Annotated in this window: 55 protein-coding genes and 1 riboswitch (2 of these 56 running past the window's edge); of the genes, 34 read left to right on the top strand and 21 right to left on the bottom strand. The window is 72.3% G+C overall.

Annotated elements, in window-relative coordinates; all coding sequences use genetic code 11:
• Together arfA and J5V16_RS05525 are read right to left on the bottom strand one after the other, a co-directional pair.
• On the bottom strand, positions 1 to 317 hold the 5' end (the start) of the coding sequence (arfA, locus tag J5V16_RS05530) for an arabinosylfuranosidase ArfA (RefSeq protein WP_208495054.1). 1,189 nt of this gene lie to the left of the window's left edge; 317 of the gene's 1,506 nt are visible here — the first part of the coding sequence; it begins with the start codon at positions 315 to 317; its stop codon lies off the left edge, out of view.
• 143 nt (positions 318 to 460) lie between these two features.
• Positions 461 to 1,468 carry a LacI family DNA-binding transcriptional regulator gene (locus tag J5V16_RS05525; protein WP_208495053.1) on the bottom strand — a complete coding sequence of 336 codons (1,008 nt, stop codon included), beginning with the start codon at positions 1,466 to 1,468 and terminating at the stop codon, positions 461 to 463.
• 308 nt (positions 1,469 to 1,776) lie between these two features.
• Here J5V16_RS05525 and J5V16_RS05520 point away from each other — a divergent pair, with 308 nt between their 5' ends.
• From J5V16_RS05520 to J5V16_RS25405, 17 genes are all read left to right on the top strand, one after another.
• Positions 1,777 to 2,151: an L-rhamnose mutarotase gene (locus J5V16_RS05520; protein WP_408612380.1), complete on the top strand. Its 375-nt coding sequence runs from the start codon at positions 1,777 to 1,779 to the stop codon at positions 2,149 to 2,151.
• Positions 2,148 to 3,317, top strand: a complete 1,170-nt coding sequence (gene rhaI / locus J5V16_RS05515) for an L-rhamnose isomerase (protein ID WP_208495051.1) — start codon at positions 2,148 to 2,150, stop codon at positions 3,315 to 3,317. Before J5V16_RS05520 ends, rhaI begins: the two co-directional genes overlap by 4 nt.
• Positions 3,318 to 3,319: 2 nt before the next feature.
• A complete protein-coding gene (locus tag J5V16_RS05510; RefSeq protein WP_307792869.1) occupies positions 3,320 to 5,344 on the top strand; it encodes a bifunctional aldolase/short-chain dehydrogenase in 2,025 nt (674 codons plus the stop codon).
• Complete coding sequence (locus J5V16_RS05505; RefSeq protein ID WP_307792868.1) at positions 5,341 to 6,798, top strand: rhamnulokinase; 1,458 nt, start codon at positions 5,341 to 5,343, stop codon at positions 6,796 to 6,798. The genes J5V16_RS05510 and J5V16_RS05505 overlap by 4 nt, the downstream gene beginning before the upstream one ends.
• A gap of 83 nt (positions 6,799 to 6,881) precedes the next feature.
• The gene (locus J5V16_RS05500; RefSeq protein WP_208495049.1) at positions 6,882 to 8,177 is read left to right on the top strand and encodes an ABC transporter substrate-binding protein; all 1,296 of its coding nucleotides are present in this window, start codon (positions 6,882 to 6,884) and stop codon (positions 8,175 to 8,177) included.
• A 78-nt stretch (positions 8,178 to 8,255) separates the two neighbouring features.
• Positions 8,256 to 9,254, top strand: coding sequence for a carbohydrate ABC transporter permease (locus tag J5V16_RS24235; protein WP_408612379.1), 999 nt, complete (start codon positions 8,256 to 8,258; stop codon positions 9,252 to 9,254).
• Entirely contained in the window at positions 9,251 to 10,141 is an 891-nt protein-coding gene (locus J5V16_RS05490; RefSeq protein ID WP_208495047.1) for a carbohydrate ABC transporter permease, read from the top strand. Before J5V16_RS24235 ends, J5V16_RS05490 begins: the two co-directional genes overlap by 4 nt.
• A 10-nt stretch (positions 10,142 to 10,151) precedes the next feature.
• On the top strand, positions 10,152 to 10,754 hold the full coding sequence (locus J5V16_RS05485; protein ID WP_208495046.1) for a DUF624 domain-containing protein: 603 nt from the start codon (positions 10,152 to 10,154) through the stop codon (positions 10,752 to 10,754).
• Positions 10,755 to 11,098: 344 nt separating this feature from the next.
• On the top strand, positions 11,099 to 11,707 hold the full coding sequence (locus tag J5V16_RS05480) for a CDP-alcohol phosphatidyltransferase family protein (protein WP_208495045.1): 609 nt from the start codon (positions 11,099 to 11,101) through the stop codon (positions 11,705 to 11,707).
• Between the two features lie 118 nt (positions 11,708 to 11,825).
• Positions 11,826 to 12,203 (top strand): glycine cleavage system protein GcvH, encoded by a 378-nt coding sequence (gcvH, locus tag J5V16_RS05475; RefSeq protein ID WP_307792867.1) that lies wholly within the window; start codon positions 11,826 to 11,828, stop codon positions 12,201 to 12,203.
• A gap of 34 nt (positions 12,204 to 12,237) precedes the next feature.
• Positions 12,238 to 12,675, top strand: coding sequence for an FHA domain-containing protein (locus tag J5V16_RS05470; RefSeq protein WP_208495044.1), 438 nt, complete (start codon positions 12,238 to 12,240; stop codon positions 12,673 to 12,675).
• Positions 12,676 to 12,803: 128 nt separating this feature from the next.
• Positions 12,804 to 13,274, top strand: a complete 471-nt coding sequence (locus tag J5V16_RS05465) for a bifunctional nuclease family protein (RefSeq protein WP_208495043.1) — start codon at positions 12,804 to 12,806, stop codon at positions 13,272 to 13,274.
• Between the two features lie 98 nt (positions 13,275 to 13,372).
• Positions 13,373 to 13,930, top strand: coding sequence for a MerR family transcriptional regulator (locus tag J5V16_RS05460; protein ID WP_208495042.1), 558 nt, complete (start codon positions 13,373 to 13,375; stop codon positions 13,928 to 13,930).
• A 21-nt stretch (positions 13,931 to 13,951) separates the two neighbouring features.
• A riboswitch (glycine riboswitch) is annotated at positions 13,952 to 14,052 on the top strand.
• Between the two features lie 79 nt (positions 14,053 to 14,131).
• Positions 14,132 to 16,990 (top strand): aminomethyl-transferring glycine dehydrogenase, encoded by a 2,859-nt coding sequence (gcvP, locus tag J5V16_RS05455; RefSeq protein ID WP_208495041.1) that lies wholly within the window; start codon positions 14,132 to 14,134, stop codon positions 16,988 to 16,990.
• 91 nt (positions 16,991 to 17,081) lie between these two features.
• Positions 17,082 to 18,743 (top strand): VWA domain-containing protein, encoded by a 1,662-nt coding sequence (locus J5V16_RS05450; RefSeq protein ID WP_208495040.1) that lies wholly within the window; start codon positions 17,082 to 17,084, stop codon positions 18,741 to 18,743.
• A gap of 64 nt (positions 18,744 to 18,807) precedes the next feature.
• Positions 18,808 to 20,148, top strand: coding sequence for a chorismate-binding protein (locus J5V16_RS05445; protein WP_208495039.1), 1,341 nt, complete (start codon positions 18,808 to 18,810; stop codon positions 20,146 to 20,148).
• 269 nt (positions 20,149 to 20,417) lie between these two features.
• A complete protein-coding gene (locus J5V16_RS25405) occupies positions 20,418 to 20,786 on the top strand; it encodes an ankyrin repeat domain-containing protein (RefSeq protein WP_307792866.1) in 369 nt (122 codons plus the stop codon).
• Between the two features lies 1 nt (position 20,787).
• On the opposite strand, the gene J5V16_RS05435 is transcribed toward J5V16_RS25405, so the two are convergent.
• The gene (locus J5V16_RS05435) at positions 20,788 to 21,720 is read right to left on the bottom strand and encodes a LysR family transcriptional regulator (protein WP_208495037.1); all 933 of its coding nucleotides are present in this window, start codon (positions 21,718 to 21,720) and stop codon (positions 20,788 to 20,790) included.
• 71 nt (positions 21,721 to 21,791) lie between these two features.
• Here J5V16_RS05435 and J5V16_RS05430 point away from each other — a divergent pair, with 71 nt between their 5' ends.
• From J5V16_RS05430 to uppS, 5 genes are all read left to right on the top strand, one after another.
• A complete protein-coding gene (locus tag J5V16_RS05430; protein WP_208495036.1) occupies positions 21,792 to 22,529 on the top strand; it encodes a succinate dehydrogenase cytochrome b subunit in 738 nt (245 codons plus the stop codon).
• Position 22,530: 1 nt separating this feature from the next.
• Entirely contained in the window at positions 22,531 to 24,468 is a 1,938-nt protein-coding gene (locus J5V16_RS05425; RefSeq protein WP_208495035.1) for a fumarate reductase/succinate dehydrogenase flavoprotein subunit, read from the top strand.
• Positions 24,465 to 25,211 carry a succinate dehydrogenase/fumarate reductase iron-sulfur subunit gene (locus tag J5V16_RS05420; RefSeq protein WP_208495034.1) on the top strand — a complete coding sequence of 249 codons (747 nt, stop codon included), beginning with the start codon at positions 24,465 to 24,467 and terminating at the stop codon, positions 25,209 to 25,211. Before J5V16_RS05425 ends, J5V16_RS05420 begins: the two co-directional genes overlap by 4 nt.
• Before the next feature lie 254 nt (positions 25,212 to 25,465).
• Complete coding sequence (locus tag J5V16_RS05415) at positions 25,466 to 26,224, top strand: MerR family transcriptional regulator (RefSeq protein ID WP_208495033.1); 759 nt, start codon at positions 25,466 to 25,468, stop codon at positions 26,222 to 26,224.
• A 63-nt stretch (positions 26,225 to 26,287) separates the two neighbouring features.
• Positions 26,288 to 27,052 (top strand): polyprenyl diphosphate synthase, encoded by a 765-nt coding sequence (gene uppS / locus J5V16_RS05410; RefSeq protein ID WP_208495032.1) that lies wholly within the window; start codon positions 26,288 to 26,290, stop codon positions 27,050 to 27,052.
• Here uppS and J5V16_RS05405 read toward each other — a convergent pair.
• A complete protein-coding gene (locus tag J5V16_RS05405; RefSeq protein ID WP_208495031.1) occupies positions 27,049 to 27,426 on the bottom strand; it encodes a cupin domain-containing protein in 378 nt (125 codons plus the stop codon). The two genes, uppS and J5V16_RS05405, sit on opposite strands and share 4 nt — an antisense overlap.
• Before the next feature lie 58 nt (positions 27,427 to 27,484).
• Between J5V16_RS05405 and J5V16_RS05400 the strand changes: the two genes are divergently transcribed.
• Positions 27,485 to 27,958, top strand: a complete 474-nt coding sequence (locus tag J5V16_RS05400) for a MarR family winged helix-turn-helix transcriptional regulator (protein ID WP_208495030.1) — start codon at positions 27,485 to 27,487, stop codon at positions 27,956 to 27,958.
• 7 nt (positions 27,959 to 27,965) lie between these two features.
• On the opposite strand, the gene J5V16_RS05395 is transcribed toward J5V16_RS05400, so the two are convergent.
• The 8 genes from J5V16_RS05395 to J5V16_RS05360 all read right to left on the bottom strand — a co-directional run bounded on the left by J5V16_RS05395 (position 27,966) and on the right by J5V16_RS05360 (position 39,658).
• Positions 27,966 to 29,168, bottom strand: a complete 1,203-nt coding sequence (locus tag J5V16_RS05395) for a hypothetical protein (RefSeq protein ID WP_208495029.1) — start codon at positions 29,166 to 29,168, stop codon at positions 27,966 to 27,968.
• Between the two features lie 114 nt (positions 29,169 to 29,282).
• Positions 29,283 to 31,928, bottom strand: a complete 2,646-nt coding sequence (locus J5V16_RS05390; RefSeq protein WP_208495028.1) for an IucA/IucC family protein — start codon at positions 31,926 to 31,928, stop codon at positions 29,283 to 29,285.
• A complete protein-coding gene (locus tag J5V16_RS05385) occupies positions 31,925 to 33,322 on the bottom strand; it encodes an IucA/IucC family protein (protein ID WP_208495027.1) in 1,398 nt (465 codons plus the stop codon). Before J5V16_RS05385 ends, J5V16_RS05390 begins: the two co-directional genes overlap by 4 nt.
• 85 nt (positions 33,323 to 33,407) lie before the next feature.
• On the bottom strand, positions 33,408 to 34,670 hold the full coding sequence (locus J5V16_RS05380; RefSeq protein ID WP_208495026.1) for a J domain-containing protein: 1,263 nt from the start codon (positions 34,668 to 34,670) through the stop codon (positions 33,408 to 33,410).
• Between the two features lie 464 nt (positions 34,671 to 35,134).
• Positions 35,135 to 35,626 (bottom strand): hypothetical protein, encoded by a 492-nt coding sequence (locus tag J5V16_RS05375; RefSeq protein WP_208495025.1) that lies wholly within the window; start codon positions 35,624 to 35,626, stop codon positions 35,135 to 35,137.
• Positions 35,626 to 37,551: a dynamin family protein gene (locus J5V16_RS05370; RefSeq protein WP_208495024.1), complete on the bottom strand. Its 1,926-nt coding sequence runs from the start codon at positions 37,549 to 37,551 to the stop codon at positions 35,626 to 35,628. Before J5V16_RS05370 ends, J5V16_RS05375 begins: the two co-directional genes overlap by 1 nt.
• Positions 37,548 to 38,126 (bottom strand): nucleotide exchange factor GrpE, encoded by a 579-nt coding sequence (locus tag J5V16_RS25400; RefSeq protein WP_208495023.1) that lies wholly within the window; start codon positions 38,124 to 38,126, stop codon positions 37,548 to 37,550. Before J5V16_RS25400 ends, J5V16_RS05370 begins: the two co-directional genes overlap by 4 nt.
• Before the next feature lie 41 nt (positions 38,127 to 38,167).
• Positions 38,168 to 39,658 carry a dynamin family protein gene (locus J5V16_RS05360; protein ID WP_208495022.1) on the bottom strand — a complete coding sequence of 497 codons (1,491 nt, stop codon included), beginning with the start codon at positions 39,656 to 39,658 and terminating at the stop codon, positions 38,168 to 38,170.
• A gap of 179 nt (positions 39,659 to 39,837) precedes the next feature.
• On the opposite strand from J5V16_RS05360, the gene J5V16_RS05355 reads away from it, so the two are divergent.
• Together J5V16_RS05355 and J5V16_RS05350 are read left to right on the top strand one after the other, a co-directional pair.
• Positions 39,838 to 42,270 (top strand): LuxR C-terminal-related transcriptional regulator, encoded by a 2,433-nt coding sequence (locus J5V16_RS05355; protein ID WP_208495021.1) that lies wholly within the window; start codon positions 39,838 to 39,840, stop codon positions 42,268 to 42,270.
• Entirely contained in the window at positions 42,270 to 42,782 is a 513-nt protein-coding gene (locus J5V16_RS05350) for a LuxR family transcriptional regulator (RefSeq protein WP_208495130.1), read from the top strand. The genes J5V16_RS05355 and J5V16_RS05350 overlap by 1 nt, the downstream gene beginning before the upstream one ends.
• A gap of 600 nt (positions 42,783 to 43,382) precedes the next feature.
• Here J5V16_RS05350 and J5V16_RS05345 read toward each other — a convergent pair.
• Positions 43,383 to 44,075, bottom strand: coding sequence for a hypothetical protein (locus J5V16_RS05345; RefSeq protein WP_208495020.1), 693 nt, complete (start codon positions 44,073 to 44,075; stop codon positions 43,383 to 43,385).
• Between the two features lie 242 nt (positions 44,076 to 44,317).
• Between J5V16_RS05345 and J5V16_RS05340 the strand changes: the two genes are divergently transcribed.
• On the top strand, positions 44,318 to 45,457 hold the full coding sequence (locus tag J5V16_RS05340; protein WP_208495019.1) for a glycosyltransferase: 1,140 nt from the start codon (positions 44,318 to 44,320) through the stop codon (positions 45,455 to 45,457).
• Here the strand turns inward: J5V16_RS05340 and J5V16_RS05335 are convergent.
• Positions 45,387 to 45,902 (bottom strand): hypothetical protein, encoded by a 516-nt coding sequence (locus J5V16_RS05335; RefSeq protein ID WP_208495018.1) that lies wholly within the window; start codon positions 45,900 to 45,902, stop codon positions 45,387 to 45,389. The two genes, J5V16_RS05340 and J5V16_RS05335, sit on opposite strands and share 71 nt — an antisense overlap.
• A 249-nt stretch (positions 45,903 to 46,151) precedes the next feature.
• Here J5V16_RS05335 and trhA point away from each other — a divergent pair, with 249 nt between their 5' ends.
• The 3 genes from trhA (at position 46,152) to J5V16_RS05320 (ending at position 47,783) form a co-directional block, all read left to right on the top strand.
• Complete coding sequence (gene trhA / locus J5V16_RS05330) at positions 46,152 to 46,802, top strand: PAQR family membrane homeostasis protein TrhA (RefSeq protein WP_208495017.1); 651 nt, start codon at positions 46,152 to 46,154, stop codon at positions 46,800 to 46,802.
• Positions 46,803 to 46,849: 47 nt separating this feature from the next.
• Positions 46,850 to 47,236 (top strand): DnaJ family domain-containing protein, encoded by a 387-nt coding sequence (locus J5V16_RS05325; protein ID WP_208495016.1) that lies wholly within the window; start codon positions 46,850 to 46,852, stop codon positions 47,234 to 47,236.
• A 109-nt stretch (positions 47,237 to 47,345) separates the two neighbouring features.
• The gene (locus tag J5V16_RS05320; protein ID WP_208495015.1) at positions 47,346 to 47,783 is read left to right on the top strand and encodes a DoxX family protein; all 438 of its coding nucleotides are present in this window, start codon (positions 47,346 to 47,348) and stop codon (positions 47,781 to 47,783) included.
• Positions 47,784 to 47,853: 70 nt separating this feature from the next.
• Here the strand turns inward: J5V16_RS05320 and J5V16_RS05315 are convergent, their stop codons facing one another.
• Positions 47,854 to 48,600, bottom strand: coding sequence for an SAM-dependent methyltransferase (locus J5V16_RS05315; RefSeq protein ID WP_208495014.1), 747 nt, complete (start codon positions 48,598 to 48,600; stop codon positions 47,854 to 47,856).
• A 121-nt stretch (positions 48,601 to 48,721) separates the two neighbouring features.
• On the opposite strand from J5V16_RS05315, the gene J5V16_RS05310 reads away from it, so the two are divergent.
• Positions 48,722 to 49,303 carry a DinB family protein gene (locus J5V16_RS05310; RefSeq protein ID WP_208495013.1) on the top strand — a complete coding sequence of 194 codons (582 nt, stop codon included), beginning with the start codon at positions 48,722 to 48,724 and terminating at the stop codon, positions 49,301 to 49,303.
• 65 nt (positions 49,304 to 49,368) lie between these two features.
• Positions 49,369 to 49,956, top strand: coding sequence for a DinB family protein (locus J5V16_RS05305; protein ID WP_208495012.1), 588 nt, complete (start codon positions 49,369 to 49,371; stop codon positions 49,954 to 49,956).
• Between the two features lie 78 nt (positions 49,957 to 50,034).
• Here J5V16_RS05305 and J5V16_RS05300 read toward each other — a convergent pair whose 3' ends face one another.
• On the bottom strand, positions 50,035 to 51,141 hold the full coding sequence (locus J5V16_RS05300) for a hypothetical protein (protein ID WP_208495011.1): 1,107 nt from the start codon (positions 51,139 to 51,141) through the stop codon (positions 50,035 to 50,037).
• 256 nt (positions 51,142 to 51,397) lie between these two features.
• Between J5V16_RS05300 and J5V16_RS05295 the strand changes: the two genes are divergently transcribed.
• The gene (locus J5V16_RS05295; protein ID WP_208495010.1) at positions 51,398 to 51,937 is read left to right on the top strand and encodes a GNAT family N-acetyltransferase; all 540 of its coding nucleotides are present in this window, start codon (positions 51,398 to 51,400) and stop codon (positions 51,935 to 51,937) included.
• 79 nt (positions 51,938 to 52,016) lie between these two features.
• Positions 52,017 to 52,418 carry a VOC family protein gene (locus J5V16_RS05290; protein WP_208495009.1) on the top strand — a complete coding sequence of 134 codons (402 nt, stop codon included), beginning with the start codon at positions 52,017 to 52,019 and terminating at the stop codon, positions 52,416 to 52,418.
• Between the two features lie 97 nt (positions 52,419 to 52,515).
• On the opposite strand, the gene J5V16_RS05285 is transcribed toward J5V16_RS05290, so the two are convergent.
• From J5V16_RS05285 to J5V16_RS05265, 5 genes are all read right to left on the bottom strand, one after another.
• Positions 52,516 to 53,496 carry an ABC transporter permease subunit gene (locus J5V16_RS05285; protein WP_208495008.1) on the bottom strand — a complete coding sequence of 327 codons (981 nt, stop codon included), beginning with the start codon at positions 53,494 to 53,496 and terminating at the stop codon, positions 52,516 to 52,518.
• A complete protein-coding gene (locus tag J5V16_RS05280; RefSeq protein WP_208495007.1) occupies positions 53,493 to 54,383 on the bottom strand; it encodes an ABC transporter ATP-binding protein in 891 nt (296 codons plus the stop codon). Before J5V16_RS05280 ends, J5V16_RS05285 begins: the two co-directional genes overlap by 4 nt.
• The gene (locus J5V16_RS05275) at positions 54,380 to 54,769 is read right to left on the bottom strand and encodes a GntR family transcriptional regulator (RefSeq protein WP_307792865.1); all 390 of its coding nucleotides are present in this window, start codon (positions 54,767 to 54,769) and stop codon (positions 54,380 to 54,382) included. The genes J5V16_RS05280 and J5V16_RS05275 overlap by 4 nt, the downstream gene beginning before the upstream one ends.
• A gap of 77 nt (positions 54,770 to 54,846) precedes the next feature.
• Complete coding sequence (locus tag J5V16_RS05270; RefSeq protein ID WP_208495006.1) at positions 54,847 to 55,071, bottom strand: hypothetical protein; 225 nt, start codon at positions 55,069 to 55,071, stop codon at positions 54,847 to 54,849.
• The gene (locus tag J5V16_RS05265) at positions 55,068 to 55,655 is read right to left on the bottom strand and encodes a rhomboid family intramembrane serine protease (protein ID WP_208495005.1); all 588 of its coding nucleotides are present in this window, start codon (positions 55,653 to 55,655) and stop codon (positions 55,068 to 55,070) included. The genes J5V16_RS05270 and J5V16_RS05265 overlap by 4 nt, the downstream gene beginning before the upstream one ends.
• Positions 55,656 to 55,903: 248 nt before the next feature.
• On the opposite strand from J5V16_RS05265, the gene J5V16_RS24220 reads away from it, so the two are divergent.
• Positions 55,904 to 56,238, top strand: partial view of an FKBP-type peptidyl-prolyl cis-trans isomerase gene (locus tag J5V16_RS24220; RefSeq protein WP_307792864.1) — the 5' portion only. The gene runs 100 nt beyond the window's last position; only the first 335 of its 435 coding nucleotides appear in the window; the start codon lies at positions 55,904 to 55,906; the stop codon falls past the right edge of the window.

Raw genomic sequence — 56,238 nt, 5'->3', positions numbered from 1 at the left:
TTGGTCTCGGTGGTGCCCCAGGCGAGGTCGAGGCGGCGGGGCCGGTCCTCCTTGGGGCCGGTGCCGTCCTCCCAGCGGTAGCCGGAGACGAAGTTCCCGCCCGGGTAGCGGACCATGGTCGGGCCCAGTTCGGCGATGAGGTCGAGGACGTCCTGGCGCAGGCCGTCGGCGTTCGCGGTCGCGTGCCCGGGCTCGTAGATGCCGGTGTAGACGCACCGGCCCAGGTGCTCGACGAAGGAGCCGAACAGCCGCTCGGGCACGTCGGCGACGGTGAAGCGCGGATCGAACTCGATGCGCGCGGAGTGGTGCTCGGCCATAATCGCCTCCTGGAAGGGTTCATCTGCATCGTCGCCGGCGGCCCGGGGGGCGGCGCGAACGCGCCGGGCCGGTTGTTGCGCAGACGCTACCAGACCCGAACTTTACCGTTACAGGAGCGGGCCGTCACCGACCCGGACGCCTGCTACAGCTCCCGCGAGGTCGAGGCCCGCGCGACGAGTTCGGGCTGGAAGACCACGTTGCGATGGGTGTGCCCCTCGCCCTCGCCGATCTCGTCGAACAGCAGCTGCGCGGCCGTGCGGCCCAGCTGCGAGCGCGGCTGGCGGATCGAGGAGAGCGGCACCGCGGCGGCTGCGGCGAAGTCGATGTCGTCGTAGCCGATGATCGCGCACTCCTGGGGGACCTTGACGCCGTGCATCGTCAGGGCCTGGAGGGCGCCGAGTGCGACGAGGTCGTTGGCGCAGAACATGGCCGTGGGGCGCTCGTCGAGGCCGAGCATCTGCTCGACGGCCTCGCGCCCGGCCGCGAAGTTGAGGCCGGCGGTGGTGAAGACCTCGAGGGCGATGCCGCGCTCGTCGCAGACGTCGCGGCAGCCCTGGAGGCGGTCGGCGACCTGGGGGATGGAGGCGGGGCCGCCGACGAACGCGATGCGGGCGTGTCCGCGGTCGGCGAGGTGGCCGGCGGCGAGGCGGCCGCCGTGGACGTCGTCGACGGCGACCGAGCAGTGGGGGTGGCGCCCGGCGCCGCGGTCGACGAGGACGAGGGGGATGTCGTGGCCGGAGAGGCGTTCGATCCAGGAGGCGGAGGTGTCGTCGACGGGGGTGATGAGCAGGCCGAGGACGCGCTGCTCCTCGAGGATCTCGAGGTGGCGGCGTTCGCGGCGGACGTCCTCGCCGGAGTCGCAGACGGTGACGACGCCGCCGGCGGACTCGATGAGGGGCTCGGCGCCGCGCACGACGTCGGTGAAGAACGGGTTGGCCACGTCCAGCACGACGACCGCGACGGTGCGCGAGCGGCCGGCCCGCAGCTGGCGGGCGGAGTCGTTGCGCACGTAGCCGAGTTCGGCGATGGCGGCCTGCACGCGCGAGCGGGTCTCCTCGGCGACGGCCTCGGGCCGGTTGAGCACGTTGGAGACCGTCCCGACCGACACGCCGGCGGCGCGCGCGACGTCCTTCATGCTGGTTGTGGTCATCGTCACCTCACGAATGCTATCGGGAGCCCAGGGTAATGCAGGGGTGCGCATCGACGCATCGACGGCTGTCGCTGCGGGTGGGCACTCGGGCAACCGGTTGAAACGGTTCAACGGTGGAGCCGGAGCTTGAGGAGCATATACCGAACCGTGTTCGAATTTCTTCGTGGTCGCGCCTTGACAACCTGAGGCCCGAGGGTTTTACTTATCGAAATCCCTTCATGAATCGATTCAAAAATGTGTGCGGTCCTCACCGCCACGCCCCGCGAACACTTCCGAGGAGGAACCCCTTGGCAGCCCCGACCAACGGCTTGCAAGCGCCTTCCAAGGCGCGCGTGTGCTTCACGCTCCGCGTCCGGCCCGACCGCCTCGACGAGTACCGCGAACGCCACGCCGCCGTCTGGCCCGACATGCTCGCCGCCCTCGCCGAGACCGGATGGACCAACTACTCCCTCTTCCTCGGCGACGACGGACTCCTCGTGGGCTACCTGGAGACCGACGACTTCGACGCCGCCCGCGCCGGCATGGCCGAGCGCGAAGTCAACGCCCGCTGGCAGGCCGAGATGGCCCCCTTCTTCGAAGGCACCGGCGGCGCCAACGCCGACGACGCCTTCACCGTCCTCCCCGAAGTGTTCAACCTCGAGACACAACTGGCCCAGGCCGCCAACGAAGGAGCCGGCGAATGAGCGACCGCAGCACGAGCGCCAAGCAGATTCTCGCCGCCCAGAGCATCGAACTGCCCTCCTGGGCCTTCGGCAACTCCGGCACCCGCTTCAAAGTCTTCGCCCAGCACGGCGTCCCCCGCGACCCGTACGAGAAGATCGCCGACGCCGCCCAGGTCAACCAGTACACCGGCGCCGCCGGATCCGTCGCCCTCCACATCCCCTGGGACAAAGTGGACGACTACACCGCCCTCGCCGCGCACGCCGCCGACCTCGGCGTGCGCATCGGCACCATCAACTCCAACACCTTCCAAGACGACGACTACATGCTCGGCTCCGTCTGCCACCCCGACCCCGCCGTCCGCCGCAAGGCCACCGACCACCTCCTCGAATGCGTCGACATCATGGACGCCACCGGCTCGGCGGACCTCAAACTCTGGTTCGCCGACGGCACCAACTACCCCGGCCAGGACTCCATCGCCGACCGCCAGGACCGCCTCGCCGACGTCCTCGCCGAGGTCTACGACCGCCTCGGCGACGACCAGCGCCTCCTTCTGGAGTACAAGCTGTTCGAGCCGTCGTTCTACACGATGGACGTCCCCGACTGGGGGACGGCGTACGCGCACTGCCTCAAGCTCGGGTCGAAGGCGCAGGTGGTGATCGACACCGGGCACCACGCCCCCGGCACCAACATCGAGTTCATCGTGGCGGTGCTGCTGCGGGAGGGGAAGCTCGGCGGGTTCGACTTCAACTCGCGGTTCTACGCCGACGACGATCTGATGGTGGGCTCGGCGGATCCGTTCCAGTTGTTCCGGATCATGCACGAGCTGGCGCTGCGGGGTGTGGTGGGCCCGGAGTCGGGGATCGCGTACATGCTCGACCAGTGCCACAACATCGAGCCGAAGATCCCCGGTCAGATCCGGTCGGTGATGAACGTGCAGGAGGCCACCGCGAAGGCGCTGCTGGTGGACACCGATGCGCTCGCCGAGGCGCAGGCCGCCGGAGACGTCTTGGGCGCCAACGCGGTCCTGATGGACGCCTACAACACCGACGTGCGCCCGCTGCTGGCGGAGCTTCGCGAGGAGCAGGGTCTGGACGCTGATCCGATGGCGGCGTACGCGGCGTCGGGGTATGCGGAGAAGATCCGGGCCGACCGCCAGGGCGGCCGGGCCGCCGGTTGGGGGGCGTAGTCGTGGGTGCGGTCGAGGACCTGATCGGCCGGTCGAACCGGCTGGGCGCGGACAAGCGGAACACGAATTTCGCGGGCGGGAACACGTCGGCGAAGGGCACCGAGATCGACCCGGTGACCGGGGAGCCGGTGGAGCTGCTGTGGGTCAAGGGTTCCGGGGGCGACCTGGGGACGTTGACGGCGGCGGGTCTGGCGGTGCTGCGGCTGGATCGGATGCGGGCCATGGCGGGCACGTATCCGGGTGTGGACGCCGAGGATGCGATGGTGGCGCGGTTCGACTTCTGCCTGCACGGGCGGGGCGGGGCCGCACCTTCGATCGACACGGCGATGCACGGCCTCGTCGACGCGGCGCATGTGGACCATCTGCACCCGGATTCGGGGATCGCGTTCGCGACGGCCGCCGACGGCCCGGCGCTCACGAAGGCGTGCTTCGGGGACCGGGTCGTGTGGGTGGACTGGCGTCGGCCGGGATTCCAGCTGGGCCTGGACATCGCGGCGATCAAGGCGGCGAATCCGCAGGCGATCGGGTGCATCCTCGGTGGGCACGGCATCACCGCGTGGGGCGACACGTCCGAGGCGTGCGAGGCGAACTCGCTGGAGATCATCCGCGGGTGCGAGGCGTTCATCGCCGAGCGCGGCAAGGCCGCCCCGTTCGGGGCGCGCGTGGCCGAGCCCCTCGACGCTGATGCGCGTTCGGCGCGGGCGGCGGCGCTCGCGCCGGTCATCCGGGGTCTGGTCTCGACCGATCGCCGCCAGGTGGGGCATTTCACCGACGACCCGGTCGTCCTGGATTTCCTCGCTTCGGAGCGGCTGGGCGAGCTGGCGGCTTTGGGCACGTCGTGCCCGGACCATTTCCTGCGCACGAAGGTGCGGCCGCTGGTGCTCGAAACCGCTGCGGCGCAACCGCTTGCGGAGGTCATCGCCCACCTCCGGGAGCGCCACGCGGCGTACCGGGAGGACTACCGGGCCTACTACGAGCGGTTCGCGACGCCGGCGTCTCCGGCGATGCGCGGCGCGGACCCCGCGATCGTGCTCGTCCCGGGCGTGGGCATGTTCTCGTTCGGGCCGGACAAGCCGACCGCGCGCGTGGCGGGGGAGTTCTACGTCAACGCGATCAACGTGATGCGCGGCGCGGAGGCGATCTCGACGTATGCGCCGATCGACGAGTCGGAGAAGTTCCGCATCGAGTACTGGGACCTCGAAGAGGCCAAGCTCCAGCGGATGCCGAAGCCCAAGCCGCTCGCGGGGCGGGTCGCGTTCGTGACCGGCGCGGCCGGCGGTATCGGCAAGGCCACCGCCGAGCGGCTCGCGGCCGAAGGCGCGTGCGTCGTCATCGCCGACCTCGACCTCGCCAAAGCCGAGGCGGCGGCGGCCGAGATCGGGAACGCCGACACCGCGATCGGTGTGGCCTGCAACGTGACCGACGAAGCGGCGATCACCGCCGCACTGGACGCGGCCGCGCTGGCGTTCGGCGGCGTCGACCTCATCGTCAACAACGCCGGGCTCTCGCTGTCGAAGCCGCTGCTGGAGACGACCGCGGCGGACTGGGACCTGCAGCACGACGTCATGGCGAAAGGCTCGTTTCTCGTCTCCCGCGAAGCGGCGCGGTTGATGATGGCGCAGGGCATGGGCGGGGACATCGTCTACATCGCGTCGAAGAACTCGGTGTTCGCCGGCCCCAACAACATCGCCTACTCCGCCACGAAGGCCGACCAGGCCCACCAGGTCCGCCTCCTCGCCGCCGAACTGGGCGAGCACGGCATCCGCGTCAACGGCGTCAACCCCGACGGCGTCGTCCGCGGCTCCGGCATCTTCGCCTCCGGCTGGGGCGCCAACCGCGCCGCCGTCTACGGCGTCGAAGAGGAGAAGCTGGGCGAGTACTACGCCGGGCGCACCCTCCTCAAGAAGGAAGTGCTGCCGTCCTCGGTCGCCGACGCCGTCTACGCGCTCGTCGGCCCCGACCTGGGCCTGACCACCGGCGTCCACCTCCCCGTCGACTCGGGCAACCCGCAGGGATTCCTGCGGTGACGGTCCTCGCCGCAGTCGACCTGGGCGCGTCCTCCGGGCGCGTCATGGCCGCCCGAGTCGATGGGGACCGGATCCGCCTCGCCGAGGCGGCCCGGTTCCCCAACCGGGCGGTCCCGGTCCACGGCCGCCTCCACTGGGACGTCCTCGGCCTGTGGTCGGGGATCCTCGACGGCCTGCGGGCCGTGGGCGAGGCCGTCGCGGTAGGCGTCGACTCCTGGGCCGTCGACTACGGCCTCCTCGACGCCGACGGGCGCCTCATGGGCAACCCCGTCTGCTACCGCGACGCCCGCAACGCGCCCGCCCGCGACCGGCTCCTGGCCGCGCTCGACCCCGCGGACCTGTTCGCGCGCACCGGTATCCAGCACCAGCCGTTCAACACCGTGTTCCAGCTCGCGGCCGAGGACCCGGCCGCGCTCGACCGCGCCGACCGGCTCCTCCTCATCCCCGACCTCATCGGGTACTGGCTCTCGGGCGCCAGCGCGTGCGAGGCCACGAACGCGTCCACGACCGGCCTGGTCGATCAGGGCACGGGCACGTGGGGGCACGAGTGGTGCTCGGCGGCGGGTTTCCGCGCCGACCTGCTCGGCGCGATCACCCCGACCGGTACGGTGCTTGGTCCGGTTCTTCCCGAGGTCGCCGCCGCCACGGGCCTGGGGCCGTCCACTGCGTACATTGCGACGGCGAGCCATGACACGGCCGCGGCGGTCGCGGCGGTCCCTTACGAGGGCGACCGGGCCGCCTACATCTCCTGCGGCACGTGGTCGCTCGTCGGGGTCGAGCGGAACGCTCCGATCACCTCGCCCGAGGCGCTCGCGGCGGGGTTCACGAACGAGCGGAGCGCGGACGGTGCGATCCGGTTCCTGCGCAATGTCGCCGGGCTGTGGCTGCTGAGCGAGTCGGTCGACACCTGGCGCCGCCAAGGCCTTGACGTCGACCTCGGCGACCTCCTTGCCGGGGCCGGGCGGTGCGAGCGGCTGCGTTCGGTCGTGGACCCTGACGACGTCCGGTTCGCCGATCCCGGCGACATGCCCGGGCGGGTCCGGGCCTACTGCGCCGAGACCGGTCAGCCCGTCCCTGAGACGCCGGCGGCGGTGGCGGCGTGCGTGCTCGACTCGCTCGCGCTGGCCCACCGGCGCGCCCTCGACGACCTCGAGGCCCTGACCGGCGAGGCGGTCGAGACGGTTCACATTGTCGGGGGCGGCGCGAACAACGCGCTGCTGTGCCAGTTGACGGCCGACGCCACCGGCCGCACCGTGCTGGCCGGTCCCGACGAGGCCACGGCCCTGGGCAATGCCCTCGTCCAAGCCCAAGCGCTGGGCTTGATCGCGGCGGGCCCTGACGCTCGGCGCGCCGCCGCCCGCGCCTCCGCACGTCCGCGCCGCTTCGAACCCCGAGGGCCGCAAGACCCCTGGGTGCGAGCGGCGGCGCGGTTGCCGTCCGCCGCCGTCGCCTGACCCGGGCGACCGGCGAACCGAATAGATCCCGAAGGCCCGCCCCCCGGGTGGGACCCCTCTTATATAGAAGGAGCAAGTCAACGATGATGCGCAACCCTCACGGCCTCCGGCGCCGCTCACTCCTCACCGGTGCTTCGGCCGCGGCGGTCCTCGCCGCCGCTGCCGCGTGCGGCGAGGACGGCCCGGCCGGCACCGCCGACGACCCGATCGAGATCAGCTTCGAATGGTGGGGCGACCAGACGCGCGCCGACATCACCAAGGAGGCGGTCGCGCTCTTCGAGCAGAAGAACGTCGGCATCAAGGTGAAGATGAACTTCGCCGACTTCCCGACCTACTGGGAGGGCATGACCGGGCGCATGGCGTCGCAGGACCTGCCCGACGTGTTCCAGATGGACTACTCGCGGCTGCGCCAGTTCGGCACCTCCGGGCTGCTGCTGCCCCTCGAGGGTGTCGTCAAGACCGACGACTTCCGTGAAGGGTTCCTCGAGACGGCGAAGCTGGACGGCACGCTCATCGCCGTGCCGGCCGCGGGCAACACCCTCGGCCTGATCTACCGCGCCGACTGGTTCGAGGCGCACGGTGTCGCGGCCCCCGCCCCCGGCTACAGCTGGGACGCCTACAAGGCCGACATCGCCACCGTCACCGCCGGCCTCGGCGGTGGCAAGTGGGGCGGCGGCGACTGGGCCGGCCAGTACCACTTCATGGAGCTGTGGCTGCGCCAGCAGGGCGGGTCGTTCTACACCGAGGACGGCAAGGCGATCGCGTTCGACCAGGCCAAGCTCGCCGAATGGTGGCAGACCACGGCGGACCTGTACGCCGCCGGGGACGTCCCGCCGGTCGAGACCACCATCGAGTGGGTCGAAGGCGGGCTCGTCCAGGACCTGCTCGCCTCCGAGATCGGCTGGGACAACTTCATGCCCGGCTTCTCGCCGACCGTCGAGGCCAACGGCGGGACGCTCGCGCTCACCGCGCCGCCCTCGCTGGACCCGAACAACCTGGGCCTGTACCTCAAGCCCTCGATGCAGTTCGTGATCGCGGCCGCCACGGAGCAGGCCGAGGCTTCGGCGAAGCTCGTCGACTTCCTCCTCGGCGACCCCGAGGCGATCAAGATCCTGGGCACCAGCCGCGGCATTCCGGCCACCAACACCGGCCTGGAGAACGTCGAGCTCGATGCGGCCTCGCAGGCCGTCATCGACTACGAGGCCTCGGTCGCGCAGTACCTCACCACCCCGCCGCCGGCCCCGCCGGCCGCGACCGGCGCCATCGAGGTCAAGTTCGGCGAGCTGTACCAGCAGGTCCAGTACGGCGAGATGACTCCGGACGAGGCCGCCGCGCTGTTCTTCACCGAGGCCGAGACCCTCCTGGCGAACGAGCAGTAACCCGTCCGGGCCGAGCCGTCGCCCCGGCACGGCACATCGACAGAGCCACCGCTTCGGCTCGCAAGCTCCACCGAAGGAATCCTCACCGTGTCAGCTTCTCCCTCCACGACCGCGCCACCCGCGGCCACCGGGGCCGGAGCGCCGCCTGCGGGCGGGAGCCGGGGGGCGGCCAAGCGCCGCACCCCGCCCTCCCGCCGCGGCGAGCGGCTCGTCGGCTACACCTTCATGACCCCCTGGATCATCGGGTCGCTCGTCTTCACCGTCGGTCCGATGCTGTGGTCGCTGTACCTCTCGTTCACCGACTACCATCTGCTGCTCGGCGGCGAGTTCATCGGCCTGGAGAACTACGCGGCGATGTTCGACGACCCGATGTTCGGCCGGGCCGTCAAGGTGACCTTGCTGTACGTCCTTTTGGCCGTGCCGCTCAAGCTCATCGCCTCGCTCGCCGTCGCCATGCTCCTGACGCAGTCGCGGCGGGGCATCGGCTTCTACCGGGCGGCGTTCTACATGCCTTCGCTCATCGCCATGAGCGTCGGCATCGCGATCGTCTGGAAGGCCCTGTTCGCCGGCGGCGGCCCCCAGGACCAGTTCATGTCCTGGTTCGGCTGGGACGGCGGCGGGTTCATCGGCAACCCGTCGGTGTCGATCCTGATGCTCGTCCTGTTGTCGGTGTGGACGTTCGGCGCGCCCATGGTCATCTTCATGGCCGGGCTCCTGCAGGTCCCTTCGGAGCTGCATGAGGCCGCCGAAGTCGACGGTGCCGGGAAATGGCACCGGTTCGTGCACATCACGATCCCGATGCTCTCGCCGGTCATCTTCTTCAATGTGCTCATGGAGACCGTGCACGCCTTCCAGCTGTTCGGGCCGGCGTTCATCATCGGCGGCACCGCGGGGGGCCCGGCCTGGTCGACCCTGTTCTACACCGTCCGCATCTACGCGCTGGCCTTCGTCGACCTGCGCATGGGCTACGCCTCCGCGTGGGCGTGGGTGCTCGTGCTCGCCGTCGGCGTGGTCACGCTCGTCATGTTCCGCGCCGCCAAGAACCTCGTCTACTACGCGGGGGAGGACAACCGATGACCAGCACCAGCACCGCCGGGCCGCGGGTGATCGCGCGCAAGCGGCGCACTCCGGCCGCTCGCGTCAAATCCGTGATCTGGCACGTCGCGCTTCTGGCCGTCCTCGTGGTCGTCCTCTACCCGGCGTTCTGGGTCCTGACCGCCGCGGTCAAACCGAACGCCGAGATCCTCACCAGCATCTCGCCGATCCCGACGTCGATCACGTGGGAGCACTTCGCGTCCGCGTTCGACGGCATGGCCGGGATCGGGCTGTGGCGGTTCTTCTGGAACTCGTTCGTCATCGCCGCGCTCTCGGTGGTCGGCATCGTCGCCTCCTGCTCGATCACCGCCTACGCGCTGGGGCGGCTCGAATTCCCCGGCCGCAAGGCGATGTTCGCCGTCGTGATCGCGACCTTGCTCCTGCCGGGCCAGGTCATGCTCATCCCGCAGTACCTGATCTTCTCCGAGATGGATGTCGTCAACACGATCTTCCCCCTCGTCATCGGGAAGTTCTTGGGCCTGGACGCGTTCTTCGTGTTCATGTACGTCCAGTTCCTGCGCGGCATCCCCCGCGAGCTCGACCAGGCCGCGACCATCGACGGCGCCGGGCACTTCCGGATCTTCTTCTCGATCATGCTGCCGCTGCTGCGCCCGGCGATCGTGACCTCGTCGATCTTCACGTTCATCTGGTCGTGGAACGACTTCATGGGCCCCTTGATCTACCTGCACGAGATCGAGAAGTTCCCGCTGCCGCGACTGCTGCAGTCCTACAACAACACCGAAGCGGTCTCCAACTACGGCGGCATGATGGCCATGACGCTGCTCTCGCTCGTTCCGGTCGTCCTGTTCTTCCTGGTGTTCCAGAAGTTCCTCATCAAGGGCATCGCCACCTCGGGCGTGAAGGGCTAGCGTGGCGACCGTGGCACGGCAACGGCGGCAGGCGTTCGGCGAGGGGTTCGCGCTCCTGGCCGAATGCCTGCTGACCGGCGCCTGGCTCGTCCTGGCGGCACTGCCGGTCGTGACGCTCCCGGCCGCGCTGGCCGCCGCCGCGCGGCACATCGCCGCGTACGTCGACGGCGACCCGACCGGCTGGCGCGGCTACTGGGCGGACTTCCGGGCCGCTTGGCGCGGCTCCTGGCGGACGGGCCTGGCCGTCATCGGCGCGGGCCTGCTCCTGGCGCTCAACCTCGCCGTCCTCGCCCAGGAAGGCGTCCCCGGCCGGCCCGGGTTCGCCCTGGCCACCGTCATCGTCGCCGGCCTGGCCGCGACGGTGCTCCTGCGGGCCGCGGCCGCCTGGACACCCGGGGAGCGGTGGCGGGCCCTGTTCGCCGGCGCGCTCGAGGAGACCCGCACCGACGCCTCCGGCACCGGCATCCTCCTGGGCGGCATCGCCGTCCTCGCGGCGTGCGCGTGGGCGCTGTGGCTCCTGGTCGTCCCCATGAGCGGCTGCCTCATCGGCGCCGCGGTGGCCGTCCGCCGCCGCCGCGCCGTCCGCGACGAGGAGGCCCGCCCCAGCGCCTGAACGCCCCTTTCGCCCGCCCGAGCCGGTCCGCGAGGACCGGCCGGGGTTGTTTCCTGTCACGTTTTCGGCACCGCCCCCGCCCCCGCCTAGTCCTCAGGGGACGGTGTTTCGCAAGGTCCCGCTCGAAACGGCCCCGTCAGGTGCGATGCGCCGCCCGTGCATCAGCGCCCAAAATCCGGGGTACAGGTGTCGGAGGCTCCGGTTAGAATCCAGATACACCCACCGAACCGGACGCACCGCGCTTCCAACGAGCAGACGAACCGCCCGCCGCACCTGACGGGCGAGAGGAGACGACCCCGGGCGCGCCGCCGCACACGCGGCAGCGGGCCCCCGAGAGGACCGCCTTGAGCAAACCAGCAGCAGCGCCGCTCCCCGGTTGGGGCGTCTGGACGTGGCCCAACCTCGTCACCGCCGTGCGCCTCCTCGGCATCCCGCTGGTGTGCTACCTCCTCCTGGCCACCGAGTTCTACTGGCAGGCCGCGATCATCCTCGCCGTCGGCGGCGGCACCGACTGGGTCGACGGCCAACTCGCCCGCCGCCTGGGCCAGGTCTCCAAACTCGGGCGCCTCCTCGACCCCTTCGTCGACCGGCTCTACATCCTCAGCTCACTGCTCATGCTCACCTTCCTGGGGCTCCTGCCGTGGCTGTTCGCCATCGTCGTCCTCCTGCGCGACGCCGTCATGGTCTCCATGGTCATCGTCCTGCGCTGGCACGGCTTCGCGCCCCCGCAAGTGCACTTCCTCGGCAAATGCGCCACCGCGATGGTGTTCATGTCCTTCCCCGTGCTCGTCATCGCCGGCCTCGTCGCCGACGCCGACACCTGGGCCGCCCCGCTCGGCTGGGCCCTCGCCTGGTGGGGCCTGGGCCTGTACTGGCTCGCCGCGATCGTCTACCTGCGCCAAGCCGCCGGCCTCCTGCGCGCCGGCCGCCCGCAGCCGCGCGTCGCCGCATAGCGGCCGCAGCGCCGATGATCACGAGCCGCGGCCCCGCCGCAGGCCGCCCGCGCCCGGGCGATACGGTCATGATCGTCCGACCCGCCGCCCGGCGGGGTTTCCAAGAGGGGAGCGCCAGGTGATTCCGGAGCAACTGCGTTACACCGCGGAGCACGAGTGGGTCGAGGTGCGCGAAGGCAACGTCCTGCGCATCGGCATCACCGACTTCGCGCAGAACGCGCTCGGCGACGTCGTCTTCGTGCAGCTTCCGGAGGCGAACACCGAGGTGCGGGCCGGTGACGTGGTCGGCGAAGTCGAGTCGACCAAGAGCGTCTCCGACGTGTACGCTCCGTTGACCGGTAAGATTCTTGCGTGCAATGACGAATTGTCGGAATCCCCGGAATTGGTGAACAGCGACCCCTATGCGGCGGGCTGGATGTTCGACATCGAAGTCGAGGATGCCGGCTCGCTCGCTGCTTTGCTCGACGCCGGTGCGTATGCGAAGCTTACGGAGTGACCAGAGGGTCCAGACTTGTAGAAGGTGGCAATCCATGACGCGTTCGAATGACGAGTTCCCTCCGCCGGATGTTACGGCCACGATGAACCTGTCGGCGCTCCAGGAGAGCGGCGAGGTCGACGCGGAGACGAACGCCGCGAACCTGGCGAGCTCGCTTCCCGCGGGAACCGCTTTGCTGCTGGTCAGGCGCGGCCCGAACGCGGGTGCGCGCTTCCTGCTCAACCAGGAGGTCACCACCTCCGGGCGGCATCCCGATTCCGATATCTTCCTCGATGACGTGACCGTCTCGCGGCGCCACGCCGAATTCCACCGCGACGCGAACGGATTCACCGTCCGCGACGTCGGCAGCCTCAACGGCACCTACGTCAACCGCGAACGCGTGGAGACCGCAGGCCTCGGCAACGGCGACGAGGTCCAGATCGGCAAATTCCGCCTCGTGTTCGTCAGCGGCCCCAAGCTGGCCGCGGCCTAACCCGCTCGAACCCCCGGCGACCGCCCCGCGGCCGCCGACCACGAGTAGGCTGAACAGTCTCGAGGACCCGCCCGGGGCCGCCCCGGCGCGGGTCCGTTCCAGTCACGGCACCCGATGGAGGCGTACCGGTGCGGATGATGACCGTAGTCGGGGTCCGCGTGGAACTCCCGAGCAACCAGCCGGTGGTCCTGCTCAAAGAGGCCGAAGGCCACCGGTACCTGCCCATCTGGATCGGCACCGTCGAAGCCGCCGCCATCGCCTACCAGCAGCAGGACGTGCAGCTCTCCCGCCCCCTCACCCACGACCTCATGCGCGACGTCCTCGACGCCCTCGACGTCACCCTCACCGCCGTCGAGATCACCGAACTGCGCGACACCGTCTACTTCGCCGAACTCGTCCTCGACGGCCGCACCCGCGTCTCCTCCCGCTCCTCCGACGCCATCGCCCTCGCCCTGCGCGCCGAAGCTCCCATCTGGTGCGCCGACGCCGTCCTCGACGAAGCCGGCGTCGTCCTCCCCGACACCCAAGAGGACGAAGTGGAGAAGTTCCGCGAATTCCTCGAAGACGTCACGCCCGAGGACTTCGGCGAAAGCCAGTAGCGACCCCGGCGACCTGCCGAGGTTTTCTCTCGTTCAGCCCATGGTGGAGGGTCCGGCGGTTACGCTCGGCTGCATCACCGGCAACAGGGGAGGAAGCCATGGACGCCCACAGTGAACCCGCAGGCCGCCCGGCCGTCCCCCCCAACCAGATCCGCGGCTGGAGGGGCACCGCCGCCTGCCGCGTCGTCGGCATCTCCTACCGCCAACTCGACTACTGGGCCCGCACCGGCCTCGTCGAACCCTCCATCCGCCGCGCCTCGGGCTCGGGCTCCAACCGCCTCTACTCCTTCCGCGACATCATCGTCCTCAAAGTCATCAAACGCCTCCTCGACGCCGGCGTCTCCCTCCAGAACATCCGCAAAGCCGTCGAGGCCCTCCGCTCCCGCGGCGTCAAAGACCTCGCCGAGATCACCCTCATGTCCGACGGCTCCACCGTCTACGAATGCCGCTCCGCCGGCGAGGTCATCGACCTCCTCCGCGGCGGCCAAGGCGTCTTCGGCATCGCCGTGCGCACCACCGTCACCGAAGTCATGGGACGCCTCGCCACCCTCCCCGGCGAAGCCCCCGTCAAAGCCCCCACCCGCCTCCACCCGCCCGAGCAGACCCAAGCGCACCACACCGGGACCGTGCCCGGTCGCCGACGCACCGCCTCCTGACCTACCATGGCCGCAGAGCCGGAAAACCGGGCGGGAGAGATCGTGGGCCACATGCGCTCCACGGCACCGAAGGGGCAAGTCCCTCGCTTCAAACTCTCAGGTACCAGGACCGCCCGGAATTGGCCGCTCTGGAGCCGGCACACGCGCAGGTGACAGACGAGGGGACCGCATCAGCCGTCGACCTGTCACCGGAGCACCACCATGACCGACCGCACGTTCGCCTCCCGCCACATCGGCACCAGCAGCGCCGACCAGGACGCCATGCTCAAGACCGTCGGCCAACCCAGCCTCGACGCCCTCATGGACGCCTGCATGCCCGCCCTCATCCGCTCACGCGACGGCCTCGCCCTCCCCGCCGCCGTCTCAGAGACCCAGGCCCAGGCCGAACTCGCCGCCCTCGCCGCCCAGAACCGCCCCGCCCGCTCCATGATCGGCCTCGGCTACCACGGCACCCACACCCCCGCCGTCATCCGCCGCAACGTCCTCGAGAACCCCTCCTGGTACACCGCGTACACCCCCTACCAGGCCGAGATCTCCCAAGGCCGCCTCGAAGCCCTCCTCAACTTCCAGACCATGTGCACCGACCTCACCGGCCTCGACGTCGCCGGCGCCAGCCTCCTCGACGAAGCCACCGCCGCCGCCGAAGCCATGCTCCTCGCCCGCCGCGCCGCATCCTCGGCGAAGCTTGCGAGCCGTGAATCGGCACAGCGGCATACCGGCGACGTCTTCGCCGTCGACCAGCGCGTCCTCCCGCAGACCCTCGCCGTCCTGCGCACCCGCGCCGAACCGGTCGGCATCACCCTCGCCGTCGCCGACCTCACCGACCCCGCCGCGCTCCCCGAAGGCGCCTTCGGCATCCTCGTCCAGTACCCCGGCGCCGACGGCACCGTCCACGACTGGACCCCCGCCATCGAGGCCGCGCACGCGGCGGGCGCGCTCGTCACCGTCGCCGCCGACCTGCTCGCGCTGGCGCTGCTGGCCTCGCCGGGCGAACTCGGCGCCGACATCGCCGTCGGCTCGACCCAGCGGTTCGGCATGCCCATGGGCTTCGGCGGCCCGCACGCCGGGTACATGGCCGTGCGCGACCGCCTGCAGCGCCAGCTGCCCGGCCGCCTCGTCGGCGTCTCCCGCGACTCGGCCGACGCCCCCGCGCTGCGCCTCGCCCTGCAGGCCCGCGAGCAGCACATCCGCCGCGAGAAGGCCACGAGCAACATCTGCACCGCGCAGGTCCTCCCGGCGGTCATCGCCGCCTCGTACGCGGTGTGGCACGGCCCCGAAGGCCTGCGCGGCATCGCCGAGCACGCCGCCGGCCAGGCCTCGCGCCTCGCCGCGTCCCTCACGCAGGCCGGCATCGACCTCGCGGGGTCCGCGTTCTTCGACACCGTCACGGCCGTGGCCCCCGGCCGCGCCGACGACGTGCTCACCGCGGCCGCCGAGCGGGGCGTGAACCTGCACCGGGTCGACGCCGACACCGTCACGATCGCCTGCGACGAGACCACCACCGCGGCCGACCTGGAGGCGGTGTGCGCGGCGTTCGGCATCGCCCTCGCCGCCCCGCCCGCCGCCAACGCGGTCCCGGCCGCACTCCGCCGCGAGTCGGCGTACCTGACCCACCCGGTGTTCACCGCCCACCACTCCGAGACGGCCATGATGCGCTACCTCAAGCGCCTGGCCGACAAGGACTACGGCCTCGACCGCGGCATGATCCCGCTCGGCTCGTGCACCATGAAGCTCAACGCCGCCGCCGAGATGGAGCCCATCTCCTGGCCCGAGTTCGCCGACGTCCACCCCCTCGCCCCCGCCGACCAGACCCGCGGCTGGCAGACCCTCATCGAGCAGCTCGAAGGCTGGCTCGCCGACGTGTGCGGGTACGCGGCCGTCTCCGTCCAGCCCAACGCCGGCTCCCAAGGCGAACTCGCCGGGCTCCTCGCCATCCGCGCCTGGCAGCACGACCGCGGCGAGACCGACCGCGACCTGTGCCTCATCCCCGCCAGCGCCCACGGCACCAACGCCGCTTCGGCGGTGCTGGCGGGCATGCGGGTGGTCGTGGTGGCCTGCGACGAGGCCGGGAACGTCGACCTGGCGGACCTGGACGCGAAGATCGCGCAGCACGCGGACCGGTTGGCGGCGCTGATGGTCACGTACCCCTCGACGCACGGGGTGTACGAGGAGACGATCGTCGAGGTGTGCGCGCGGGTCCATGACGCGGGTGGGCAGGTGTACGTCGACGGGGCGAACTTGAACGCGCTGCTGGGGTGGGCGAAGCCGGGCCGGTTCGGGGCGGACGTGTCGCACTTGAACCTGCACAAGACGTTCTGCATTCCGCACGGCGGCGGCGGGCCGGGTGTGGGGCCGGTGGCGGTGGCCGAGCACCTGGTGCCGTTCCTGCCGTCGGATCCGATGGCGGCGGTGGCGGGTCCGGTGGGGCCGGTGTCGCAGGCGCGGTGGGGTTCGGCGGGGATCCTGCAGATTCCGTGGATGTACCTGCGGATGATGGGCGGCGACGGGGTGACGGCGGCGACGGCGTCGGCGGTGCTGGCGGCGAACTATGTGGCGGCGCGGTTGCGCGACCACTTCCCGGTGCTGTACACGGGGGCGCACGGGCTCGTCGCGCACGAGTGCATCCTCGATCTGCGGGAGCTTTCGAAGGTGTCGGGGGTGACGGTGGAGGACGTGGCGAAGCGGTTGATCGACTACGGGTTCCATGCGCCGACGATGTCGTTCCCGGTGGCGGGGACGCTGATGGTGGAGCCGACGGAGTCGGAGGACCTGGCGGAGCTGGACCGGTTCTGCGAGGCGATGATCGCGATCCGGGCCGAGATCGACGCGGTGGCGTCGGGTGCGGTCGCGGTGGAGGATTCGGCGCTGCGGGCGGCCCCGCACACTGCAGCGGTGGTCACGTCGGAGGCGTGGGGCCGGGCGTATTCGCGTGCGGAGGCGGCCTGGCCCGCCGGGGTGACGGCCGCGAAGTACTGGCCGCCGGTGGGGCGCATCGACAATGCGTGGGGGGACCGGAACCTGGCGTGCACGTGCCCGCCGATCGAGGCGTTCGGGGAGTAGCCGAACCTAAGCCCCGCTCACCACAGTGGGCGGGGCTTGCGGCAGGGGCTTTACACTGGGCGCCGACGATTCCCCCCCAGGAGTGAAGCTGATGGTTTTCGGTACCACGCACAAGGTGAGGTCGCACCGGCTCGGGCGGCGGCGCAAGAAGGGCGGCAACCGCATGGTGGTGGCCCCCTGGATCGTGATCACTCTCGTGTGCGTGCTCGTGGCGGCCGGTTTGACCTGGGGTTTCGTGGCGTTGATGCGGGCGGGTTGCTCGGGGGAGGTGTACCGGGTGACGATCGCGGCCGCGCCGAGTGTGGCCGGGACGCTGGAGGATGCGGCGCAGGCGTGGGAGGCGACGCAGCCGGAGGCCTCGACGGGGCAGTGCATCGGCGCCAGTGTCCGCGAGGTCGCGCCCGATGCGGCGTCGCGGGGGATGAGCGGGGACTGGGACGAGAAGTCGCTGGGGCCGCGGCCGATCGCGTGGGCGCCGGATTCGCAGGCGTGGTCGGCGTGGCTGGCGTCGAACGAGACGACGGCCGGGATCGTGGCCGCCGAGCCGATCGTGCTCGGCCAGGCCACGTCGGTGCTGGCGGTGGCGGAGTCGAAGGCGGCCGAGCTGGGCTGGGTCGGGGGCGAGCCGCCGGCGTGGTCGGCGGTGGTGGACGCGGTCGAGGCGGGGTCGATCAGTCTGGCGGCGGCGAACCCGCGGACCTCGACCGAGGGGTTCGTGGCGATGCTCAACGCGGCCGGGGACGGCTCGGGTGGGTTCTCCGAGGAGGCGATGGCCGCCTGGAAGGCCGGGACCGGCAGCGGCGCGCTCGTCGACGGCGCGGGCGAGCCGCTGGCCGCCTACGCCGAGGCCCCGGACCCGACCCGGGTGGTCACGGCTCTGGACTACCAGGTGGAGGAGTTCAACGTCGAGAACGCGCCCGCCGATCCGCTGGTGCCGATCACGCCCGCCGGTTCGAGTGTGAGCGCGGTGGCGACGTACCAGGTGCTGGGCGGGGGCTGGGTCTCGGACTCGGACGCGAGCATCGCCGAGGCGTTCGGCGCCTACCTGGAGGACGCGGTGGCCTCGGGCGAGTTCGACGACGCCGACCTGCGGGCCGTGGACGATCCCGCGGCGGCGCTCGCGGCGACGTCCCCGGAGACCGTCGGCCAGGCGGTGCGGACCTGGCAGGTGGGCCGGGAGGACCTGCACGTGCTGTTCCTGGTGGACCGGTCGACGTCGAGCGACAACGAGACGGTGAGCTACGGCGGGGAGGACCTGACCGCCGGGCAGGCGGCGGTGCAGACCGCGATCGCGACGGTGGGGGAGATGGCCTCGACCTACCGGGTCGGGGTGTGGGAGTACGGGGTCGGCGCGGGCGATGGTGAACCGTACCGGCAGGTCACCGGGTTGACCGAACTGTCCGACGAGGGCCGCGAGACGGTCGAGAACGACCTGTACGCCGTCTCGGAGAACTCGTATGACGGCGGCGCGCCCCTGTACGACACGCTGCTCGCGGCCAGCGCGTTCATGAACGGCGAGGCCGCCGACGGGGCGGTGAGCGTGATCGTGGTGCTGACGAACAGCAGCCAGGACGACGTGAGCGAGGGGTCCGCGGAGGATACGGCGGGGCAGTTGGAGGGGCCGACGGTGGTGTACACGGTCGGGTTCGGGGACACCGATCCGCAGCAGTTGACGACCTTGGCGACCGCGACGGGCGGGGCGTTCGTGCAGGCGCCTGACGACGGCGGGGTCCTCGCTTCGATCGGCGGCTGACCGGGCCTGGTGAGGTGGCCCACACGGTTCGGGGAGTGGGGTCGGGCGCGGCGATACTTGGATCATGACCGACTTCCGTGCCGTCCCGCCCGCGCCGCCGGGGGTGCCCGCGGCGTGCCGGGACCGCCTGGTGGAGGTCGACCGGCTCGAGTGGCGGCTGGGCGACGGGGGCGATCCGGCGGCGCTGGCCGCGGCGTTCCGGGCCCGGTTCGCGGGGGCGCATTCGGGGGAGGACGGGTCGGTCTGCGGTGTGGCCGTGCTGTTGTCGGCGGCGGCGGGCGCGGTGATGGTCGGCGGTGCGACCGGTGCGCCGAGTCCGGTGCCGGCGGTCCCTGACCTGGTGCTGGTCGCGTATGCGCACGGGCCGGTGCGTGGGCCGGCGCCGCTGGGGGCGTTCCATGTGGGGCCGTGGGCGGCGTCGTGGTCGCCGTCCGATCACGCGAAGGCCGTCGCTTTGGTGCAGGAGGCGATCGGGCGCGGCGACGTCTATGTGGCGAACGTGGTCGGGCACCGGCGGGCGTCGTGGTCGGGGGATCCGGCGGCGATCGCGCACGCGGCGTCCACTGTGGCCGGTGCGTCGTGGGGCGGGGTGCTCTCCGGCGAGGACTGGCTGGTCGCGTCCGGTTCCCCTGAGTGCTTCCTGACCGCCGATGCGACCGCGGCGGCGACGTATCCGATCAAGGGCACCGCGCCGGCCACGCCGGAGGGCCGGGTGGCGCTGCTGGCCTCGGTGAAGGAGCGGGCCGAGCACGTCATGATCGTCGACCTCGAGCGCAACGACCTCGCGCAGGTGGCCGCGCCCGGCACGGTCGCGGTCAAGGACCTGTTCCACATCGGCCGGTGGGCCGGGCTGTGGCAGGCCGAGTCGACTGTGACGGCCGACCTGGCGCCGGGGACCGGTTTCGACGACCTGCTGCGGGCGATGTGCCCGCCCGGGTCGGTCACGGGCGCGCCGAAACTCGCCGTCCTCGACCTCGTGGGCGGGCTGGAGCCGGTGGGCCGCGGTCCGGCGATGGGCGCCTTCGGGTTCCTGTGCGGGGACGAGGTGCGACTGGGCGTCACGATCCGCACGGTCGCCCTCGACGCCGAGCACGCCCACGTCTGGTCGGGCGGGGGCATCACGTGGCGGTCCGATCCGGAAGCGGAAGTGGCCGAAGCCGAGGCGAAGGCCGCCGGCGTGGCCGCGGCGCTCGGGGCGTTAACGACCGGGCGGAGCGCCAGATCGCGAGGGTCTGCTCTTTCGCCTGCTCGCGCAGCGCATCGGGCCACTCGGCGCGGTAGAGGCGCAGGCGCGGCGTCGAGGAGTCGAGCTCGACCACGCAGCCGAGCGCCATCGGCGGGTCGGGGTGGACGCGACGCAGCCACACGGTCCCGGCATTGCCGTCGTCGCCGCTCACTTGGATAGTGCGATGTTCCAATTGGAACTGCCCTAGGATTTTCGGCTCGCTCATGCCCGAGTCCTCACCGCTTGTGTCCCACCGTTCAAAGGAGCCGCGGCGGACTCGTGTCAGCGAATCGCCCGCGCGGGGCCCGCTTCAATCTTTCCCACGCTCGTGCAGCCGTGTCAATACCCGATCCGACACCTGCGAGGGTGAACTCCATTGGGAGCGGTCCATTGCGGAGGGCGCGCACGAACCGGTACGTCACCCGTCCGGGTGTGTCAAGCTGGTGGACGTGAGCGATGACGAGGATTTCAACGACATAGCCGAAGCCGCCTTCGACCTGGCCCGCGCCGGCGAGGCCGAGCGACTGGTCCGCTTCGTCGAGACCGGCCTCCCGGTCGACCTGGTGAACGGCTCGGGCGACTCCCTGCTGATGCTGGCCGCCTACCACGGGCATGCCGACACGGTGCGCGCCCTCATCAAGGCCGGGGCCGATGTGGAGCGACGCAACGACCGCGACCAGTCCCCGCTGGCCGGAGCGGTCTTCAAGGACTACAAGGACGTCGTCGCCGTCCTCCTCGACGCCGGCGCCGACCCCGACGCGGGCACGCCCTCGGCGCGCCAGATCGCCGCCATGTTCGACCGCGACATCTTCAAGTAGGTCAGAGGGCCTGCATGCCCTGCGGCAGCCGCCCCCAGGCGTGCAGGTCCGTCAGATGCGCCTCCAGGGTCGCCGCGAACGCCCCCGCCGCCTTCGTCAACGGCGCCTCCCGGCGCGCGGCGAGCGCGATCGTCCGGCTCGCCCCCGGCGGCGCCAGCGGCGTCGCCCGCAATCCCGGACGGCCCGCCGCGATCATCGCCGGCAGCAGCGCGATCCCCAGCCCCGCCTCCACGAGCGAGGCCACCGCGTCCGTCGCGCCCCCGTCGACGCCCATGCGCGGCGTGAACCCCGCCGCCTCGCACGTCGCGATCGTCAAGTCCCTGAGGTCATAGCCGTGCGCGGGCAGCACGAACGCCTGCTCCCGCAACTGCTGCAGCCCGATGTAGCCCTGCCGGGTCAGCGGCGGCAGGTGCGCCGCCGAGGCCACCACGAGCGCCTCGGACAGCAGGGGCTGCACGCTGAGCCCGGCGTCCTCGGCCATGTCGCCCACCGTGAACGCCAGGTCGAGGTCCCCCGCCGTCAGATGGTCGGTCAGCGGCCCCGAACCGTCCTCGGTCAACGTCACCGTCACCCCCGGATGCGACTCCAGGTAGCGCGTCAGCAGCGGCGCGATCAGCCACGAGCACAGCGACGGCGTCGCCCCCAGCCGCAGATGCCCCGCCCGCACCGCGAGCACGTCGTCGATGTCCGAGCGGGCCGCCGTCACCGCCGCCGTGATCCGCCGCGCGTGCGGCAGGAGCGTCTGCCCCGCGTCGGTCAACTCGATCCGCCCCCGCGCCCGCGTGAACAAGGGCGCGCCGAGCTCCGCCTCGAGCGCCTGGATCTGCTTGCTCAATGACGGTTGTGTCACACCGAGTTCTTCAGCCGCATGAGTGAAATGCCGGGTTTGTGCGACAGCGAGGAAGGCCTGGAGTTGCTGCGGACGCATCTTCATAACCTAACGGCATCAAAGAGCGCCACGCCATGAATTGGACCCGTGACCCGCATCGCGTCTAGCCTCTGGACGTGTCTACGGATTTGCAGAACCGCCCCGCCGCGAGGCCGGGCACACGCGCCCGAAAGCCCCAGGGACCGTGGCGTTCCAACATCGGCCTCAAGATCGCCATGGCGGTCTCCGGCATCCTCCTCGTGCTCTTCCTCGTCGCCCACATGGCCGGCAACCTGCACGTGTTCGAGGGCCGCGCATCGATGAACGAATACGCCCACGGCCTGCGCACCTTCGGGGAGCCCCTGCTGCCCCACGAGAGCCTCCTGTGGGTCCTGCGCATCGGCCTCATCGCCGCCGCCGCCGTCCACATCTGGACCGCCGTCGTCCTCACCCGCCGCGCCCTGGCCGCCCGCCCCGTGCGCTACGCCTCCAAGAAGCCCGCCAAGGGCGAATCCCGCCACGCCGCCGCCACCATGCGCTGGGGCGCCGCCGTCGTCTTCCTGTTCATCATCTGGCACCTCCTCGACCTGACCTTCCGCACGGTCAACCCCGTCAAGGACGTCCCCGACGCCTACGGCGCCGTCGTCGCCACCTTCAGCCCCGAGCGCTGGCCGGTCACCGTGTTCTACCTGCTGGCCCTGCTCGCCCTGTTCTTCCACCTGCGCCACGGCATCTGGTCGGCCGTGCAGACCATCGCCGGCCCGAACTCGAAGTGGCGCAAGCGCACGCAGGCGATCGGCCTCGCCGTCGCCCTCATCGTCGTCCTGGGGTTCGCCATCGTGCCCCTGTCGGTCACGTTCGGACTGGTGAAGTGATATGAGCACTGACTACTACCGCGACGGCGAGGCCGTCGCGGACGCCAAGGCCCCCGCCGGGCCCATCAACGAGCGCTGGGAGAAGCGCCGCTTCTCCGGCCGCCTCGTCAACCCCGCCAACCGCCGCAAGCTCCGCGTCATCGTCGTCGGCACCGGCCTCGCCGGCGCCTCCGCCGCCGCGACCCTCGGCGAGCTCGGCTACCGCGTCGCCAACTACTGCTTCCAGGACTCGTCCCGGCGCGCCCACTCCATCGCCGCGCAAGGCGGCATCAACGCCGCCAAGAACTACCGCAACGACGGCGACAGCGTCCACCGCCTGTTCTACGACACCGTCAAGGGCGGCGACTTCCGCTCCCGCGAGTCGAACGTGCACCGCCTCGCCGAGATCTCCACCGAGATCATCGACCAGTGCGTCGCCCAAGGCGTCCCCTTCGCCCGCGAATACGGCGGCCTGCTCGACAACCGCTCCTTCGGCGGCGCGCAGGTCTCGCGCACCTTCTACGCCCGCGGCCAGACCGGCCAGCAGCTGCTGCTCGGCGCCTACCAGGCCCTGCAGCGCCAGGTCGCCGCCGGCACGGTCGACCTGCACACCCGCCACGAGATGCTCGAGCTCATCATCGTCGACGGCAAGGCCCGCGGCATCGTCGTGCGCGACCTCGTGACGGGCGCGATCTCCACCGAGCTGGCCGACGCCGTCGTCCTCGCCACCGGCGGCTACGGCAACGTCTACTTCCTGTCGACGAACGCCATGGGCTGCAACGTCACCGCCGGATGGCGCGCACACCGCAAGGGCGCCTACTTCGCCAACCCCTGCTACACCCAGATCCACCCGACCTGCATCCCGCAGTCCGGCGAGCACCAGTCCAAGCTCACGCTCATGTCCGAGAGCCTGCGCAACGACGGCCGCGTCTGGGTCCCGAAGCAGAAGGGCGACGACCGCCACCCCGCCGACATCCCCGAGGACGAGCGCGACTACTACCTCGAGCGCCGCTACCCGGCCTTCGGCAACCTCGTGCCCCGCGACATCGCCTCGCGCGCCGCCAAGGTCGTCTGCGACGAAGGCCACGGCGTCGGCCCCGGCGGCCTGGGCGTCTACCTCGACTTCGCCGCCGCCATCGAACGCCTCGGCCGCAAGGCCGTCGAAGCCAAGTACGGCAACCTGTTCGACATGTACGAGCGCATCACCGGCGAGAACCCGTACGAGCGACCCATGCGCATCTACCCGGCCGTGCACTACACCATGGGCGGCCTGTGGGTCGACTACGACCTGTCCTCGAACATCCCCGGCCTGTTCGTGACCGGCGAGGCGAACTTCTCCGACCACGGCGCCAACCGCCTGGGCGCCTCCGCGCTCATGCAGGGCCTCTCGGACGGCTACTTCGTCCTGCCCAACACCATCTCCGACTACCTCGCCGACGGCCCCTTCGAAGCCGTCGACGAGACCCACGAGGCCGTCGTCGCCGCCCGCAAGGAAGTCGACGACCGCATCGCGTTCTTCCTCGGCAACGACGGCGACCGCACCGTCGACTCCTTCCACCGCGAACTCGGCAGGATCATGTGGGAGTACTGCGGCATGGAGCGCACCGACGAAGGCCTGCGCAAGGCCATCGGCCTCATCCGCGGCCTCAAGGACGAGTTCTACCGCCGCGTCAAGGTCACCGGGAAGAACGAGCAGCTCAACCAGGAACTCGAGAAGGCCGGCCGCGTCGCCGACTTCCTCGAGCTCGGCGAGCTCATGTGCATCGACGCCCTCCACCGCACCGAATCGTGCGGCGGCCACTTCCGCGCCGAGTCCCAGACCGAGGACGGCGAGGCCAAGCGCGACGACGAGCAGTTCTCCTACGTCGCGGCCTGGGAGTTCGGGGAGGACGGGCCCGTCCTCCACAAGGAAGCCCTCGAATTCGAATACGTCAAGCCCACCCAACGGAGCTACAAGTGAAGCTGTCTCTGCGAATCTGGCGCCAGAGCGACGCCCAAGCCCAGGGCAAGATGGTCTCCTACGAGATCGACGAGGTCTCCGAGGACGCCTCCTTCCTGGAGATGCTCGACGTGCTCAACGAACGCCTCATCAGCGAGGGCGAAGACCCCGTCGCGTTCGACCACGACTGCCGCGAAGGCATCTGCGGCGCCTGCTCCCTCGTGATCGACGGCCAGCCTCACGGCCCGCAGGCCGCCACCACGACCTGCCAGCTGCACATGCGCAAGTTCAAGGACGGCGACTCGATCGACATCGAGCCCTGGCGGGCCGGCGCGTTCCCGGTCATCAAGGACCTCGTCGTCGACCGCAGCGCCTTCGACCGCATCATCCAGGCCGGCGGGTACATCTCCGCGCCCACCGGGACCGCCCCGGACGCCCACGCCGTCCCGATCCCCAAGCAGGACGCCGACGCCGCCTTCAGCGCCGCCGCGTGCATCGGCTGCGGCGCCTGCGTCGCCGCCTGCCCCAACGGCTCCGGCATGCTCTTCATGGGCGCCAAGGTCACTCACCTCGGCCTCATGCCCCAAGGCCAGCCCGAACGCCACACGCGCGTCCTCGGCATGGTCGCCGCCCACGACGAGGCCGGCTTCGGCGGGTGCACCAACACCGGCGAATGCGCCGCCGCGTGCCCCAAGGAGATCGGACTCGACGTCATCGGCAAGCTCAACCGCGACTTCCGCAAGGCCGCCATCCGCGCCGCCTAGCCCCAGCCGCATGAAGAAGCCCCCCGGCGCTGGCCGGGGGGCTTCTCGCTTTCACCTGCCCCGCGTGAGCGGGGAGACCCAGGGGGCTATACGCCCCACGTGAGCGGGTAATGCCGCCCCATGTAAACAACGACCCGGACGCCCCGAGGTCGCGCCGCCTCGCCGTGACCCGCGTCTCTCTTCGGAAACCTTGCGGTTGACGCAGCGTCAGCCAATACCGTCGAACCCGCACCACGAACGAAGGAGCGCGGCACATGGACGTCTGGACGACCGCCGAGGTCGCCCGCCTGGCCGGCGTCTCAGCGCGCACCCTGCGCCACTACGACGCCATCGGCCTGCTCGAACCGGCCTCCCACGGCCACGGCGGCCTGCGCCGCTACGGCCGGCCCGAACTGCTGCGCCTGCAGCAGATCCTCCTGTTCAAACGCCTCGGGCTGCGCCTGGACACCGTCGCGTCGATCCTCGAGGGCGACCTCGAACCCGTCGCCGCCCTCCGGCGCCACGCCGCCGAGCTCGACGCCGAACGCTCCCGCCTCGACCGCCTCGCGGCCACCGTCGCCGCCACCATCCGACAACTCGAAGGAGGCCAGCCCATGGCACCCGAAACCTGGTTCAGCGGACTCGACCCCGCCACCGAAGCCCAGCACCGCGACGAAGCCCGCCGACGCTGGGGCCAAGCCGTCGTCGAACGCGCCTGGACCACCCTCCAGGCACTCTCCCCCGAAGCCCGCCGCGCCATCCCCGAGGCCTTCAACGACATCAACACCCGACTCGCCGCCCACCACGCCGCCGGCGCACCCACCGACGACCCCGCCGTCCAGGCCGTCACCGCCGACCACTACCGCCTCATCGCCGCCCACTGGGGCGACGATCCCACCGCCGAGGCCTACCGCGGCCTCGGCGCCCTCTACACCGACGACCCCCGCTTCAAGGCGACCTACGACCAGGTCGGCGACGGCTTCGCCGACTACATGCGGGCCGCGATGGACGCCTACGCCGACGCGAACCTGTAGCGGCGCGACCGGGGCGGCCCGATCGGGCCGTCCCTGCACGCTCGCTCCGCTAAGGTGGGCCGCATGCGCGGAACCGGGATCCTCTACGACTGGTATGCGAAGCGGTTGCGCCGCAAGCTCAGCGGCGGGCCGCTGCCGCGGCATGTGGCCGTCGCGATGGACGGCAACCGGCGCTGGGCCCGCCAGCAGGGGTTCGACGACCCCGGCATCGGCCACCGCTACGGCGCCGAGCACCTCGACGACCTCCTCGACTGGTGCGCCGCGATCGGCATCGCCCACGTCACCGTCTACGTCGCCTCCAACGACAACCTCGTCAAACGCGGCAGCGGTGAGATCGCGCACCTGATGGCGATGATCGAGTCCATCGTGGCCGAACGCCTCATGGAACCGGGCAACCGGTGGCGGCTGCACCTCGCCGGGCACCTCGACCACCTGCCCGACTCGACCGCGCACGCCCTCAAGACCGCCTGCGAGGCCACCCGCCGACGCACCGGCGGCCACCTGACGATCGCCATCGGCTACGACGGCCAGTCCGAGATCGTCGACGCCGTCAGGGCCCTCCTGGAGACCGAAGCGGCCCAAGGCACCACCGTCTCCGACCTCGCCGCGCGCCTGACCGCCGCCGACATCGGCGCTCACCGGTACACCCCCGACCTGCCCGAGGCCGACCTCATCATCCGCACCAGCGGCGAGCGGCGCCTCTCGAGCTTCCTGCTGTGGCAGTCGGCGGGCGCCGAGCTCTACTTCTGCGACGTGTACTGGCCCGGCTTCCGGCACGTCGACTTCCTGCGGGCGCTGCGCGACTACGCGCGGCGCCGCGCCTCCTAAGCCGTCCAGGGCGGGGTCATCTTCGCGTTCTCCTTGCCGGGCATGTACGCCCGCATCCCGGCCGGGCCGGTGCAGATCGCGGTGAACCCCCCCTGTCCGGGCGTGAACTGGCGGGCGGCGTCGGCGGCGATGACGACGGTGTCGCCCGCGGCCAGCTCGGCCGAGTCCTCGCCGACGGTCACCGCGACGGTGCCGGCCAGGACGGTCCAGACCTGCTCGGCGTCGATGTGGTGCACGGGACCGGCGGTGCCGGCCGCGGCCTCGACCTTCCAGACCGGCGCGGCCGCGCCGCCCAGGTCGGGGGAGGCGAAGGTGGTCATGACCGCCGCGGGGGTCTCGGAGCGGCGGGATTCGGTGCTGCGGACGATACGCAAGAGGAGTCTCCTAAGATGGACAACGTGGTTACCCATATAGTAAACCAGGTTGTCTACCATGGCTGAACCGACCCCCGGCTACGAACTCCCGCTGCAGCTCTTCGCCGCCTTCCGCGCCATCATCGACGCCGCCCACGCCGACCTTGCCCGCCACGGCCACGCCGGCGTCAAACCCCTCCACGGTTTCGTCTTCCAGGCCATCGGCGCCCGCGGCACCACCGCCGTCGAACTCGGCGCCCGCCTCGGCGTCAGCAAGCAGGCCGCCGGCAAGACCATCGCCAACCTCGAGAAACAGGGTTACGTCGAACGCGCCGCCGACCCGGACGACGCCCGCCGCAAACTCGTGCGCCTCACCGCCAAAGGCCTCGACGTCCTCGCCGTCTCCGCCCGCAGCTTCGACGCCGTCCAAGCCCGCTGGGCCGAGGCCATCGGCCCCGAACGCCTCGCCGCCCTCCACGCCGACCTGCGCACCCTCGCCCCCGGCGACCACTTCCGACTCGACGCCCCCGGCTGGTTCGGCACCGACCGCTGACACCGCCTCAGCGGCGGTCGCCGTGGACGGCGATGAACCGCGTGGCCGCGACCACCAGCGGCTCGTGCTCGGCCGCCGCGTGCCGCGTGCGCAGCCGCTCGCACAGCTCCGCCAGCGCGGTCGCCAGGTCGGTGAGGATCGGGCCCTGCTTGCCGGTGGCGGTGAGCGCCATGAGCATCGCGAGCCAGGCCGGGCCGTGGTCGCGGAAGTTCAGGTGGAGGTTCCGCTCGCCGAGGCGGTCGGCGGCGGTGAGCAGGTAGTGCACTTCGGTCGCGATGCGCCAGGCGAGGTTCGGGTGCGTCGGCGCGAGCGCGTCGATCGCCGGTTCGGCCGAGTGGAGGGCGACGGCGGCCAGGCCCGGGTCGCAGCGGGCGCTGATCGTCGCCGGCGCGTCCCGCCCGGCCGGGTCGGGGCAGAGCCGGTCGATCAGGCGCGGGTCGAGGAACGCGCCCATGCGCATCGCCGTCTCCAGGGCCGCCCTGAACGTCAACGGGATCGGCGCCGTGGGCGGCGCGGTGCCGGGGAAGTGGCGGGCGAGGAGGTCGGCCGCGCCTTTGGCGTGCGAGGCCCTCCCGGCGGCCGCGTGGAGAGCGGCGGCCAGGCGCAGGCTGTCGCGCAGCAGATCGGCGGTGCCGTCGAGTCCGATCTCCTTGGCGCCGAATCCGCCGGGGTCGGCGTGGCGGGCGGCGATGAGCATGCGCGCGGCCTGGTCGGCGGCCCCGACCGCGAGATCGGGGTCGGCGGCGCGGGCGTAGACGCGCGCGGCCCGCGCGATCGCGTCGCCCAGTGTCGCGAAGCCCGGGCTGCCCGGTTCGGCCGCGTCCACATCGTCGAACAGTCCCAACGCGGCGTCGGCCTCGGTCGCGGCGGTCAGCAGCCGCCCGGCGGCGACGGCGGCCTCGGCCAGGTCGAGGCGCGCGGCGGCCCGCTCCACCGGCCCCGCTTGGAGTCCGGCGGTGATCGCCACCCGCTCACGTTGCGCCGCATACGCTTCGGCGACCTCGCCGACGGCGGTGTGCGAGGCGGCGAGGTCGGTGAGGAGGTCGGCGAAGTCGCTGCGGGTGCCCCGGTCCTCGGGGTGCACGGCCAGGCAGCCGCGGAACTCGGCTTCGGCGTGCGCGTAGACCGCAAGGGCGCCTTGATGGTTGCCCGCGGCCGCCAGCTTCGCGGCATCGCGGTGCGTCCGTCGGGCGTGGCGCCGATTGGGCATGCGGGCTCCTCAATGAGGGATCGAGGCGCGCGCCGCCGGTTCGCACGGTGCCGGCGGCGGGCTGCGTCGGGCCCTTCATCCTAGACGCCCTCCACCCGGGCGCGGATCCGCCGATCAGCCGATGACGACCTGCTGGGGCCCGGGGTGGGCCAGGAACCGGTCGTGCGAGATCTCCCAGCCGTACGCCCCGGCATCGGCGAACACCAGGCGGTCTCCGACGGCGATGGAAGGCACGAACTGGCCGCCGTTGAGCACGTCCCGGGGCGTGCACAATTCCCCGCACACCCGCACCTCCACGTCCGACCACACCGGACCCGGCCGCGGCCCCGGCACGATCCGGAACGGATGCGAGTACCCCCACGCCGCCGGCAGCCGGAAATGGTGCGTCCCGCCCCGCACGAGCGCGAACGCCTGGCCCCGCATCGTCTTCAGGTCCACGACCTCGGCGACGTACCAGCCGGCCGGGGCCGCCGCGTACCGGCCCGGCTCGAACACCAGCTCCGCCCCGCCGGTCGCCAAGCCGCGCAGGCCCTCGGCGAGTGCGGGCACGTCGATGCGCGCCCCGCGCGGATCCGACCCCAGCCCGCCGCCCACGTTCACGTACCGCAGATCGAACCGGCCCCGCGCCGCGCCCTGCGACCACTCGACCGAGTCGCGCACATGACGCGCGTACGCCTCGGCCTCAAGGCAGTTCGACACCGCGTGCAGATGGAAACCGACGAGGTCCAACCCGAGGCCGAGCGCCCGGTCGACCGCGGCCGCCACTGCGGACTCGTCGATCCCGAACGGCGTCACCGCGCCCGCCATCTGATGCGTCCCCGGCAGCGCCCGGCCCCGGTTGACGCGCAGCGCCACCGGCCCCGCGAACCCCGCCGCCGCGAGCGCGTCGAGTTCGCGCACGCTCTCGGCGTGCATCCACACCGGCACGTCGCACGCCGCCGCCGCGGCCAGGTCGGCAGGCGTCTTCGCCGGGCCCGAGAACGCCAGCCGCCGTGCCCCCGCGGCCCGGGCCGCGGCGAGCTCGCCGCCCGACGCGCACTCGATCCCGTCCGCCGCCGCCACGGCCGCGGCCAGCACCGCGGGGTTCGCGCAGGCCTTCATCGCGTACAGCACCGTGTGCCCCAACCGGTCCCGCAGGAACTCCAGGTGCGCGCGCACGCCGGCCGGGTCGTAGATCCAGGCGCTGGCGGGCGAGGCGAGGGCTTTGACGTGGCGGTCGAGCGTGGGGTGGTCGTGGGCGCGGGCGAGGGGGTTGTCCACGGGGGTCTCGATTTCCTTGCCGGGGTGCAGGCGCATGGTCAGCAGGGCTTTGGTGGGTTGGCGGGGTGCGAGGTAGGCCTCGCGTTCGGCGCGGGAGAGGCGGCCGTTGAGCTCGTCGGCGAGGTCGTCCCAGAACGCGGCGCCGTCGAGTCCGAGGTCGCGTTCGAGCACGGCGACGAGGGCCGCGAAGTGGTTCTGGAAGAGCGTGTAGGCGACCTTGGAGCGGACCTGGTCCATGCTCGCGGCGTTGACCGGGCTGCCTTGGGGCAGTTCGAGGTCCCACGGGAGGGTGGGCAGGTGGATGCGGGCGCCGCCGAGGTCGCGGGAGACGGGGAAGACCGGGTCGGGGCCGCGCATGGCGATGATGCTGTTCTGCAGGTGCGCTTCGAGGCCGATGCCGGCTTCGGCCTTGGTCAGGACCGGGTGGGCGAACCGCCTTGCGTAGGCGCGGATCCACCGGTCGGGGTCGCCGGACCAGCGCGCGTATTCGGCGGCGAGGCTCATGCCGGTGACCGGGGAGGTCGCGGTGAGCGCGGTGGCCGGGACGTAGACGAGGCCCTCGGGCTCGATCGCGGTGAGCGGGGAGCGGGCCAGCGCGGTGAGGTCGCGCGAGCCGGGCAGCCATGCGCCCGAGACGTCGGTGACGATCCTGTGCTGGTGCTCGGTCCCGTTGTCGCCGATGCGATGGAGGGCGCCCAGGAGCGCGGAGAGGCGCGGGCCGAGCAGGGCGGTGGCGGGGGAGATGTCGCGGCGCGTGGAGGTGATGTGGATGCCCAGGGCGAGTTTGAGGAAGCCGGGGGCGGTGTGGCCGGCGAGGGTGCGGATCGCGGCGGTGGGCCAGGCGGGGACGGTCGCGTCGAGGACTTGGAGGCGTCCGGTGTCGAACAGGTCGCGGTGGCCGGGGAGGATGCGGTGCTCGAGCTGCCAGGGGTGGACGGGGAGGACGGGGTCGGGCAGGTCGAGGCCGCGGAGCATGGGGTGGTCGCGGAAGTCCTGGCCGGAGCGTTCGAGGACGCCGGCGCGGTCGGCGATGAGCCTGATCCGGATCGGCCGGGCGGCTTCGAGGTCGTACCGCTCCCGGTCGTGCCGGTCCCAGCCGAGGCGGGTGCGGGCGCACGGGTGCAGTTGGTGCCCTTCGGTCGCGAGGGTCTCGAGCAGGCGCGCGGTGGTGTGCACGTCCCGGCCGCCGGCGGCGACGAGTTCGGCGAGGGTCGCGTGTCCGGCGCGGGCGGCGAGGGCCGCGAGGTGCCGGCCGCGCCGCTCGGCGCGCGATTGCGCGTGGGCGAGGCCTTCGTGCGCGGAGTGGAGCTCGGCGGCGAGGTGGTCGGGGACGGCGCCGCCGAGGACCGTTTCGAGGGTCTTCACCGGGTCCTCGTCGGGCCCGTCGACGTCGATCTGGTTGAACGCGTGCCGGCGGGCGCCCTCGGGCAGGGCCCGGTCGCGGGCGCCGGCGAGGTGCTCGCGCCAGGCGGCGGCCTTGATCTGGGAGGCGAGGTTCACGCCGCCGCCAGCGGGTTCTCGACGCGGACCCAGAGGTCGGCGACCGGGTCGTCGGCCAGGCGCATCGCAGTGGTGGCCTTGATCGGCCACGGTTCGCGCAGCACCGCCCGGGCGATCCACGGGTCCAGGTCCAGGTCGCGGACCGCGTCGGCCACGGTGGACCACCATCGGCCGGGGTCGGTGTCCGACCAGGCGGCGAACGCGTCCACGATCGCTGTGAGCGTGGTGGGGAAGAGTGCGGCGAGGAGTTTCGCCAGGCGCGCTTCGGGGTCGGGTTCGGTAAGGTCGCCGATGATGTCGGGCCAGTCGTCGGGCGGGACGCGGACGCCGCCGAAGTCGCGGTACACCAGGCCGGTCGGCCGGTCGCCGGTGAACGAGGCGAGGGTGTTCTGCCCGTGCGCCTCCAGGGCGACGCCGGTCGCGGCGAACAGCCGCAGCGGCGCCAGCGCGACCGCTGCGAACGCCTCCCACCACGACTCAGGATCATCGCCGGTGAAGGCGACGGCGATCGGGCGCCCGTCGGCGGGGCAGGTCTCGGCGAGCGCGGCGAGCGGCACGGCGCGCGGGTGCCCGGACCGGTGCGGTGCGACGCGGACGACCGCGGCCAAGTGCGGCAGCGGCTGCCCCGCGGCGTCCCGGGAGATCGCGGCCCGCTCCTTGAGCAGTGTGATGCCTTGGGCGGCGGCCGGTTCGGCGAGCCGGAGCGAGAGGGCCGGCCCGTTGTGGACCGAGGCGGGCGAGACGTGCCGGACCGCCGAGGTCAGCTGCAGGTCGACGGCGGTCTTGACGTGCAGGTCGCCGACCGAGACGGTGCGCAGGCTCATCAGGGGCGCCGCGTCCGCGATCACCCGCGCCGGTTCCTGAAGTCCATGGCGCGCGGCCTGCCAGGGGTGGACCGGCAGCTGCCCCGAGTCCCCTTGCCGCTTCGTGACCCACAGCCCCGGCGCGTCGAGCCGCTTGATGTCGTAGAGCCCCAGGTCGAACCGCGCCCTGTGCTCGGGCGCGTACGAGCGGATCTCGTCGTCGGTCAGCTCGCCCCGGGAGCGCGCGAGCGGATGCACCGGGTGCCCCAGCAGGACCGCCTGCTCGAACCACACGCTCGGATCGCGATGGAACGCGCTGGCGGCCGCCCACAGGTCCGTGGGGTGGGCCCGGGCCGCTTCGAGTGCGAGGGCGGTGCCGCGCACGGCGGCGGCGACCTCGGCGGTGAAGCGGGCCGCGTGCGGGGACCCGGCGCTGAGGGCGGCGGCGATGTCGGCGGCGGTGTCGCCTTCGGCGCGGCCGGGGAGCGGTTCGCGTGCGGCGGCCGCCCGGAGGCGGTCGGCGACGATCGCGTCGGCGCGGCGGGCGAAGGTCCCGGCGGTACCGCTCTGGCCGGAGGCGGTGGCGTTCACAGCCTGCACTGTACTGGCGTCACGCGCCGGTGTGGAGGGTGCGATTGCTCACGGACAGTGCGGTTACGCTGCGGCGGTACGGGTTTCAGGAGCGCACGGCGGGTGTCCGGTCGCCCGTGCGGGGGGCCGGGACGGCGGCCAGGCGCATCCGCAGCGACTGGAGCACCGGCAGGTCGTAGACCGAGCCGGCGGCGGCGAGCCACAGCCCGATGTCGGCGGCGGCCTGGGCGACGGCGACGTCGTGGACGGCTTCGGTCTCGCCGGCGCGGGCGGTCTCGGGCAGGGTCGGCCACAGCACCCAGCCCTGCACGTTCGCGTCCGGCAGGGCTGCGTCGAGGGCTTTGACCGCTTCGGGGAGGTCGACCGAGTCGACGTCGAAGCTCTCGCGGCCGACCGGGGCGCACAGCAGCGCGATGCGGTCGCCGCAGACGATCGCGTGCGGCACGCGCGTCTCCATGTCCACCGGCAGTGCCACGAACAGCCGCGCGGCGGGCAGGTTGGTGAGGACTTCGCGCAGGAGCTTGCCGGTGGACCGGTCGGCTTTGGGGCGGGTGCCCGCGGGACCGAACGCGTTGAACTGGCGCAGGGCCCCGCCGACGGAGCGGCGCAGCGCGAGCGTGTAGCGCAGCCGCTTCACCGTCCACGCCAGGGCGGTGCCGGTGAGCATGTACACGCCCAGCGCCCACCCCCACGGGGTGGCGAGCCCGGCGACCCAGATGACGGCGGCGGCGAACAGGAACGCGATGACCAGCCGCCCGGTGGGCGGGTTCGGGGCCGTGTCGGGCCGGCGCCGCAGGGCCCTGCTGGTCTGGACGAGGACGATGATGGCGACGGCGATCGTGACGGGGATGGCCAGGGCCAGGAACAGCCAGCCGTCGGCGGCGAGGGCCTGCCCGAGGTAGCCCAGGCCGCAGAAGACCCACACGGCGGCGAGCGCGGCGAAGGCCGCGGCGGCGGTCCATACCGAGGGCCGGTGGACGGGCCGGGTCAGGCGCAGCCGGGCGTGCCAGGGGACGGCGACGAGCGCGCCTTCGGTGGAGAAGGCCTGCGCGGCCGGGGCCGGCGCGGGGGCGACGTTCCAGCCGCGGACTTTGCGGTGGGACGGTTTGGCGGCGGCCTTGCCGTAGCGGCGGGCGGCGCGCCGCCCGAAGCGCAGCAGGTCGTACTCGCGGCGCAGCCCTGGGTGGGAGAGTGTCTCCCAGGCGCCTTGGACGAGGTGGAACTCGTCCTCGTCGCCGCCGCGGTCGGGGTGGGTCTCGCGCAGCCGGCGGCGGTAGGCCGCTTGGATGTCGGCCTTGGGCGCCTGCGGGCTCACCCCGAGGACGCGGTAGTGGTCTGGTTCGTTCACCACGCGGCTCCCGGTCGATCGTGCGGGGACGGGCCGGTGCCCGAGAGGGGAGGCGGGCGTCGGTCTCGACGGTAATGGAGTCAATCTACCGCCGCATTGCCGCTTCGGGTGTCGTCAGGTCCGACATTTTTCCACCGATCCGTCGCATTCGGTCGACGCCGCGACCGTGGGGGCGCCACTGTGGAGTCCCATTGCGGCATCGGGCGCGCCGGTGCGCACGTCGCCCGCCGGGGCATGCGTTTTCTTATCGGCCAAAGGGGTCCGTCCGCGCCGCGCCGTGTCCCATTCAGCGGCCATTGCGCACGCTCAGGCGAAGGCGACATCGGACAGTGCGCGGATACGCCCGCCGTCTTTGCCGGAGCGCGAGGGGGGACGCGGCGCGGCCGGTGCCGCGCCCGCATCGGGCGCGGCACCGGCCGCGGTTGCTGCGGTGGCCGGGTCGGCGGCTGCCGGGCGCGCCGACCCTAGCCCTGCCAGAAGCGGGCGAGCGCGGAGGCGGCCGGGTCGTCGACGTCGGCGATAGCGTACTCGGAGGCCTCGACGGTGCTGCCGGCGTTGACCCACGGCTCGGCTTCGGCCGAGCCGAGCACGTCCAGGTCGACCCACGGGTAGCCGTCGACCGGCTCAGGGACGTCGAGGTCGAGTTCGGGCGGGAAGCTCGGCGGGTTGTCGGCCTCGTCGACGAGGAGGTCCTCGTAGGTGGCCGCATAGGGGGCCTCGTCGCCGCCCGCGGCCTCGTCCGCTTCGGTGTCGTCGGCCTCGTATTCGAACTCGTCGAGGGCGTCGTCGTCGAACTCGGCCTCGTCGCCGTCGAAGGCGAACGCGTCGAGGTCGTCCTCGCCGGGAACCTCGCCGTCGTCGAACTCGTCCAATGCGGGGGCGTCCGCGCCGTCGTCGAGGTCGCCGGCGTCGAAGTCCGCGTTGCCTTCGGGATCGAAGGCGTCGAACTCATCCATCACGCATCCTCCTCGCCGGGGACGAGGGTGCGGGCCTTGGCCAGCACCTCGTCGAGCTGTTTGACCTTGGCGGCCATGGAGTCGCGGCGCTGCTTGAGCGCCGCCTGCTTCTTGGCGCGGGCGGCCTGGTCGGCCTTCTGGGCGTTCTCGGCGGCCGAGATCCGGGCGTCGAACTCGGCGGCGCGCCGCTCGAGGGCGTCGTCCAGGGTGGAGTTGAAGACGAACTCGACCTCGGTGAAGCGGAAGCTGATCTCCTCGTTGAGGTTCGCGCGGGCTTCGGCGATGACGCGCTGGATCCACTGCTTCGCGGCCTGCCGGTTGCCCTGGATCTTCCTGCGGTACAGCAGGAACGCGGCGGCGGCGAGGCCGATGCCGACACCGGAGGCGGTCAGGGCGATGGCCCCGACGCCGGCGACGGCGCCCAGGCCGATCGCGCCCGCGCCCATGGTGACCGCGCGTCCGGCCATCATCGCCACACCGGCCGAGGAGGCCACGAGGAGCGCGCCGTCGGAGTTGTCGCCGCGCCGGGCCCGCCCGGAGGCGGCCGTGCGCAGGCCCGCGGAGATCGAGTTGGTGGCCTGGCGCAGCTCGTCGTCGTTGAACACCTGCCGCAGCACGCGTTCGGCCAGGAGCACGAACCGCTGGTGCAGCTCGCCCGAGAGGCGCGCGGCGATGCCCTGCAGGGCGATGTCGACGCGGTTGGGCAGCGATTCGAGGGCGGCCTTGTTGGCCTTCTCGACCTCGTCCAGGAGCGCTTCTTCGAGTTCCTGCAGGTGGGTGCGCAGGCGGCCCTGGACTTCGATCTTGGCCCGCTGGGTCTCCACGCGCAGGGCGAGGTTCGCCTTCTTCGTCTCGGTGCGCCGCGACGCCAGGGCCTGCTTCTTCTCCTCCTTGAGGCGGTTGGCCGCCTCGGGGTCGGGGTCGTAGGCCTTCATGTCGGCGGCCGCGGAGACGGCGAGGCGCTGGAACTCGGTGCGCACCGCGCGCACCACGTTCGCCGCCACGAGGGCCTTGCCGGCGGTGGCGACCTTGACCAGGGCCCGCTGCATCTTCCCGATCCCGGACTCTTTCGCCAGGGCCTGGCGGGTGGGGCCGGTGGAGTTGAGGGCGTGTTCGGCGAGCATCGCCGAGACCGGGTAGTGCGGGGCGTTGCGGAAGCGGGGCGCGTGCGCCTCGATCAGCGACCGGTTCTCCTCCATGACCGTGCGCCACCCGGGGTAGGTGTCGGTCTTGGTCAGGGCGAACACGACGAAGTTGACGCGCTTGGAGGCCTCGGTGAGGAAGTCCAGTTCGGTCTTGGCCATCGGCGACGAGGCGTCGGTGACCATGATGAGGCAGGTGGCGCGCGCGACCGCTTCGAGGGCGATCTGCGCGTGGTCGGGGTCGAGCCCGCCCGTGCCGGGCGTGTCGACCACGGACATGTGCTTGAGCAGCGCCGAGGGGTGGCCCACGAGCATGCGCCGGGGCGGGACCATGCCCGGGGGCATGGTGCCCAGCCGGGTCGCCCAGTTGCGCAGGTCGCCCACGCCCAGCAGCATCGGGTCGGCGGCGCCGGGCTGCCAGGCGCGCACCGACGCCTGCTCGGCCCACGCGAACTCCAGGTACGCCGTCGTCGCCACCTGGGCGTCCACAGGGGACAGACCGGGCATGCCGAGGAGGGCGTTCACCAGCGACGACTTGCCGCGCTTGGTCTCACCGACGACCACCGCGACGGGCTTGTCGGGCTGCCAGCGCGCGACCTCGTCGACCTCGGCGGCGGCCTTGGCGTCCACTGTCCGCAGCGAGGCGTTGCCGGCCTTGGCGGCGCGGGCGCACAGCTTGTGGATCTGCTGGGCCGGGTTCGGCTTCGCGGGGGTCGCGGCGGCCTTCTTGACCGGGGCGGCGGCGGGTTTCGCGGCCGGCGGCGGGGTGGCGGTGTCGGTCATGCCCGCACCTGGCCGCGGTAGACGGTGACGATGGGGTGGCGCAGGAGGCGGCCGCGGTCGGTGTAGCCGATCTGCTCGGTGCGGGCGATGATGCCGTCCTCGGCCGGGGAGCCGGCCGCGACCGTGCCGCCGGCTTCGTGCACGGCCGGGTCGAACCGCTGCCCGGTCGCGTCTACCTGGCTCACGCCGACTTTCGCGAACGCGCCGTCCAGGTGCTGGGCGAGCGCGGGGGAGGTGGCGCGGTCCCGCATCCAGATGCACGCCTCGACCAGGGCGTTGCGGTCGGTCATGGCCTGCGCGGCCTGCGCCGGGGCCTGCAGCTGCTGCACCGGGATCGCGCCCGAGGGGGCGGGGGTGAACGGGACGCCGGAGACCGGCGGCGCCGCGGGGGCCGCCGGGGCGGGGTTGATGGAGCGTCCGGTGAGGACGGCCACGACGGCGGCGACGACGACCGACCCGGCCGCGACGGCCAGGGTCATCGGATCGAACTCGTCGGTGAGGAACACCGCGCCCAGGCCGGCGGCGGCGAGGCCCACGAGGGCTCCCACCAGCGGTCCGCCGAGTCGATTCGTCACTTTGCTCTCCTTCGGTCGTGCAGGTGTCGCGGGGTGGGGGCTCATCCGAGCCGCTGGGCGAGTAGATGGAAACCACGATGCACCACGTTCGCCACCCGCGCCTGGGACGGGGTGGCGCCGCCGTTGGCGAAGGCCCGCCAGCGCGCGGCGGCCTCGATCGCGGCGCGGCGCAGCTGGGGGCGGGCTTCGCCGGGCAGGCCGAGGACGACGCCGGCGTCGTCGGTCAGCGCCAGGCGCGCGACTTCGGCCTCCATGGCCTCGGGCAGGGCGACCTGCCCGGTGGTGACTTGCGCGGCCGCCTCCAACAGGGGCAGCCGGTGGTACTCGGGGCGGGCGACGATCGACTCGACCGCGCCGCGCAGCAGGTCGCGGTCGGCCGCGGGCCCGGAGGCGGCGGCCGCGTCGAGCCGGCCCAGGGCCCACCCGGCCTTGATGACGTCGGCGCGGACCCCGAAGATCTGGTGCAGCGTGGTGCGCAGGCGCGGGAACCCCGAGGCGGCGAACAGCAGCCGCACGAGCTCGCCGGTGGCCAGGTGCGGGTTGGCGCTCAGGTGCGCGATCGCGAAGTGGATGCCGTACAGGTCGAGCCGCTCCAGCAGGCGCTGGCGCTGGTGCTGGTCGACCGGGCCCTCAGTGGACAGGAACAGGCCCGCCGAGGCGAGCATGAGCGCCCGCTTGGACTCGTCGAGCCCGGCGAGGGTGCGCAGCGCCTCGCAGTCGGCGGCGGTCAGGAGCCCGGCTTCGGCGGTCTCGGCGAGGAGCCCGACGACGGGGACGACGTCGCACACCGCGCGGCGCAGCACGGCGGCCTGGTCCCCGGCGATGGGGCCCGCGACCGGCCAGGGGTCCTGGCCGGGCCCGGGGGCGAGCTTGTCGGCCTTGTTGTACAGGCCCAGCGCGTTCATGGGGGAGGACGAGAGCTGCTGGGAGGCCTTCGAGAACGCCTCGAGCGCTTCGACGTCGTCGGCGCGGACCTGCTGGGTGAACACGTAGATGATCGCCTCGGCGGACTCGACCGCGGCGCGGGAGTCGTCGTCGACGTCGTCGGCGATCGGCGCGGCGAACAGCATCTCGCGGGCCGCGTCGGAGATGTCGGTGTTGACCGACTGCAGACCGGGCGTGTCGACCACGGTCAAGTCCCGCAACCGGTCCGAGGACAGCTGCACGTCGATCATGGCCGCCTCGTCGGCGGGGATCGGCAGCGTGGTGGGGATCATTCCGTTGGCGTCCAACGGGACCGCGTGCTTGGTGCCGTTGCGGGCCACGACGTCGACCCGGTCGGCCGGCCCGTACCGGAACTGGGTCACCACGCGCGTGCACTCGCCCGCCGCCGTCGGCGCGACCCGCCGCCCGATCAACGCGTTGACCAGCGTGGACTTCCCGGCCTTCAAGCGCCCGGCGACCGCGACGCGCAGCGGCTGCCCGAGCCGGGAGGCCACCTCCTCGACCACGGGGCGAGACGCGCTGCTGACCTTGCCGGCCAGCTCTTCGCACATGCCCGCCACACTCGTGGTGAGTTGCCCTGCCACCATGCTCCCGCGTCCGCCCTCTCCATCGTTCCCTCGGCACCCGGCCGCCGACGCCGGTCTGCGGCATCGAAGGTTCCGCAATATCATGAGAGGCGTCGGCGTTCCGTCGACAAGACGACGATACAAACCGCAGCCGCCCGGCCGCCTCCCCCATTCGTGCCACAGCGTTAGGAGCCCCCACTTTGGCCGCCCCGCCGCCCACCCCCGGTCTGGCCCGACCGCGCGTCGACACCGTGCCCGCCGAACCCGGCCGCGGCGACCGCGACGCCGCGCTCCACGCGATGGCCGCGGCGCTGGCCGGCCCGGGCCTGGTGGTCGTCACCGGCCCTCCCGGCATCGGCCGCACCCGCCTGCTCGACCGGCTCGCGCAGGCCTCGAAACGGCCCGTGCACGCCGGCGGGGGCCTGGCGATGCTCTCGGGCGCGCCCGCGCTCGCCCTCGAACGCGCCACGCGGGCGCGCATGCCCGCGGACGACCTGCCGCTGCTGGCCGAGGCGGTCTACTCGCGCACCCGCGGCGGCCTGCTCGTCATCGACGACCTCCAGTGGTGCGACGCGGCGACCCTCGCCGTCCTCCCGGTCCTGGCCGAGCGCCTCCCGGTCGCCGCCGCCCTGCGCACCCCCAACCGCCTCAGCGAAGTCGCCCTGGAGCGGCTCCTCGCCGCCGCCACCGTCATCCCGGTACCTGACCTGACCGACGCCGAAGCGGCCCGGCTCGTCGCCGAGGCCGCCCCGGCGCTGCCCCCGGCCCGCGCCGCCGCGCTCACCGTCCGCGCCGGCGGCAACCCCCTCGCCCTGACCGCGCTGGCCAAGCGGGCCGCGCACCTCGACGCGGGCGAGGAGGACCTCGACCTGGACAACCCCGGCGACCCGGCCGCCGCGGCGGCCGCCGCGATCGCCGACCTGCCCCGGGCGGGCCGCACGGCCCTGGCCGCGCTCGGGCTCCTGGGCCGCCCGGCCCACCCCAGCCTCCTCGGCGAGGGCGCCGCGGTCCTCCACGAGGCCGGCCTCGCCGTCCCCGACGGCGTCCACCTGCGCGCCGCCAGCCCGTGGATGGCCGAGGTCGCCGCGGGCATCCTCGAACGCGACGCCCGCCTCGCGATGCACGAGCACCTGGCCGACGCCACCCTCGGCGTCGAATCGGCCCGGCACGCGCACGCCGCCGGCCTCGCCGACCGCGCCCTGGCCACCGCCCTCGAAGCGGCCGACCACGCCGGGCCGCAAGCAAAAGCCGAAGCGCTCCTGCTCGCGGCCGAACTCGACCCGGCCCACGCCGTCGCCGCCGCCCGCGCCGCGCTCGCGGCCGGGCGCACCCGCGCCGCGCTCGCCGTCCTCGACCGCGCCGGCGACAGCCCCGAGACCGCCCTCGCGCGCGCCTGGGCGCTGCTGGCCCTCGGCGAGACCGCCCAGGCCCGCGCCGCCCTCGCCGCCGCCCCGGCCGGACCCGAGACCGACCAGCTGCGCCTCCTCACCGCCCCTCCGTCCGAAAAGGACCTGCTGGCGGCGGAGCTGCGCGACGCCCACCCCGACCTGGCCCACCCGGGCCTGGCCGCGGCCCTCGCCGGCGACGATCCCGACGCCCTCGCGTTCGCCGAAGCGCTCGCCCGCGACGCGGGCGACACCACCACCGCGTTCTGGTGCGCCTGGTCGCGCGTCATCGCCCTCGCCGACGCCGCCCGCCTCGTCGAGGCCGAAGCGGTCGCGCACGAAGCGGCCGACCGCGCCGGCGCCGCGGGCGCCTACTCGTGGCAGACCCGGTTCCTCGCCGCCGCCGCCTGGTGCCTGGTCCTGTCCGGCACGGGCCTGGACAACGTCATCGCCGCCGCCCAGTCCCTCGCCGACCACGCCCTCCCGGCGGTCGCCGACACGCTCATCGACGCCGCGATCGCCCTCGCCGAAGCCGACACCGGCGCCCTCGGCGCCGCCCGCAACCGGCTCACCCGCCTCAAAGACGCGCCCGCCGCACTGGAAGGCCTCGTCGCCTGGCTCGAACACGAGACCGCCTGGCTCGACGGCCAGCCCGGACCCGAAGCCCCCGAAGCCAGGCCGGGCCTGGTCGGCGGCCTCGCCCACATCACCGGCCGCTGGATCGCCTACGACACCGGCACCGAACCGGTCGCCGCCGAACCCACCCCCTGGCCCGTCCCCGTCGCCTCCACCCTCGCCGCCTGGGACAAAGCCGCCCCCGGCCCGTTCGCGCAGGCCGCGACCGCCTGGGACGGCCTCGCCGCCCGCGAGCAGGTCCGCTGCCTGCTCGCGCTGGCCGCGCACGCCGGGGACGCCAAGGCCGCCGTCGCCGCCCTCGAAGCGGCCGAGCGGATCGCCGACGAGCACGGCCTGATCGTCCTGGCCGGGCGCGCCCGCCGGGGCCTGCGCAAGCACGACATCCGCCGCGACCGCCGCTCGGCGCGCGGCGGCGGCGGCCTGACCGACCGCGAGAGCGAAGTGCTGCGCCATGTCGCCTCGGGGCACCCGTCGCGGCGGATCGCCGAGATCCTGGGCATCACCGCCGAGACCGTGGAGACCCACATCCGTTCGGGCATGCGCAAACTCGGCGCGAAGACCCGCACCGAGGCCGCCGTGCTCCTGACGGCCGCCGAAGGCGGTGAGGCGTGATGGGCGAGGCGGTGCCGCTGCATGTGGTCGGCGCCTCCGGCGACGCGGACGCGATCGTGCGCCGCTGCGCGGCCGCTGGGTGGGCCGCGCACCGCGGCTTCGCGCTGCTGGAGCCCGCATGGGACCTGGCCGAGCGGCACCTGGTGTGCCACGGGCAGGTCAGCGACGACCACACCGCCTCGCAGGCGGTCCTGGCCGCGGCCCGCGGCGCCGGCATCGTCGCCGTCGCCACCGGCGCCCTCGCCCTGAGCCTCGCCGCCGACCTGCGCCGGGTCGGGCCCCTCGGCCTCACCCCGGGCAAAGCCGAAGCCGCCGACGGCCTCGACCTCGACGCCGAACAGCGCGCCCTCCTGGGCCGCCTCGCGGCCGGCTCGACGATCGCGGCCGCCGCCGAAGCCGAGTTCGTGTCCCTGCGCACCGCCAACCGCCGCATCGCCGCGGCCCGGCAATCCCTGGGCGTCAAGACCACCCGCGAAGCGGTCATGATCTACATCAAGCACGCCCGCGACTGACCCTGCCGGACGCCAGGCCTGCGCGTGCGCGGGCTTCATCCACCAGTGGCACGCCACATCTGGCGACCCGGCCCACGCCAACCAGCAGCAGGCCCCGCCCGCGGGCGCCGCCGGCGCGAACATCCCAGCAGCCGCGAAGCCTTGACGCTCTTAGAGGCCGCCGCCGACACCGCCGCGAAACGGCCGCATCGCAGCCCGTTCGCGACCCTTCACGGCCCGCAACCACGCACCGCATCGCAGCCCGCTTGCAGCCCCGACTGCGCCGCCGGAACTGCGCCGACGGCGACGCGCGCCTTCCCGCAGGTCCGTGACTGATGTCGTACCCCTGCTGCATCATCGAATCCAGGGCGGTCCAGTTCGGACACACCCGACCGCGGGGCACGGCGGCGGACTTCGGCGTTGTTGAGCCAGCGTGAACGTCCGCCGCGCCACCCACCCCGCTCGCGTTTCGCACGCCCGGAGCATCCATGCGCGGCATCGCTCCGCCACCCCAGCACCGGATCAGCGGCCCCGCCTCTCGCACCGGGCGGCGAACCGGCCCCCGGCACACAGCCGGGCCCGGCGCGTCCCCGCACCGGGCCCGTCGGCTTTCCGCTTGCGCTACTTCAGCTCGGCGAGGCGCGCTTCGGCCTCCTCGAGCTGGCGGCGCAGCCGCGACGCCTCCTCGGCGGCCTCGGAGCGGATCTTCTCGACCACCTCGTCGACGACCTCGGCCACCTCATCGGACCCCGACGCCTGGCACATCGCCAGCGCGTTCGAGTGCGCGACCTTGGCGCCCTTGACGACCGCGCGGGCCCCGCGGGTCGCGGCGACCGACCATTCGCCGTCCTCATAGGTCAGCGTGATCGACAGCTCCGGGTGCTTCGCGGCGGCGGCGCGCGGCCGGGCGGCCTTCTTCTTCGGGGCCGCGGCAGGCTCGGCGGCGGCGGGCTGGGGCGCCTCGGGTGCGGTCACGGTCTTCCTCTCACTCACAGCTGGTTGGGTTTTCGGCGCCGGCTCGTCCGGCAGCAGGCCCGGGCCCGAAGGCGCGACCGGCTCGTTCGAGCGCTGGCGGGGCGCGCGCCGCGCGCCCTCGCCGGGCGCGGGCAGGCGCAGTTCGGCGGCGGAGAACGACAACTCGTCGGATCCGAACGCGACATGGACGAAGTCGTCGACCCCGCCCGGGTCGAGGGCGACGACCTTCCCGGTGCGCCCGGCGACCTGCCCGGCGGCGTCGGTGAACACCACCTTCGGCTTCTTTCCTTGCGCCAGCACCGCTTCGAGATGAGCGATGTCGGCACTCGACAGTGACATCAGGGGCTCCTTCACAAGGTTGCGGCGGGCACCGCTCCCTGAACGGCGCCCGCGGGCCGGCTGCGGGCCGACCGGTTGCTGCATCCTCCAATACCTATCCCGCGGGTACGACACCACCCCGCACGGAAGTCGCCCACGCCCGCCCCCGCACCAGCACACCCCGTCCGGAATATCGGCTGCGGTTCAGGCCCGGGCCATGTCGGGTTCCCCCACCCGCCCACGTGGCCCCCTACGCTCCGACCATGAGAGTCGCACTGGTCACCGAGTCATTCCCACCCCAGGTCAACGGCGTCGCCCGCTCCGTGGCCCGCGCCGCCGCCCACCTGGCCGCCCGCGGGATCGAACCGGTCGTCATCGCCCCCGCCCCCGGACCCGGCCCCCGCCCCGTATTCGACTGGCCCGTCGTCCACGTCCCCTCCATCCAACTGCCCGCCTACAAGCACTTCCGCGCCGGCCTGGCCACCCGCGTCCTCGACGACGCCCTCGACACCCACCGGCCCGACATCGTCCACCTCGCCAGCCCCTTCGGCTACACCGCCCGCGCCGCCGCCTGGGCCGAACGCCGCGGCGTCCCCACCGTCGCCGTCTGGCAGACCGACCTGCCCGCCTACACCCGCGCCTACCACCTCACCGCCTTCGAACAGCTCGTCTGGCACCGCCTGCGCTCCATCCACTCCCGCGCCCGCATCAACCTCGCCCTGTCCGAATGCACCGCCAAACTCCTCGCCGCCCAAGGCATCGGCGGCATCGCTGTCCTCCCGCACGGCGTCGACACCGACCGCTTCCACCCCCGCTACCGCGACCGCACCCTCCACGACGCCCTCACCCCCGAACGCGAACTCCTCGTCGGCTACGTCGGCCGCCTCGCCCGCGAGAAGCAGCTCCACTGGCTCGCCGACCTCGCCGCCGCACCCGGCATCCGCCTCGTCATCGCCGGCGACGGCCCCCGCCGCCGCGCCCTCGAACGCCTCCTCCCGCACGCGACCTTCCTCGGCGCCCTCCACGGCACCGACCTCTCCCGCCTCTACGCCTCCCTCGACCTGTTCGTCCACACCGGACCATTCGAGACATTCGGGCAGACCATCCAGGAAGCCCACGCCTCCGCCGTCCCCGTCGTCGCCGTCGACGCCGGGGGAGCGGCCGAACTGGTCGACCCCGGCGTCGACGGCACCCACTTCCCGCCCGGCGACCCCGCCGCGCTGGCCGCCACCGTCACCGCCCTCGCCGCCCGCCGCGACCTGCTGCGCCAATGGGGCGAACGCGGCCGCCGCAAAGTCCAGGCCCGCACCTGGGAAGCCGAAGGCGACGCCCTCATCGCCCACTACGAGCGGGCACTGGCACTCGGACCCGCGCGCGCGACCCTCGCCGTCCCCACGGCTTGACGTACGACAGCACCACCGCACCCAGATACACCGAGGACGACACGATCGGCGCCGCCAGGATCTGATCGTCCAGCACCTGCAACCGCACCGGATCCAACGAAGCGGCCGTCTCGGCCAGCCCCGGCCGCAGCGAGAACACCGTGAGCGCGAACGTGACCGCCGTCGCCACCAGCTTCACCAACACCCACGTATACGCCAGCGTCCACTTCGTCCCGAGCATGAGCACGACCCCCGATGCCAGCGCCGCCGCACCCAACGGCACCGCCAGCGCCCCGGCGAGCACCGCCATCGCCGAACCCGCCGCGTACTGCTCTGCCGCAACCGAAGTCCCCGTGGCCCACAGGCCCATCACGAGCAGGCACAGGCTCAGGCCCAGCCACGCGACCGACGAGACGACATGGGTGATGATCAACGCCCGGTACACGGGCCTGCGAAGCTTGAACATGCCACCAGCGTCACCGCCGGACCCGCCCCCGCGCATCAGCGCCCCAACGTACCCGCGCCTACGCCCCAGCGCGGAGCCCCGCTCGACCGCCGGTACCGCCAACGGGATCGGCACCGTCCCGTGCCTCACGTCCACCGCGCGATTAACGGCACCACCAGCCCAAACAGGCCACATCGGGGCTTAACCCCACCCCCGATCGGGGGAGCAGCGACACTACCCACAAGTAACCGACAGCGATACCGTCGAAGCATGGCACTGGCGATCACCGACACCAAACCCCGACTCCGCGGCTGGCTCCACCTCGCCGCCTTCCCCACCGCCGTCCTCGCCGGACTCATCCTCATCGCCACCGCCCCCACACTCACCGGCCGCCTCGCCACCGCCGTCTACGTCGCCACCTCCGCCGCCCTCTTCGGCATCTCCGCCCTCTACCACCGCACCAACCTCACCGAGCGCGCCACCACCCGCCTCAAACGCCTCGACCACGCCAACATCTACCTGATCATCGCCGGCACCTACACCCCCATCGCCACTCTCGCCCTCACCGGCACCGCCCGCACCGCCCTCCTGGCCGCCATCTGGACCGGCGCCCTCGCCGGCGTCGCCTTCCGCACCCTCTGGCTCGCCGCCCCGCGCTGGCTGTACACGGTCCTCTACATCGCCCTGGGCTGGGCGGCACTGTTCGTCATGCCCCAGCTCCTTTCGGGCGCGGGCACGGCCGCGACGGTCCTGATCATCACCGGCGGCGTGCTCTACACAGTCGGCGGCGTCATCTACGCCCTCAAACGCCCCAACCCGTCGGTGCAGTGGTTCGGGTTCCACGAGGTCTTCCACGCCTTCACGATCGCCGCCTACGCCGTGCAGTTCACCGCCGTCGCCCTCGTCCTCCACGCCGCCTGAGCCGCCTGCCGCCCGGTTATCATCGGGTCCCTAGCGAGGAGGCCGCGATGAGCGACAGGCAGGCACGAGGCGTCGACCGCCAGATCCAAGAGGCCGAGGCCCGCGGCGAGTTCAAGAACCTGCCCGGCGCCGGCAAACCCCTTCCGGGCATCGGACAGCCGTTGCGCGAGGACTGGTGGCTCCACCAGCAGGCCACCCGCGAGAACATCGGCCTCGACGCCCTTCCGCCCGCCCTCAAACTCGCCCGCGAAGTCGAGGAACTGGACGCCACGCTCGACGCGCTCAAGGACGAAGCCGCCGTACGCGACGCCGTCGAAGCGCTCAACGTGCGCATCCGCAAGGCCCTCATCGGCCCGATCGAAGGCCCGCCGCTGCGCTTCGGCCTGCGCGACGTCGACGCCGAAGTGCGCGCCTGGCGCGAACGCCGCGCCTGAGGCCGAGCACACACCAACAAGACTTGACGCTGTCAAGATCAGTGCTGCATCATGAACTTGACATTGTCAAGACGCGCGCATAGGCGTGTTCCCCGGAAAGGCCCGCCCCATGGTCCCCATCATCACCCTCACCGCCGCCACCCTCCTCGCCCGCCTCACCGGCGTCCTCGGCGTCGACGCCCTCGACTGGCAGACCTCCCTGCGCATCGGCCTCGCCGCCATGTTCACCATCACCGGCATCGTCCACTTCGTCCCTAAATTCCGCGACGACATGATCCGCATGATCCCCGAACGCCTGCCCCGGCCCGCCGCGCTGGTCGCCCTCACCGGCGTCCTCGAACTCGCCGGGGCCGCCGGACTCCTCGTCCCCGCCACCGCGCCCGCCGCCGCGATCGGCCTGGCGCTGCTCATGGTCGCGATGTTCCCCGCGAACGTCTCCGCAGCCCGCCGCGGCATCACACTCGCCGGGAAACCCGCCACGCCCCTGGGCATCCGCACCGCCGAGCAGATCCTCTTCATCGCCCTCGCCGTCCTCGCCGCCCTGTAAGCGGCCCCGGGGGAGCATCGGACACACCGAAGGCCCCGAACCGATGCGGTTCGGGGCCTTCAGCACACGTCTACTCGACCGGGCGGCCCAGCGTCAGATACGCGAACCCCAGCAGCCCGCGGTGCCCGCGCAGCCACCAGTTCCGGTGCGCGTCGGCCTGCTCGCGGACCGCGGCCGCCTCCGGGTGGTCCGGATTGCCCAGCAGCCACACTTCTTTGTCCGCCAGGAACTGCGACTCGAAATCGTCCCATTCGGACTGCTCGACCGACTCCACGCGCAGCGGCCGGAACCCCGTCGCCACGGCAGCATCGACGAACTCCGGCAGCGAGAACCAGTCACCGAGAGACGTCTCCGGCCACATCGCGGCCAGCTCCGCCTCGGTCGGCACCCGGTTCCACACGCCGTCGCCGATCAGGAGCCGCCCGCCGGGCTTGACGATCTTGTACAGCTTGCGCAGCGCATCCGCGGCCGTGCCGAACGCATGCACCGCACCGATGCTGATCACCAGATCCGCCGGCTCGGTCCAATCCTCGCCCCGGTACTCCACGAACTCGAGCCGGTCGGCGATCCCGCGCGAGGCCGCGCCCGCCCGGCCCCGCTCCAAGAGCTCCGCATCCGAGTCGATCCCGTACGCCTTCGCCCCCGCCACCTTCGCGGTCACGCGCTGCAGCAGCTCGCCCCAACCGCACCCGATGTCCACGATCACCTGCGGATTCGCGGCAGCGCACTCCTCGACCTGCCGGTCGAGGCGCCATGCGGCGATGGGGGAGTTGCAGTCCAGATGGCCGTACCGAGCCGGCCCGTCATGAGAAGTCATCGGACGCCACGGTAACAACACGCGCCCATGAGACGTCAACCGAATACCGCCCCGACGAGACCAACGCTGCAATCAACCCCCATGGGCCACTCCCGGCGCACCGCAGTGGGACACTCGCCGCATGACCGACCTCAAGACACACCTCAACCGCTACCTCCAATCCGGCCGCGACGCGGTGCTGTGGAAGCTCGAAGGCCTGGGGGAGTACGACATCCGCCGCCCCCTCACCCCCACCGGCACCAACCTCCTCGGCCTCGTCAAGCACCTCGCCAGCGTCGAGACCGGCTACTTCGGCGAATGCTTCGCCCGCCCCTTCCCCGAGACCCTGCCCTGGCTCGATGACGACGACGCCCACGCCGACCTCTGGGCCACCCCCGACGAGAGCCGCGACTACCTCACCGACCTCTACCGCCGCGTCTGGGACCACTCCGACGCCACCATCCGCGAACTCGACCTCGACGCCGAAGGCAACGTCCCCTGGTGGCCCACCGAGCGCGCCACCGTCACCCTCGGCCAGATCCTCACGCACATGATCGCCGAGACCCACCGCCACGCCGGCCACGCCGACATCGTCCGCGAAGGCATCGACGGCGCCATCGGCATGCGCCAAGGCAACGACAACCTCGGCCGCGACGACGAGCAGTCCTGGACCGAGTACTTCGACCTCGTCGAGCAGAACGCCCGCAAAGCCGCCGGCCGCTGACCCCCGCCGGGCCGGGTCCCGCCGAGGCCCGGCCCGATGTCGCACCCTCCTGCCACACTCGGCCCATGACCGACCCGAAGACCCACCTGCACCACTACCTCACCAACGCCCGCGACGCCGTCCTATGGAAACTCGAAGGCCTGGGGGAGTACGACATCCGCCGCCCCCTCACCCCCACCGGCACCAACCTCCTCGGCCTCGTCAAACATCTCACCTGCACCGCCGCCGACTACTTCGGCGCCGTCTTCGACCGGCCCTTCCCCGACCCCCAGCCCTGGTTCGACCCCGACACCCACCCCGGCGCCGACATGTGGGCCGCACCCGACGAGCCCACCGCCCACCTCGTCGACCTCTACCGGCGCGCCTGGGCCCACGCCGACACCACCATCACCAGCCTCGACCTCGACGCCCCCGGCCGCGTCCCCTGGTGGCCCGCCGACACCGCCGACGTCACCCTCCACCAGATACTCGTCCACATGATCGACGAGACCAACCGCCACGCGGGCCACGCCGACATCATCCGCGAACTCATCGACGGCGCCGCCGGACTGCGCCCCGGCGCCACCAGCCTCCCCACCGAAACCCCCGAATGGTGGACCGAACGCCGCGACACCATCGAACAAGCCGCACGCCAAGCCGCCGGGCAGCACTGAAACAGGCCCCGGCGGTGTGCCGGGACCTGAAACTCCGAACAGGACAAAACACGCGCCGCAGCGCGGGGGAGCAGGAGCCTACTTCCCGCCCTCGCGCTCGGCCAACCGCGCCTCCGCGGACAGGGCCCGCTCACGCCACGACTCCACCGCCGCCGACGCCGCCGCACCCGCGGCCTCGGCCGCGTCCGCACGCGACACCGACACCCGCGCCTCAGCCACCGCACCGGCAACCTCGGCACGCAGCCGCTCCACATCCGCCGCGAGCGCCGCCGCCCGCGCACCGGCCTGCTCCGCATCCCGCCGCGCCACCGCGACCTCCGCCACCAGCGACTCCACCCGCGCCCGCTCCGCATCCCGCTCACCGATGAACCCCAGTGCCCGCGCCTCGGCCCGCTCCAACGCCGCCTCACCGGCCCGCAGCGCCTCCGCCGCCTCCGCGGCCACCTGATCCGCCCGGTCCCGCGCGGCCGCCGCCTCGCCCTGGGCCGCGACCGCCACCCGCTCGGCCTCCTCACGGCCCGACACCGCCGCCTCCCGCTCCGACACCGCGAGCGCACGCGCCTCCTCAGCCGTCCGGGCCGACACCTCAGCCTCGGCCCGAGCCGCCGCAGCAGCCACCGCCTCAGCCACCGCCGCCCCCGTCTCCTCCCGAGCCGCCTCCGCGTCCCGCACCGCCGCCAACCGCGCCGCGACCGCCTCCTTCGCCCGAGCCTCAGCCGCCGACACCGCACCCGCGGCCCGCTCGGCCTCGTCCCGCGCCCCGGCCAGCTCCTCCCGCAACGCCGCCGCAGCCGCGGCCACCTCGTCACGCTCCGCGCGCGCCGCCGCCACCGACGACGCCGCGTCCGACCGCACCTCCGCCAACCGGGCCTCCACCTCGGCCGGATCGGTCTCCGCCCGCAGCGCCTCCGCCAGCGGCGCCAGCGCCGACGCCATCGACTGCTCGATCTGCTCGTACAGCTCCTCGGCCCGCGCCAGCGCCCCCTCGAGCCCCGGCGTCGAGCGGCGCAGCTCGCGCTGGCGCTTGGCCTGGGCGGCGCAGTCGCCTTCGGCGCAGTACAGGCGCGGGCGCCCGCGCCCGGGCTGCTGCGGGATCGGCGTCCCGCACCGCTTGCACAGCGTCGCGCCCTTGGCGGGCGTCCGGGTCGCGGGAACGGCGGTCGTGGTCGTACCTGTTTTCGGCATGCCCACACCCTATCATTTTTAATTTCCGGTTTTAATATTTAAATAACAGAAAAACAGGCGTGTCCCGCCCGGATATATAACTCACGAGAAGTGCCGTTCCCGCAAGTAATGATGTTCTGGGTCCAGACACGGCCTCCCGCGAATCGAGGCCTCATTCGTCGGGTCGGTGGCCCCATTGACGCGATCGGTCCCGCCGGGCCGGTGTGGGCGGAAATCGCGCTGGCGAGGCCTAGCGGGCGTCTGGTAGAAAACGCGAGTGCTTAAGGGAGACAAGGTGGGGCTGCGGGCCCGCCATGAAGCGGACATTCCGGTCTTGCAGGAGGAATTGGGCGGAGACGTGCTGGTCACGGCGCGCGCGACCGGGATGCCGTGGCGGCCGTTCACCCCTGGGGCGGCGGAGGCGCCGTTCGTCGTGGGCGACGCGAAGGACGGGGTCGTGCAGTTCTCCGTGGTCGACTTGGAGAGCGGCGATCTCGTCGGCGTCGCGACCCTGTGGGGCATCGACACGTATCTGCGGTCGGCGCATGTGGGTCTGGGGTTGCGGCCGTCGGCGCGCGGCAAGGGGTACGCCACGGACGTGGTCGCGGTCCTGTGCCACTACGGGTTCGTCGTGCACGGCCTGCACCGTCTGCAGATCGAGACCCTGGCCGACAACGACCCGATGCTGCGCGCCGCCGAACGCAACGGCTTCGTGCGCGAGGGCGTGCGGCGCGGTTCGCACTGGGTCATGGGCGAGTTCCTGGACGAGGTCATCCTGGGTCTGCTCGTCGACGAGTGGCGGGCGGCCGCGGCCTAGCGCGGGTTCTCCCGTTCGGCCCCTGGTGGCGGCGGCCGCTGCGAGTATGGCGGTATCGCTACGACGAAGGGAGCCCGCAATGGGTTCGATGCTCAACCCGTACGTCCAGTTCGACGGGGACGCCCGGGAGGCCATGGAGTTCTATCAGAGCGTGCTCGGCGGCGACCTGAAGGTGATGACCTTCGGCGAGTCCGGCATGCCCGGGCCTGGGGCCGACAAGGTCATGCACGCCCAGCTCACCTCGGAGGCGGGCTACACGATCATGGCCTCCGACACGCCGCCCGGCATGGACTACAAGCCGGGCCAGAACCTCTCGATCAGCATCTCCGGTGACGAGGCCGACCGGCTGCGCGGCTACTGGGAGGGCCTCGGCGAGGGCGCGACGGTCACCATTCCCCTCGAGAAGCAGATGTGGGGCGACGAGTTCGGCGCCCTGGTCGACCGGTTCGGCGTCAGCTGGATGGTCGACATCACGAGCTGACCGCCGCGGGACGCGACGAGAAGCGGGTGCCGGACCCTCGGTCCGGCACCCGCTTCCCACTTCATTACTTGCGGGAATCTCGGCCGAGGTCGGTGGTTCAGTTGAGGCCGCGCGGGATCCGCCAGAACGCGACGCCGGCGAGGACGGCCGACAGTCCGGCGGCGACGCCGAGCTCGATCCACTGGAATTCCCAGTACCGGTCGGCGGGCTGGTACGTGACCTCGAACGAGGCGTCCAGCGCGGTCATGCACTCGTCGGGGGTGCTGCCGCAGGACGTGATGTCGTCCTCGGTCACCTCGGTGCCGTCGCCTTTGTAGACGGTGATGTGGTCGGAGACCACCCACGCGCCGGGGATGGTGTAACCCTGGATGCCGGCGCCCTGCGGGCCGATGCCGAACGAGTCGATCTGGCCGACGGTGTTCGCGTCGGACCACTCGATGGTCTCGGTGACCGGTTCGGCGAAGTGCGGCCGGACCGCGTTCGCCATGAGCAGCTGGAAGGCCGCGAACGCCAGCAGGGTGACGGCCATGGCCACGAGGGTCCTGCGGGCCAGGACGCCGACGACGAGCCCGAGGGTGAACGCCAGCAGCGCGTACCCGAACGGGGCGAGGTCCCTCGAGGCGAACGTCAGCGGTTCGAACCGGGAGTTGACGAGCCCGTCGAACGGTTCGGCCGCCCACGACAGCAGCAGGCTGAGGCCGCCGGTGAGCGCGACGCTCACTCCCCCGACGACGGTGAGTTTCACTGCGAGCCAGCGGGTGCGGGTGACCGACTGGTTCCACACGAGCCGGTGGGTGCCGGTCTCGAGTTCGCGGGTGATGAGCGGCGCGGCCCAGAACGCGCCGATGAGCGCGGGTCCGGCGATGAGGACGAGTCCGATGAGGAGCAGGCCGGGGCCGAACGCGTCGGCGAAGGCGTGCTTGGCGTCGTCGCAGGCGGTGGTGCAGTCGGTGATGGTGAGTCGGTAGGTGTCGCGGAGGTCGCCGGCGAGGTAGATGAGGTAGGCGGCGGCTGCGGCGACGAGGCCGAGGGTCCACAGGGTCTGGGCGCGCATTTGGCGCCAGGTCAGCCAGATCATGCGCGGGTCTCCTGGAGGGTCGGGGCGGTGAGGCCTTCGGCGCGGTGGAGGTAGGTGAGGACCATGTCCTCTAGGCCGATCGGCTCGGCGCCGTCGAGGGTGGTGCGGCCGGTGGTGTCGTGGACGATGAGGGTGGACTGTCGTGGGGTGTGGTCGGCGGCGATGACGTGGATGCCGTCGGGGAGGGCGTCGAGCGAGCCGCGGGGGCCGACGATGCGGTGGTGGTTCGCGGTGAGGTCGTCGATCTCCCCCGCCACTTGGACGCGGGATTCGGCCAGGACGACGAGGTGGTCGCAGACGCGTTCGACGTCGCCGATGAGGTGCGAGGAGAGGATCACCGAGATGTCGAGTTCGGCGACGAACGCCATGAGGTTCTGCAGGAACGCGCGGCGCGCGAGCGGGTCGAGGGCGGCGACCGGTTCGTCGAAGATGAGCAGCTCGGGCCGTTTGGCGGCGGCGAGGGTGAGGGCGAGCTGGGCCTTCTGGCCGCCGGAGAGCCGCCCGGCCTTCTTGGCGGGGTCGAGGCCGATCTGCGCGATGCGGGCCTGGGCGAAGCGGCGGTCCCAGGCGGGGTTGAGGTGCTCCCCCAGTCGCAGGTGGTCGGCGACGGAGAGCCCGGCGTAGACCGGGGTGTCCTGGGCGACGAAGCCGACGCGGGCGAGTTGGGCGGCGTCGGCGGCGGGGGTGCGGCCGAGGACTTCGATGTGCCCGCTGGTGGGGCGGATGAGCCCGGCGGCGAGGGCGAGCAGCGTGGATTTGCCGGCGCCGTTGGGGCCGACGAGGCCGACGATGCGCCCTGCGGGGATGTCGAGGGTGGTTTCGGCCAGGGCCGTGTGCCTGCCGTAGCGCTTGGTGAGTGCGGTCGTGCTCAGGACTGGGGTGCTCATGTGGTCACCTGCGGTGCCTTTCTGATGGTGGTGTCGAACAGGGCTTGGATGGCGTCGTCGTCGAGTCCGGCCCGGCGGGCCTGGGCGATCCACTGCTGGAGTGCGGTCTTGAGTTCGGCGTGCGCGTCGAGGCTGGCGTCGGCGAGCGTGGCGGTGACGAACGTGCCGCGCCCGGGCTGGGGTGCGACGAGGCCTTGGCGTTCGAGTTCGCGGTAGGCCTTGAGGACGGTGTTGGGGTTGATGGCGATCTTGGCGACGACCTGCTTGACCGTGGGCAGCTGGTCCCCCACCTCGAGCATGCCGAGGCGCAGGGCCTGCTGGACCTGGTGGACGAGCTGCATGTAGGGGGCGACGCCGGAGCGCGGCTCGAGATGGAAGTCGATCACGAAAACTCTATTTCACTAGGATGTTAGTACTATAGGACTATGGGGGTGCGGTCGTCAATGCCGGGGTCGGGTTCGGCCTATCGCCCTTGGTTGCGGGGGTGCCGGCCGGCCTGGAGCTCGTTGCCGAACTTGTACGCGCCGGTCCAGCGGGCCATCACCAGCTGCTCGTCCCCCGCCGCGATCTCGTCGAGGAACTTCGCCGCCCGCGCCCCGCGCAGGGTCGCGGCCGCCTTGCCCCGGTGGGTGATGACGACCGTCCCGTCACCGCGCCGGCGGTAGGCGAACCCGGTCGGGGCGCTCACGCGTTCACACGGGCGGCGTTGCGGACCATGAACGCCGCGGCCACGCCGCCGAGGAACCCGAACAGGTGGGCCTGCCAGGAGATCTGCGGCTGCGAGGGGAAGATCCCCCACACCATCGACCCGTACACGCCGACCAGGACCACCGCGATGAGCAGGTCCCCGATCTTGCGCATGACGATGCCGCGCGCGAGCAGGTACCCGAAGACGCCGAAGACGACGCCCGAGGCGCCGACGGTGACGGAGTGCGGCGGGGAGAACAGCCAGACGCCGATCCCCGAGGCGAGCAGGGAGACGACGAGCGCAACCCACATGCCGCGCCAGTCGCGCAGGGCCGCAACGGTGCCCATGACGATGAGCGGCACCGTGTTGGAGGCGAGGTGGCCGGCTCCGGCGTGCAGGAACGGCGCGGCGGCGATGCCGATCAGGCCGTCGACGCTGCGCGGCGTGATGCCGTACGCGGTGAGGTGTCCGGGCGTGACCCAGTCGGCGACGAGCAGGAGCCACATGAGGCCGATGACCGCGCCCCAGAAGGTGAGCGCGCGGCGCAGGGGGTGCATGGGGGCGGGGGTGTTCGGGTCGGTCATCGTCGTCCTTGCGGTGGCGCGGCGGGGTTCGGGGTCTCGGTTGAAGGGTAGTCGGTGGGCGCCTTGTGCGTCCGGCCGCTCGGTTCGGGCAGCGGGCGGCCCCGGCGGCGGGCGGGTGGTAGGTTCCCACGATGGCCTCTAGCCTGCTGAGTCGAGTTTGGAAGCCGGTCGTGTTCGCGTCGTTGTGCGCGGGGCTGCTGGCGGGTTGCGGCGTGGAAGACGGCGCCGCCGAGGAAGGGAATGCTGACGTGGTGCAGATCAGTGACGGTGTCGAGGTGTCGGTCTCGCCCGAGACGGACGCGAAGCCGGTCGTGACGGTGCCGAGCGGCGAGGAGCCGCCGAAGAAGCTGTTCACCTTCGACGTGGTCGAGGGCTCGGGCACCGAGGCGAAGGCCGGCGACTCGGTCGCGGTCCAGTACGCGGGGTTCAACTGGTCGAACGGCAAGGAGTTCGACGCGTCGTGGAACCGGGGCGCGCAGCCGTTCTCGGTGTCGCCGCTGGGTTCGGCCCCGGTCATCCAGGGCTGGAATGACGGCCTCATCGGCGCGCAGGTCGGCGACCGCCGCCTCATCGTGATCCCGCC

It is taken from the genome of Glycomyces niveus (assembly GCF_017592475.1).
Taxonomy (GTDB): domain Bacteria; phylum Actinomycetota; class Actinomycetes; order Mycobacteriales; family Micromonosporaceae; genus Glycomyces; species Glycomyces niveus.
Note: the sequence above shows the minus strand (reverse complement) of the source record. Positions and strands in the feature narration are given on the sequence as shown.

Excerpts from the sequence above, each read along its gene's own strand:
- J5V16_RS05350 (WP_208495130.1), top strand. The coding sequence starts at position 42,270 with ATGGGCGAGGCGGTGCCGCTGCATGTGGTCGGCGCCTCCGGCGACGCG.
- J5V16_RS05445 (WP_208495039.1), top strand. The coding sequence starts at position 18,808 with ATGACCGACTTCCGTGCCGTCCCGCCCGCGCCGCCGGGGGTGCCCGCG.
- J5V16_RS05290 (WP_208495009.1), top strand. The coding sequence starts at position 52,017 with ATGGGTTCGATGCTCAACCCGTACGTCCAGTTCGACGGGGACGCCCGG.
- J5V16_RS05340 (WP_208495019.1), top strand. The coding sequence starts at position 44,318 with ATGAGAGTCGCACTGGTCACCGAGTCATTCCCACCCCAGGTCAACGGC.
- J5V16_RS05375 (WP_208495025.1), bottom strand. The coding sequence starts at position 35,626 with ATGGATGAGTTCGACGCCTTCGATCCCGAAGGCAACGCGGACTTCGAC.
- J5V16_RS05395 (WP_208495029.1), bottom strand. The coding sequence starts at position 29,168 with ATGCCCAATCGGCGCCACGCCCGACGGACGCACCGCGATGCCGCGAAG.
- J5V16_RS05490 (WP_208495047.1), top strand. The coding sequence starts at position 9,251 with ATGACCAGCACCAGCACCGCCGGGCCGCGGGTGATCGCGCGCAAGCGG.
- J5V16_RS05400 (WP_208495030.1), top strand. The coding sequence starts at position 27,485 with ATGGCTGAACCGACCCCCGGCTACGAACTCCCGCTGCAGCTCTTCGCC.
- J5V16_RS05460 (WP_208495042.1), top strand. The coding sequence starts at position 13,373 with ATGGACGCCCACAGTGAACCCGCAGGCCGCCCGGCCGTCCCCCCCAAC.
- rhaI (WP_208495051.1), top strand. The coding sequence starts at position 2,148 with ATGAGCGACCGCAGCACGAGCGCCAAGCAGATTCTCGCCGCCCAGAGC.
- J5V16_RS05470 (WP_208495044.1), top strand. The coding sequence starts at position 12,238 with ATGACGCGTTCGAATGACGAGTTCCCTCCGCCGGATGTTACGGCCACG.
- J5V16_RS05525 (WP_208495053.1), bottom strand. The coding sequence starts at position 1,468 with ATGACCACAACCAGCATGAAGGACGTCGCGCGCGCCGCCGGCGTGTCG.
- J5V16_RS05415 (WP_208495033.1), top strand. The coding sequence starts at position 25,466 with ATGGACGTCTGGACGACCGCCGAGGTCGCCCGCCTGGCCGGCGTCTCA.
- J5V16_RS05300 (WP_208495011.1), bottom strand. The coding sequence starts at position 51,141 with ATGCCGAAAACAGGTACGACCACGACCGCCGTTCCCGCGACCCGGACG.
- J5V16_RS05450 (WP_208495040.1), top strand. The coding sequence starts at position 17,082 with ATGGTTTTCGGTACCACGCACAAGGTGAGGTCGCACCGGCTCGGGCGG.
- J5V16_RS05305 (WP_208495012.1), top strand. The coding sequence starts at position 49,369 with ATGACCGACCCGAAGACCCACCTGCACCACTACCTCACCAACGCCCGC.
- J5V16_RS05320 (WP_208495015.1), top strand. The coding sequence starts at position 47,346 with ATGGTCCCCATCATCACCCTCACCGCCGCCACCCTCCTCGCCCGCCTC.
- J5V16_RS05345 (WP_208495020.1), bottom strand. The coding sequence starts at position 44,075 with ATGTCACTGTCGAGTGCCGACATCGCTCATCTCGAAGCGGTGCTGGCG.
- J5V16_RS05285 (WP_208495008.1), bottom strand. The coding sequence starts at position 53,496 with ATGATCTGGCTGACCTGGCGCCAAATGCGCGCCCAGACCCTGTGGACC.
- J5V16_RS05325 (WP_208495016.1), top strand. The coding sequence starts at position 46,850 with ATGAGCGACAGGCAGGCACGAGGCGTCGACCGCCAGATCCAAGAGGCC.
- J5V16_RS05500 (WP_208495049.1), top strand. The coding sequence starts at position 6,882 with ATGATGCGCAACCCTCACGGCCTCCGGCGCCGCTCACTCCTCACCGGT.
- trhA (WP_208495017.1), top strand. The coding sequence starts at position 46,152 with ATGGCACTGGCGATCACCGACACCAAACCCCGACTCCGCGGCTGGCTC.
- J5V16_RS05360 (WP_208495022.1), bottom strand. The coding sequence starts at position 39,658 with ATGGTGGCAGGGCAACTCACCACGAGTGTGGCGGGCATGTGCGAAGAG.
- gcvP (WP_208495041.1), top strand. The coding sequence starts at position 14,132 with ATGACCGACCGCACGTTCGCCTCCCGCCACATCGGCACCAGCAGCGCC.
- J5V16_RS05335 (WP_208495018.1), bottom strand. The coding sequence starts at position 45,902 with ATGTTCAAGCTTCGCAGGCCCGTGTACCGGGCGTTGATCATCACCCAT.
- J5V16_RS05435 (WP_208495037.1), bottom strand. The coding sequence starts at position 21,720 with ATGAAGATGCGTCCGCAGCAACTCCAGGCCTTCCTCGCTGTCGCACAA.
- J5V16_RS05315 (WP_208495014.1), bottom strand. The coding sequence starts at position 48,600 with ATGACTTCTCATGACGGGCCGGCTCGGTACGGCCATCTGGACTGCAAC.
- J5V16_RS05265 (WP_208495005.1), bottom strand. The coding sequence starts at position 55,655 with ATGACCGACCCGAACACCCCCGCCCCCATGCACCCCCTGCGCCGCGCG.
- uppS (WP_208495032.1), top strand. The coding sequence starts at position 26,288 with ATGCGCGGAACCGGGATCCTCTACGACTGGTATGCGAAGCGGTTGCGC.
- J5V16_RS05425 (WP_208495035.1), top strand. The coding sequence starts at position 22,531 with ATGAGCACTGACTACTACCGCGACGGCGAGGCCGTCGCGGACGCCAAG.
- J5V16_RS05370 (WP_208495024.1), bottom strand. The coding sequence starts at position 37,551 with ATGACCGACACCGCCACCCCGCCGCCGGCCGCGAAACCCGCCGCCGCC.
- J5V16_RS05280 (WP_208495007.1), bottom strand. The coding sequence starts at position 54,383 with ATGAGCACCCCAGTCCTGAGCACGACCGCACTCACCAAGCGCTACGGC.
- J5V16_RS05310 (WP_208495013.1), top strand. The coding sequence starts at position 48,722 with ATGACCGACCTCAAGACACACCTCAACCGCTACCTCCAATCCGGCCGC.